This is a genomic window from Pseudarthrobacter sp. CC12, assembly GCF_039907755.1.
GTDB classification, from domain to species: domain Bacteria; phylum Actinomycetota; class Actinomycetes; order Actinomycetales; family Micrococcaceae; genus Arthrobacter; species Arthrobacter niigatensis.
The window spans coordinates 1-56,800 of record NZ_JARDJH010000011.1; the positions used below are offsets into that span (position 1 = coordinate 1).

Annotated in this window: 54 protein-coding genes (1 of these 54 cut by a window edge); 32 read left to right on the top strand and 22 right to left on the bottom strand. The window is 65.3% G+C overall.

Annotated elements, in window-relative coordinates:
- Positions 1–124 precede the first annotated feature (124 nt).
- From PV772_RS10060 to PV772_RS10080, 5 genes are all read left to right on the top strand, one after another.
- The gene (locus PV772_RS10060; protein WP_347886049.1) at positions 125–1,567 is read left to right on the top strand and encodes a DUF4389 domain-containing protein; all 1,443 of its coding nucleotides are present in this window, start codon (positions 125–127) and stop codon (positions 1,565–1,567) included.
- A gap of 74 nt (positions 1,568–1,641) precedes the next feature.
- Positions 1,642–2,109, top strand: coding sequence for a universal stress protein (locus tag PV772_RS10065; RefSeq protein WP_141181685.1), 468 nt, complete (start codon positions 1,642–1,644; stop codon positions 2,107–2,109).
- A gap of 43 nt (positions 2,110–2,152) precedes the next feature.
- Positions 2,153–3,151, top strand: a complete 999-nt coding sequence (locus PV772_RS10070; protein WP_347886050.1) for a polysaccharide deacetylase family protein — start codon at positions 2,153–2,155, stop codon at positions 3,149–3,151.
- Between the two features lie 21 nt (positions 3,152–3,172).
- Positions 3,173–3,520 carry an SHOCT domain-containing protein gene (locus tag PV772_RS10075; protein WP_246839674.1) on the top strand — a complete coding sequence of 116 codons (348 nt, stop codon included), beginning with the start codon at positions 3,173–3,175 and terminating at the stop codon, positions 3,518–3,520.
- A 41-nt stretch (positions 3,521–3,561) separates the two neighbouring features.
- A complete protein-coding gene (locus tag PV772_RS10080; protein ID WP_347886051.1) occupies positions 3,562–3,879 on the top strand; it encodes a DUF3040 domain-containing protein in 318 nt (105 codons plus the stop codon).
- 3 nt (positions 3,880–3,882) lie between these two features.
- On the opposite strand, the gene PV772_RS10085 is transcribed toward PV772_RS10080, so the two are convergent.
- Positions 3,883–4,383 carry a universal stress protein gene (locus PV772_RS10085; RefSeq protein WP_347886052.1) on the bottom strand — a complete coding sequence of 167 codons (501 nt, stop codon included), beginning with the start codon at positions 4,381–4,383 and terminating at the stop codon, positions 3,883–3,885.
- A gap of 245 nt (positions 4,384–4,628) precedes the next feature.
- Between PV772_RS10085 and PV772_RS10090 the strand changes: the two genes are divergently transcribed.
- Positions 4,629–5,303, top strand: coding sequence for a response regulator transcription factor (locus PV772_RS10090; RefSeq protein WP_168223144.1), 675 nt, complete (start codon positions 4,629–4,631; stop codon positions 5,301–5,303).
- Between the two features lie 15 nt (positions 5,304–5,318).
- Here PV772_RS10090 and PV772_RS10095 read toward each other — a convergent pair whose 3' ends face one another.
- Positions 5,319–7,001, bottom strand: a complete 1,683-nt coding sequence (locus PV772_RS10095; RefSeq protein ID WP_347886053.1) for a GAF domain-containing sensor histidine kinase — start codon at positions 6,999–7,001, stop codon at positions 5,319–5,321.
- Positions 7,002–7,243: 242 nt separating this feature from the next.
- Here PV772_RS10095 and PV772_RS10100 point away from each other — a divergent pair, with 242 nt between their 5' ends.
- The 4 genes from PV772_RS10100 (at position 7,244) to PV772_RS10115 (ending at position 11,600) form a co-directional block, all read left to right on the top strand.
- Complete coding sequence (locus PV772_RS10100; RefSeq protein ID WP_307356338.1) at positions 7,244–7,702, top strand: pyridoxamine 5'-phosphate oxidase family protein; 459 nt, start codon at positions 7,244–7,246, stop codon at positions 7,700–7,702.
- A 54-nt stretch (positions 7,703–7,756) separates the two neighbouring features.
- Positions 7,757–8,620, top strand: a complete 864-nt coding sequence (locus PV772_RS10105; RefSeq protein ID WP_347886054.1) for a universal stress protein — start codon at positions 7,757–7,759, stop codon at positions 8,618–8,620.
- Positions 8,621–8,689: 69 nt separating this feature from the next.
- Positions 8,690–11,164, top strand: a complete 2,475-nt coding sequence (locus tag PV772_RS10110) for an HAD-IC family P-type ATPase (RefSeq protein ID WP_347886055.1) — start codon at positions 8,690–8,692, stop codon at positions 11,162–11,164.
- A 13-nt stretch (positions 11,165–11,177) separates the two neighbouring features.
- Entirely contained in the window at positions 11,178–11,600 is a 423-nt protein-coding gene (locus PV772_RS10115) for an Hsp20/alpha crystallin family protein (protein ID WP_347886056.1), read from the top strand.
- Positions 11,601–11,650: 50 nt separating this feature from the next.
- Here PV772_RS10115 and ppsA read toward each other — a convergent pair whose 3' ends face one another.
- The 4 genes from ppsA to PV772_RS10135 are packed head-to-tail and all read right to left on the bottom strand — an operon-like array spanning position 11,651 to position 19,123.
- Entirely contained in the window at positions 11,651–14,068 is a 2,418-nt protein-coding gene (gene ppsA, locus PV772_RS10120) for a phosphoenolpyruvate synthase (protein WP_347886057.1), read from the bottom strand.
- Positions 14,069–14,101: 33 nt separating this feature from the next.
- The gene (locus PV772_RS10125) at positions 14,102–16,672 is read right to left on the bottom strand and encodes a cation-transporting P-type ATPase (RefSeq protein WP_347886058.1); all 2,571 of its coding nucleotides are present in this window, start codon (positions 16,670–16,672) and stop codon (positions 14,102–14,104) included.
- On the bottom strand, positions 16,669–17,130 hold the full coding sequence (locus tag PV772_RS10130; RefSeq protein ID WP_141160280.1) for a universal stress protein: 462 nt from the start codon (positions 17,128–17,130) through the stop codon (positions 16,669–16,671). The genes PV772_RS10125 and PV772_RS10130 overlap by 4 nt, the downstream gene beginning before the upstream one ends.
- Before the next feature lie 46 nt (positions 17,131–17,176).
- Positions 17,177–19,123, bottom strand: coding sequence for a heavy metal translocating P-type ATPase (locus PV772_RS10135; RefSeq protein ID WP_347886059.1), 1,947 nt, complete (start codon positions 19,121–19,123; stop codon positions 17,177–17,179).
- Between the two features lie 182 nt (positions 19,124–19,305).
- Here PV772_RS10135 and PV772_RS10140 point away from each other — a divergent pair, with 182 nt between their 5' ends.
- The 4 genes from PV772_RS10140 (at position 19,306) to PV772_RS10155 (ending at position 21,635) form a co-directional block, all read left to right on the top strand.
- The gene (locus PV772_RS10140; protein WP_307356330.1) at positions 19,306–19,755 is read left to right on the top strand and encodes a flavodoxin family protein; all 450 of its coding nucleotides are present in this window, start codon (positions 19,306–19,308) and stop codon (positions 19,753–19,755) included.
- Between the two features lie 123 nt (positions 19,756–19,878).
- Positions 19,879–20,349, top strand: coding sequence for a GyrI-like domain-containing protein (locus PV772_RS10145; protein ID WP_347886060.1), 471 nt, complete (start codon positions 19,879–19,881; stop codon positions 20,347–20,349).
- Between the two features lie 32 nt (positions 20,350–20,381).
- On the top strand, positions 20,382–21,140 hold the full coding sequence (locus tag PV772_RS10150; protein ID WP_347886061.1) for a DUF4386 family protein: 759 nt from the start codon (positions 20,382–20,384) through the stop codon (positions 21,138–21,140).
- A 177-nt stretch (positions 21,141–21,317) separates the two neighbouring features.
- Positions 21,318–21,635: a DUF1508 domain-containing protein gene (locus tag PV772_RS10155; protein ID WP_347886062.1), complete on the top strand. Its 318-nt coding sequence runs from the start codon at positions 21,318–21,320 to the stop codon at positions 21,633–21,635.
- Between the two features lie 61 nt (positions 21,636–21,696).
- Here the strand turns inward: PV772_RS10155 and PV772_RS10160 are convergent, their stop codons facing one another.
- Positions 21,697–23,154, bottom strand: coding sequence for a DUF5129 domain-containing protein (locus PV772_RS10160; protein WP_141160274.1), 1,458 nt, complete (start codon positions 23,152–23,154; stop codon positions 21,697–21,699).
- A gap of 98 nt (positions 23,155–23,252) precedes the next feature.
- Between PV772_RS10160 and PV772_RS10165 the strand changes: the two genes are divergently transcribed.
- The 8 genes from PV772_RS10165 to PV772_RS10200 all read left to right on the top strand — a co-directional run bounded on the left by PV772_RS10165 (position 23,253) and on the right by PV772_RS10200 (position 28,730).
- On the top strand, positions 23,253–24,104 hold the full coding sequence (locus PV772_RS10165) for a universal stress protein (protein WP_246839672.1): 852 nt from the start codon (positions 23,253–23,255) through the stop codon (positions 24,102–24,104).
- A gap of 59 nt (positions 24,105–24,163) precedes the next feature.
- Positions 24,164–24,694 carry a hypothetical protein gene (locus tag PV772_RS10170; protein WP_141160272.1) on the top strand — a complete coding sequence of 177 codons (531 nt, stop codon included), beginning with the start codon at positions 24,164–24,166 and terminating at the stop codon, positions 24,692–24,694.
- Positions 24,691–24,885: a hypothetical protein gene (locus tag PV772_RS10175; protein WP_141160271.1), complete on the top strand. Its 195-nt coding sequence runs from the start codon at positions 24,691–24,693 to the stop codon at positions 24,883–24,885. Before PV772_RS10170 ends, PV772_RS10175 begins: the two co-directional genes overlap by 4 nt.
- A gap of 98 nt (positions 24,886–24,983) precedes the next feature.
- On the top strand, positions 24,984–25,853 hold the full coding sequence (locus PV772_RS10180) for an HNH endonuclease (protein WP_141160270.1): 870 nt from the start codon (positions 24,984–24,986) through the stop codon (positions 25,851–25,853).
- 23 nt (positions 25,854–25,876) lie between these two features.
- Positions 25,877–26,824, top strand: coding sequence for an alpha/beta hydrolase (locus PV772_RS10185; protein ID WP_347886063.1), 948 nt, complete (start codon positions 25,877–25,879; stop codon positions 26,822–26,824).
- A 247-nt stretch (positions 26,825–27,071) separates the two neighbouring features.
- Complete coding sequence (locus PV772_RS10190) at positions 27,072–27,590, top strand: DUF2087 domain-containing protein (protein ID WP_347886064.1); 519 nt, start codon at positions 27,072–27,074, stop codon at positions 27,588–27,590.
- 42 nt (positions 27,591–27,632) lie between these two features.
- Complete coding sequence (locus PV772_RS10195) at positions 27,633–28,118, top strand: hypothetical protein (RefSeq protein ID WP_347886065.1); 486 nt, start codon at positions 27,633–27,635, stop codon at positions 28,116–28,118.
- 57 nt (positions 28,119–28,175) lie between these two features.
- Positions 28,176–28,730, top strand: coding sequence for a DUF3090 domain-containing protein (locus PV772_RS10200; RefSeq protein WP_141160267.1), 555 nt, complete (start codon positions 28,176–28,178; stop codon positions 28,728–28,730).
- A 24-nt stretch (positions 28,731–28,754) separates the two neighbouring features.
- Here the strand turns inward: PV772_RS10200 and PV772_RS10205 are convergent, their stop codons facing one another.
- Positions 28,755–29,300: a hypothetical protein gene (locus PV772_RS10205; RefSeq protein ID WP_347886066.1), complete on the bottom strand. Its 546-nt coding sequence runs from the start codon at positions 29,298–29,300 to the stop codon at positions 28,755–28,757.
- A 358-nt stretch (positions 29,301–29,658) separates the two neighbouring features.
- Here PV772_RS10205 and PV772_RS10210 point away from each other — a divergent pair, with 358 nt between their 5' ends.
- Positions 29,659–31,188 carry a DUF222 domain-containing protein gene (locus PV772_RS10210; RefSeq protein WP_347886067.1) on the top strand — a complete coding sequence of 510 codons (1,530 nt, stop codon included), beginning with the start codon at positions 29,659–29,661 and terminating at the stop codon, positions 31,186–31,188.
- 171 nt (positions 31,189–31,359) lie between these two features.
- Here the strand turns inward: PV772_RS10210 and PV772_RS10215 are convergent, their stop codons facing one another.
- The 5 genes from PV772_RS10215 to PV772_RS10235 all read right to left on the bottom strand — a co-directional run bounded on the left by PV772_RS10215 (position 31,360) and on the right by PV772_RS10235 (position 34,666).
- A complete protein-coding gene (locus tag PV772_RS10215) occupies positions 31,360–31,485 on the bottom strand; it encodes a hypothetical protein (protein WP_347886068.1) in 126 nt (41 codons plus the stop codon).
- Between the two features lie 20 nt (positions 31,486–31,505).
- Positions 31,506–31,820: a hypothetical protein gene (locus PV772_RS10220; protein ID WP_141160264.1), complete on the bottom strand. Its 315-nt coding sequence runs from the start codon at positions 31,818–31,820 to the stop codon at positions 31,506–31,508.
- Positions 31,817–33,091: a hypothetical protein gene (locus PV772_RS10225; protein WP_347886069.1), complete on the bottom strand. Its 1,275-nt coding sequence runs from the start codon at positions 33,089–33,091 to the stop codon at positions 31,817–31,819. Before PV772_RS10225 ends, PV772_RS10220 begins: the two co-directional genes overlap by 4 nt.
- A gap of 196 nt (positions 33,092–33,287) precedes the next feature.
- On the bottom strand, positions 33,288–33,950 hold the full coding sequence (locus PV772_RS10230; RefSeq protein ID WP_141160262.1) for a DUF4352 domain-containing protein: 663 nt from the start codon (positions 33,948–33,950) through the stop codon (positions 33,288–33,290).
- 41 nt (positions 33,951–33,991) lie between these two features.
- On the bottom strand, positions 33,992–34,666 hold the full coding sequence (locus tag PV772_RS10235; protein WP_347886070.1) for a hypothetical protein: 675 nt from the start codon (positions 34,664–34,666) through the stop codon (positions 33,992–33,994).
- Positions 34,667–34,906: 240 nt separating this feature from the next.
- On the opposite strand from PV772_RS10235, the gene PV772_RS10240 reads away from it, so the two are divergent.
- The 6 genes from PV772_RS10240 (at position 34,907) to PV772_RS10265 (ending at position 44,221) form a co-directional block, all read left to right on the top strand.
- A complete protein-coding gene (locus PV772_RS10240; protein ID WP_347886071.1) occupies positions 34,907–36,970 on the top strand; it encodes a hypothetical protein in 2,064 nt (687 codons plus the stop codon).
- Entirely contained in the window at positions 36,970–38,598 is a 1,629-nt protein-coding gene (locus PV772_RS10245) for a class I SAM-dependent DNA methyltransferase (RefSeq protein WP_347886072.1), read from the top strand. The genes PV772_RS10240 and PV772_RS10245 overlap by 1 nt, the downstream gene beginning before the upstream one ends.
- A 5-nt stretch (positions 38,599–38,603) precedes the next feature.
- Positions 38,604–39,797 carry a restriction endonuclease subunit S gene (locus tag PV772_RS10250; RefSeq protein ID WP_347886073.1) on the top strand — a complete coding sequence of 398 codons (1,194 nt, stop codon included), beginning with the start codon at positions 38,604–38,606 and terminating at the stop codon, positions 39,795–39,797.
- A 76-nt stretch (positions 39,798–39,873) separates the two neighbouring features.
- Entirely contained in the window at positions 39,874–43,062 is a 3,189-nt protein-coding gene (locus tag PV772_RS10255) for a type I restriction endonuclease subunit R (RefSeq protein WP_347886074.1), read from the top strand.
- Positions 43,063–43,118: 56 nt separating this feature from the next.
- Complete coding sequence (locus PV772_RS10260; protein WP_347886075.1) at positions 43,119–43,622, top strand: hypothetical protein; 504 nt, start codon at positions 43,119–43,121, stop codon at positions 43,620–43,622.
- Complete coding sequence (locus PV772_RS10265; RefSeq protein WP_347886076.1) at positions 43,619–44,221, top strand: DUF4230 domain-containing protein; 603 nt, start codon at positions 43,619–43,621, stop codon at positions 44,219–44,221. The genes PV772_RS10260 and PV772_RS10265 overlap by 4 nt, the downstream gene beginning before the upstream one ends.
- 73 nt (positions 44,222–44,294) lie before the next feature.
- Here the strand turns inward: PV772_RS10265 and nrdF are convergent, their stop codons facing one another.
- The 8 genes from nrdF to PV772_RS10305 form a co-directional block, all read right to left on the bottom strand.
- Entirely contained in the window at positions 44,295–45,269 is a 975-nt protein-coding gene (nrdF, locus tag PV772_RS10270) for a class 1b ribonucleoside-diphosphate reductase subunit beta (RefSeq protein ID WP_347886077.1), read from the bottom strand.
- A 581-nt stretch (positions 45,270–45,850) separates the two neighbouring features.
- Positions 45,851–47,971, bottom strand: coding sequence for a class 1b ribonucleoside-diphosphate reductase subunit alpha (gene nrdE, locus PV772_RS10275; protein WP_347886101.1), 2,121 nt, complete (start codon positions 47,969–47,971; stop codon positions 45,851–45,853).
- A 20-nt stretch (positions 47,972–47,991) separates the two neighbouring features.
- Positions 47,992–48,462: a class Ib ribonucleoside-diphosphate reductase assembly flavoprotein NrdI gene (gene nrdI, locus PV772_RS10280; RefSeq protein ID WP_141161562.1), complete on the bottom strand. Its 471-nt coding sequence runs from the start codon at positions 48,460–48,462 to the stop codon at positions 47,992–47,994.
- 103 nt (positions 48,463–48,565) lie between these two features.
- The gene (nrdH, locus tag PV772_RS10285) at positions 48,566–48,811 is read right to left on the bottom strand and encodes a glutaredoxin-like protein NrdH (protein ID WP_013601222.1); all 246 of its coding nucleotides are present in this window, start codon (positions 48,809–48,811) and stop codon (positions 48,566–48,568) included.
- Positions 48,812–49,170: 359 nt separating this feature from the next.
- Positions 49,171–49,689 (bottom strand): TspO/MBR family protein, encoded by a 519-nt coding sequence (locus PV772_RS10290; protein ID WP_347886078.1) that lies wholly within the window; start codon positions 49,687–49,689, stop codon positions 49,171–49,173.
- 35 nt (positions 49,690–49,724) lie between these two features.
- Positions 49,725–51,101: a class I SAM-dependent methyltransferase gene (locus PV772_RS10295; RefSeq protein WP_347886079.1), complete on the bottom strand. Its 1,377-nt coding sequence runs from the start codon at positions 51,099–51,101 to the stop codon at positions 49,725–49,727.
- Positions 51,098–51,829 (bottom strand): DUF1365 domain-containing protein, encoded by a 732-nt coding sequence (locus PV772_RS10300; protein ID WP_347886080.1) that lies wholly within the window; start codon positions 51,827–51,829, stop codon positions 51,098–51,100. The genes PV772_RS10295 and PV772_RS10300 overlap by 4 nt, the downstream gene beginning before the upstream one ends.
- Positions 51,826–53,223 carry an FAD-dependent oxidoreductase gene (locus tag PV772_RS10305; RefSeq protein ID WP_347886081.1) on the bottom strand — a complete coding sequence of 466 codons (1,398 nt, stop codon included), beginning with the start codon at positions 53,221–53,223 and terminating at the stop codon, positions 51,826–51,828. The genes PV772_RS10300 and PV772_RS10305 overlap by 4 nt, the downstream gene beginning before the upstream one ends.
- Positions 53,224–53,318: 95 nt before the next feature.
- On the opposite strand from PV772_RS10305, the gene PV772_RS10310 reads away from it, so the two are divergent.
- From PV772_RS10310 to PV772_RS10320, 3 genes are all read left to right on the top strand, one after another.
- Complete coding sequence (locus PV772_RS10310; RefSeq protein WP_141160251.1) at positions 53,319–54,236, top strand: LysR family transcriptional regulator; 918 nt, start codon at positions 53,319–53,321, stop codon at positions 54,234–54,236.
- A gap of 45 nt (positions 54,237–54,281) precedes the next feature.
- On the top strand, positions 54,282–54,788 hold the full coding sequence (locus tag PV772_RS10315) for a DUF2004 domain-containing protein (protein WP_141160250.1): 507 nt from the start codon (positions 54,282–54,284) through the stop codon (positions 54,786–54,788).
- A gap of 64 nt (positions 54,789–54,852) precedes the next feature.
- A complete protein-coding gene (locus PV772_RS10320; protein ID WP_168225745.1) occupies positions 54,853–55,566 on the top strand; it encodes a DUF4386 family protein in 714 nt (237 codons plus the stop codon).
- A gap of 22 nt (positions 55,567–55,588) precedes the next feature.
- Here PV772_RS10320 and metE read toward each other — a convergent pair whose 3' ends face one another.
- A protein-coding gene (gene metE, locus PV772_RS10325) for a 5-methyltetrahydropteroyltriglutamate--homocysteine S-methyltransferase (RefSeq protein WP_347886082.1) crosses the window boundary here: on the bottom strand, positions 55,589–56,800 show its 3' portion. It continues 1,119 nt past the right edge of the window; only the last 1,212 of its 2,331 coding nucleotides appear in the window; its start codon lies beyond the right edge, outside the window; it ends in the stop codon at positions 55,589–55,591.

A 56,800-nucleotide genomic window follows, 5' to 3' on the forward strand; every position in this document is an offset into this window, starting at 1 on the left:
AACAACCACCGGCCCCACGGCAGCCTCGGAGGCAAAGCACCCATCAGCAGGTGCAACCAACCTACTGACTGAGTACATCTAGGCCGCAGCGCCGGCCGCCCCGCAACGCGGAAGGTCCAATGCCATGAAGAAGACCGCGGCCATCATCATGCTCATCCTCGGGATCCTGCTGACCCTCCCGGGCCTGGGCGCGCTGGCAGGCGGGGCCGTGGCGTCAGCCGTGGGAACCATCCAGGGAGATGGCTACCTCACGTCCGGCACGTCCCGTTTCTCCGTCAGTTCCTACGCCCTGACCTCCCCGCGCGCCGACTCCATCGGAGACGATGTTCCGGGCAGGCTGCCCTTCGACGTCGGCACCCTGCGGCTGCGCGTTGAACCGGTGGCCGCGGACAAACCGGTCTTCATCGGCATTGCCCCGCAGGCCGACGCCGAACAGTACCTCTCCGGGGTTCACCACTCGGAACTGCTCAACATCCGCCAGCGGCCGTTCCGCGCCGAATACCGCGACGTACCGGGCGGCAACCCGGCTTCACCGCCCGCGGACCAGCGCATCTGGACCGCCTCCGCGTCAGGAACGGGAGCGCAGGAGCTCACCTGGAACATCACGCCCGGCACCTGGGAAGTGGTGGTAATGAACGCGGACGCCTCCGCCGGGATCGATGTGCAGGCGCAGGCCGGCTTCCGTTCCGACCTGATCCGGCCGGCCGCCATGGGACTGCTGGTGGGCGGCATCATCGCCCTGCTGATCGGTGTTCCCCTCCTTATTATTGGGGCCGCCGGGCTGGGCCGGCATACAGTTCCCCCAGCGCCATCCCCCGCGGGAACAGCAGCGGCCGAAGGGCTCCCCGGCTACCCGGCCCGGCTCTACGGCGAGATTGATCCGGCCCTTACCCGGTGGATGTGGCTGGTCAAGTGGTTCCTGGCGATACCGCACTTCATCCTGCTCTTCTTCCTCTGGTTCGCATTCGCCATCACCACCATCGTGGCCGGGTTCGCCATCCTGTTCACCGGCCGCTACCCGCGGGCACTCTTCGACTTCAACGTAGGCGTCCTGCGGTGGAACTGGCGTGTGGCCTTCTACGCCTACGCCGCCGTGGGGACTGACCTTTACCCGCCGTTCACGCTAAAACGGGCCAACTACCCCGCCGACTTCGAGGTGGACTACCCACAACGGCTCTCGCGCGGACTGGTCCTGGTCAAGTGGTGGCTCCTGGCCGTCCCCCACCTGCTCCTGGTGGGCGCCTTCGCGGGGACCACGGGAGCTGTCTGGCGGTGGCAGGCCGACGACAACGTCTTCGGCAGCACCTACGAACGGGGTTCCGGCCTGTCCCTGCTCGGCCTGCTGGTGCTGGTCGCGGCAGTGATCCTGCTGTTCACCGGCCGGTACCAGCGCCCGCTCTTCGATTTCATCCTCGGCATCGACCGCTGGATCTACCGTGTCCTGGTGTACACCGCGCTGATGCGGGACGAATATCCGCCCTTCCGGCTGGACCAGGGCGCCGCCGAACCCGGCTGGCCCGCCCCGCCCCTTCCCCCGGCCGTGCCGCCGCCGCCCGTTGCGCCATGACCTTCGGCCCTAGCCCCAGCACGCATCCGCAGGCATGATGGGCGGGACAACGCGGGTCCGATGAGGGAGCAGACATGAGCATTGCCGGGGCACCAATAGCCAGGATCGTAGTGGGCGTCGACGGGTCGGAAGCGTCCGTGGAGGCACTTCGGCAGGCCCAGAGGATGGCCATGCCCCTCGGCGCCAAGGTCCAGGCCCTTGCCTGCTGGGAATACCCGCAAATGTACAGCGGCTACGTGATGATGGGCGTCGAGGGCTTCGAGGAGGGTGCCAGGAAAGTCCTCGACGACGCAGTGGAACAAGCCTTCGGAGGCGAGACACCGGCCAACGTCACGTCGACCCTGGTCCGCAGCCATCCCCGCGAAGCGCTGATCGACGCCAGCCGCGAGGCCGACATGGTCGTGGTGGGCCGGCGGGGGCACGGCGGGTTCGGCGGCCTGCTCCTGGGCTCGGTCAGCTCCGCCATCGTGGCGCACGCGCATTGCCCGGTGCTGGTAGTCCACACTCCGGAGACCGGACCCGGCGGCCCCAAAGGTTCCTGAACGGAACATCGGCGGCAAGGACGGCTGACATCCAAGGCAGGTGATGGTGGTGCCGGCCGGTGAGGTACGACGACGGGCGGCCGCGATGGCGCTCGCCGCCGCCCTGGCGGTCCTCGCCATCATCCTGGCCCTGTTGCTTCCGGCACCCACGGCCGGACCGCCGTCGGCCGCTCCGTCCCCATCAGTGGCGCTTCCGCCGGCGCCGCCGGGATCACCCAGTCCGCCGGCTCCGGGCCGTTCCGCGCCGGCGCAGGAGCTGCAGGAAACCGACACCCCCGAGGCAGGCCAGGCTCCGGTCCAGCCACCCGTGACCGAGCCGCCGGTTCCAGCGCCACCGGTTCCCGAACCAGGGCCACCCGAAGCGCCGGACCAGCCTCCGGAACCGCCCCGGCCGGTGCAGCTTCCGGAGTCCCTCCGCGGCCAGGACCTGACGGTAATCCCCGGCGCCGGCCGCGTAGTGGCCCTCACCTTCGACGCGGGAGCCAACGCGGCAGGGCTGCCAAAAATCCTGTCCGCCCTTGCCGCCCGCGGCGTGCCCGGGACCTTCTTCCTGACCGGGAACTGGGCGGCGAACAACCCGCAGGCCGTGGCGCAGATCGCGGCCGCCGGGCACCGGGTGGCCAACCATTCAATGACCCATCCGGTGTTCACCGGGCTGGGCGATGACCAGATCGTCCAGCAGGTGCGCGGTGCAGAGCAGGCCATCCTGGCGGCCGGTGCCGACCCCAGGCCGCTGTTCCGCTTCCCCTACGGCGAACGCGACGCGCGCACCATCGCGGCGGTCAACACACTGGGCTATGCGGCCGTGAGGTGGACCGTGGACACCCTGGGCTGGAAGGGGACCAGCGGCGGCGTGGACGTCCAAACGGTGGCAGACCGCGTCCAGGCGGGACTGCGGCCCGGCGAAATCGTCCTGATGCACATCGGGTCCAACCCCGACGACGGGACCACGCTCGATGCCGACGCCCTCCCCGGGGTCATCGACCGCGTCACGGCGGCGGGGTATGGTTTCGCCACGCTCGACGCCCTGCTGGGCCACTGACCCCGGGCCGGAACAGGACCAATGGCTCTCCCCCGCACCCCTGTGGGGCCAGATACTGGAACGGAAAGCGGGCGGCTGGCGTCCGCCTTCATGGGACCGGAGGTCGCGGAAGTGTACGGCTGGAACGATGGCATGGGCCTGTGGGGCTATGTCCTGATGAGCATCAGCATGGTGGTGGTCTGGGGTGCGATCATTACCGGCATCGTGCTGCTGGCCCGTTCCCTGCGGGCACCCTCCCCCTACGGCGCCCATCCACAGCCCCCTCGGACGGCCGAGGACGTACTGGCCGAGCGCTTCGCCCGCGGGGAGATCGACGCCGCGGAATACCAAAACAGGTTGGCCGTCCTGCGCGGCCACCCGGGTCCCTGAGACCGTCCTTCCCGCAGGCAAAAGGACAGTGGGCTGCAGCCATGCCACTCTCTGAATTCGAGAAACGCGAACTCGACCTGATCAGCAATGCCCTGGAGTCGGAAGACCCAAGGCTGGCAGCCCTGCTCAACAAGGATGCCTTTGCCGTTTCGCTGCGTACCCGCTTCCGGCGCGGACTGGCCCTGGTTGCCGCGGGCGCGGCCGTCCTGATCCTGGGGCTGGTGGTCCGGGTCCCGCTGCTGGGTATCGCGGGGTTCGCGGTCATGAACGGGGCAGCCTACTGGGCCATCAAGGACCTCCGCTGGTCCCTGCGCACCACCAACCGCCATGTCACCCAACTGGAAGGCAACAGCGAATAAGCGTCAGGGCGCGGCAGTGGAATGGGCCGCGCCGGCGTCAGCCTTGGCTCCGGCTTCCGGGGCGTGCACCACCAGCACCGGGCAGTAGGCATGGCTCACGCAGGCTGAACTGACCGATCCGGGCACGAAGTTTCCGTGCCCCCGCCTCCCGACAATCAGCAGTGAGGCGTTTCGGCTCGCATCGATCAGTGCGGGGCCGGGCCTGCCGCGCACCAGGCGGGGGTGCACGAAGGACGGCACCTCACCGAAAGCGTCCGCCAGCGTCTGTTGGAGTACCTGGTCGGCGGCATACTTGAAGCCCTCGATCCCCACGGCGAGGTACACCCCGTAGCCCGCTGGAACGTCCCAGCACGCCCAGGCTTCCACCGGTGCTGAGAGGGGCTCCGCCATGGCCCGGGCCACCCGCAGCGCTGCGACGGATGCCTCGGATCCGTCCACTCCCACAATGATCCTGGGACGCTGGCCGGAGCCGTGCACCGCCGCCCCGTTCCCATGTTCTGCCACGTTGCCTCCTGTTTCCTCCCACCCCAGCGTGGACCGGAAGGGGTGCGGAGAACAGGGCCAAAGGTCATCACGGCGGAACGCTGCTGTAGTACCGGCCGCAGCCGCGGCGGCGACCTGCGGGGCCGGCCGGACTTTGGTCCCTTCCCGCGCACCGCTGCGCAGGGAACAATGGGACCAGGCCCTTCCCGGGGGCCGCCCCGCGCAGGCGGGTTGAATCGTGGAGATTGTGGGAGCGTTCGGTGCAGATGCATGAGACTGGGGCTGATGAAGCGGCGGGATCTCCCGGGCAGGTCCGTGTGTTCATCCTTGATGACCACGAACTCGTCCGGCAGGGGCTGAAGGACCTGTTGGAGGGCGAAGGGTTCCTCGTGGTGGGCGAGAGCGGGTCCGCGGCAGAAGCCACGCGGCGCATCCCCGCGCTGCACCCGGACATCGCCATCCTCGACGGCCGGCTTCCGGACGGCACGGGGATCGAGGTCTGCCGGGATGTGCGCTCGCTTGATCCCCGCCTGCGCTGCCTGATCCTCACCAGCTACGACGACGAACAGGCCCTCCGGGGAGCGGTCCTGGCCGGCGCATCCGGGTACATCCTGAAGCAGATCAGGAGTGATGACCTCCTGGCCGGAATCCGGAGGGCTGCTGCCGGTGAGTCACTCTTTGATCCGGGAGTTGAGCAGCAGATCATTGCGGGCCTGTCCACAGCGCCTACCGACCCCCGGCTGGACGGCTTGAGCGCGCAGGAGAAGAAGGTCCTGGCCCTGATCGGCCAGGGGCTGACCAACCGCCAAATCGGCGATGACCTGTTCCTGGCCGAAAAAACCGTCAAGAACTACGTTTCGTCGATCCTGGCCAAACTGGGCTTCGAGCGCCGGACGCAGGCAGCAGTCTTCGTCACCAGGAGTTCCACGGACCCTGCCTGACGCCGCCGCCTGGGGCTACGCCAGCGGGACCGACCATTTCAGGCAGGTGCCCATGCCGGGCGCACTGTCAATGGTGCAACTGCCCTTCAGCTGGACTGCGCGTTGGCGCATGTTCGCCAGGCCGCTTTCGTGGCCCGGTTCGGCGAAGCCCCGGCCGTTGTCGCTGATGAGGAGCTGCACCTGGTCCCGGCCCACGGACACCGACACCTGGATGTCTTCCGCCCCCGAGTGCCGCAGGGCATTGCTGAGCCCCTCCGACGCCACGGACAGCAGGTGGACGGCCACGTCTTCCCCCACCGAATCCACCGGCCCGTCCAGGGACACCTTGGGCGTCACCGCATAGCTGCGGGAGCTTTCCCTGACCACGCGCAGGATCCGGCCGGTCAACGGTTCGCGTTCCTCGTCAGCGGTCCTGAGCGAGTAGATGGTGTCCCGCAGCTTGCGGATGGTGTCATCGAGTTCGGTGGTCACGGCGGCAATCCGTTCGTGCGCTACCGGGTCAAGGGTGTAGCGGCGCAGGCTCTGGATGCTGAGTCCGGCTGCGAACAGTCGCTGGATCACCAGGTCATGCAGGTCCCGGGCAATCCGTTCCCGGTCGGTGAAAAGGAGGTTCTGTTCACGCAGTGCGTTCACGCGGGCCAGGTCCAGCGCCAGGCCGATGCGGCTTCCAAAAACGGCACTGGACTCCGCTTCCGCCTGCGTGAACACGGGGGCCCCGTGGGCGCGGGCCAGGAGGAGCACCCCGTTGTTGGCGGAACTGTGCCCCAGCGGGCACACCAGGACGGAGCCGAGCTTCTCCGCCACCTCGCCGTCGAAAACCTGACGCGGGTCCCGCGCCACGAATGAGCCGCCGTCCTGGATGACGTTGGACACGGCACTGGAGGCCATCAGTTCCTGGCCCGACTGGAGGCCCTGGACACCAAGGCATGACCGGCACCTCAGGGCTCCGTCACCGGCAGGAACGGCGATCACCGCAAGCACCGAGTCGGAGACCTTCAATGCGGTGCCGGCAACGAGGTCGAGGTTATCCGGGTCCCCCGGTTGGGAGGCCATGATTAAGCGGCTGCTCAGTTCCATGCCTGCTTCCAGCCATCGCTGCCGCCGGCTACTGTCTTCAAAGTGGCGGGCATTCTGGATTGCCACTCCGGCCGCGGCCGCCAAGGCAACGGCGAGATCCTCATCCTCCGCGGTGAAATCCTGGCCCCCCTGCTTCTCGGTCAGGTAGAGGTTTCCGAACACTTCGTCGCGTACGCGGACAGGGACGCCAAGGAAGGTCTTCATGGGCGGATGGTTCGGCGGAAACCCGGAGGTGATGGGGTGCCGGCCCAGGTCGTGGAGGCGCAGGGGCTTCGGTTCGCGGATGAGCAGGCCCAGGACGCCATGGCCGGTGGGCAGCTCGCCAATGGCACGGATACCTTGCTCATCGATGCCCACGGTTATGAAGTGGCTCAGCCTGCGGTCCTCGCCGATGACACCCAGCGCGCCGTACCCCGCCCCAACCAAGGCACAGGCAGAACGGACAAGGCGGTCCAAAACGGCCTCCAGGCTAAGGTCCTGGGCGAGCGCAACCACGGCCGCCAACAGTCCGTTGATCCGTTCCTGGTTGTCCGGCGGTTCGTCTCCCCGGACAGCGAAGTCCCGGAGCAGGTCCTCCACCGTGTCCCGCGTCGGGGACCGCCACGGTTGCTCAGTGCCCACGTCCCACCTCCTGCGGAAGGAACCTGCGGCGCTGCGGATCCCTGGCGCGGTCTAAGTGTCCGAAACGGAAGTGCCGGCCTCCGCCCCCAATTCCGCCTTCACATGAGCATGAAGACGCTTCTCCTCCAATGGTAGGAGAGCAGGGCGAAAAATACCCTCAGTAGTCTTGGTATCGGCCCCCGGCCCGTTGGGCGGGACCTTCTTCCCTAGCCGCGGCGGGCCCACCGCCCTAGGCTACGGCCATGAACAGCGCAGCGACAGAACCGGAAATCAAGGAACTCGGCGTCCACGACTGCTGGCGGTACCTCCGATCCACGTCCCTTTGCAGGATCGCCTTCACCGACGGGGGCGGGGTGGAAAACTACCCCGTGAACTTTGTCCCCACCAACGGCACGCTGCTCATCCGTACCGGCGAAGGAACAAAGCTGGCCTCCCTTCCGGACCGGAAGGCGGTGGCCGTCGAAGCGGACGGAATGAACCAGTACGGCACCATCGCCTGGAGCGTCATCCTGAAGGGCCATGCCATGGTGGTGTCCGACGACGAGGAAATCAGGGATGCCATGGAGGCGGGCCTGTCCCCGTGGCAGCCGGGCCGGAAAAACGTCCTGGTCCGGATCACGCCGGAGGACATCAACGGCCGCCGGTTCGTCATCTCTGCCCCAACCCATTGGTGGCCGCCCCGGGAGCCCACCGCAGACTAGGCCATGCAGCCCCACCCCTCACCACTCACGAAGAACCAGCAAAGGATGGTCCCCATGGCACCTGCCAAGCCAATCGCCGTCGGCATCTCTGAAACTTCCGCGGCCAATGCTGCCCTGATGTGGGCAGCTGCCCGGGCCAACCGGCTCCACTGCCCGCTCGCCGTCGTGAACGTTGTTGACGACCGTTGGATGGCAGCAGAAGTCCTGCCCTACCTGGAAGTCCTGCGTGAATCCGGCCTTGGGCTGCTGAAGGAGGCCGGCGAAAAGGCCACCGCCGCCCAACCGGGCCTGGAGGTCTCGCTGCAGCTCCTCGAAGGCGGCGTGGGGGCTGCACTGGGTGATTATTCCAAGAATGCCTCCATGCTTGTCATCGGGACCAGCGGGCACAACCGCGGCGCCCTGAAGGACCGGGCGCTCCAGGCGGCTGCAACGGCCGAGTGCCCCGTGGCCGTCATCGGCGACGGCCAGTCGGAGGGCCGCGGCATCCTGGTCGGCGTGGACGGGTCACGGGAGGCAACCCAGGCAGTAGCGTTCGCGGCCGCCGAAGCGGACGCGCTGGGCGAGGAGCTGACCATTCTCTACGCTTTCACCGGCCCCAACCGGTGGATCGCTGCAGGACTCCCGCAGAGCAGCTTCGCCACCCATGTGGTCGAGGAGGAACGGATCGTGCTGTCCGAAACAGAGGCCGGCCTCCGGCAGGACTATCCGGACCTCGCGGTACACGCCGTCATGGAAACCGTGCTGGAACCGGCGGACGCCCTGCTGCGCGCTGCCGCCGGCGCCCGGCTGCTGGTCCTGGGAAGCCGCGGAAAAGGTGGCTTCGGGAGGTTCGTCCTGGGGTCCACGGCGCATGCCGTGCTCACCCAACCACCGTGCCCCACCGTGATCACCCGGATGCACAAGCAACACGACGGCTGACCGGGCCTGCCGCCTGGCCGCACGATGCCGATACCTGCGGACCCCAGTGCACCGCGCCCGGGAGTGGACATGCGCCGTTCCCGGGACGGGCTCTCCACCACCGAAGTACGTGAGCGGACCGCTGCCGGGCGGGTCAACAGTGTGCCGACGGCAACCAGCAGGAGTGCCGGCGAGATCATCCAGGCGAATGTGTTCACCCTCTTCAACGCGGTGGTGGGAGGGTGTTTCATCCTGCTGCTGGTTTTGGGCCAGTGGCGGGATGCGCTCTTCGGCCTGTCAGCAGTCAGCAACTCACTGATCGGCATTATCCAGGAGTACCGGGCCAAGCGGTCCCTCGACCAGCTGGCCATATTGCAGGCAGCCAGGAACATGGTGGTCCGGAACGGTGCCCGGGAAGTCATCTCCTCGGAAGATCTGGTTCCTGATGACCTCGTTGTGCTCAATGCCGGAGACCAGGTCACGGCAGACCTGTTGCTTATCGGCAACAGCCCGCTCGAAGTTGACGAGTCCCTGCTGACCGGCGAATCCGAGCCCGTCCCCAAACAGGACGGGGCCGTCCTGCTGTCCGGTTCACTGATCCTCGCGGGAAACGGGCAAGCCACCGTGCTCCGGGTTGGACCTGAAACGTCCGCTTACCGGCTGGCCGCCGAGGCACGGCGGTTCTCCCTGGTCACGTCGGAGATCCGCAGGAGCCTGGAGAAAGTCTTCACCGTCATCACCTGGCTGCTCCTGCCCGTTGCCTTGCTGCTCACTAATGCGCAGATGCAGGACCAGGGCGGTTGGGGCGGAGCGATGGGATCGGGACGGTGGGTACCGGCGGTCGTGGGAGCCGTCGCCGGCATCATGGCCATGATTCCCTTGGGGCTCCTCCTGATGACCAGCGTGGCGTTTGCCGTCGGCGGGCTCCGGCTTGCCCGCCAGAAAGTCCTGATCCAGGAACTCGCCGCCGTGGAAGTACTGGCACGGGTGGACGTCCTTTGCCTGGATAAAACGGGCACGCTGTCCTCCGGCTCCATGGTCTTCGATGCCGTCCACCATGCCGGGGACGTCCGCCCAGGCGGGTGGCGGCGGGCGGTGGAATGGTTTGGCGCCAGCCCGGACGCGAGCAGTACCGCTGCGGCGATCGGGGCAGCCTTTCCTGCCGACATTCCGCTCACGGAGCAGGATTCAGTCCCGTTCTCCTCCGCCCGGAAGTGGAGTTCGGTGACGTTCGCGCCGGAATCCGCCGCTCCCGGAACGTGGGTCCTCGGAGCCCCCGACTCGGTGCTCGGCTCCCCGGGCTGCGGCAAGGTGCACGGCATGGCGGTTGCCCTCGCATCCACCGGGCTGAGAACGCTGGCACTGGCACATCTTCCGGGACCGCTGCCGCCGGATGCCGCAGGGACTGACCTGCCGCCGGAGCTGGTGCCGGTCCTGCTGCTCACCTTCCGTGAGAGCATTCGTGCCGACGCCGCGGAAACTCTGGAATACTTCCGCCGGCAGGGGGTTGCCGTCAAGATCATCTCCGGTGACGATCCCCGGACGGTGGCAGCGCTGGCCCGCGGGGTGGGCTTTGGAACCGGGACTGCCTACGACGCACGGACGCTTCCCGCCAATCCGCTCCTGCTGGAGGAAGTCGTCGAGTCCCAAGACCTCTTCGGAAGTGTGACGCCATCCCAGAAGCGGGACCTGGTCCAGGCCATGAAGCGACGGGGACATACCGTGGCAATGACCGGGGACGGAGTGAACGACGTCCTGGCCCTCAAGGAGGCGGACCTGGGAATCGCCATGGACTCGGCGTCGCCTGCGACCAAGGCCGTGGCACGTATGGTCCTCCTCGACGGGCGTTTCGAAAGGCTGCCCGCTGTAGTGGACGAGGGACGCCGCGCCATCAGCAACATCGAACGCGTCTCCCTGGTCTTCCTGAGCAAGACCGTCTACGCAACGGTCATCTCCGTGGTCACCGGCATCCTGTTACTGGCCTTTCCGTTCCTGCCGCGCCAGCTTTCCGCCCTGGACGGCCTGACCATCGGCCTGCCGGCGTTCTTCCTGGCCCTGCAGCCAGGCGGCCAGCGCTACGCCGCCGGGTTCCTGCGGCGTTCCCTGACCTTCGCGGTCCCGGCAGGAATCTGCACGGCCCTGTGCGTCCTGGCGGTCAGCGCGTATGGGCAGTTATGGGGCGGACACAGCCTTGCGTCCGCGCAGTCTGCGGCCACCATAACCCTGGGACTGGTGGCGGCGTGGATCCTGGTGATGGCATCGCGCCCCCTCAACTGGACCAAGGTGCTGATCCTCGCCGGGATGTACGCGGGACTGGTCCTGTTGTTCAGCCTCCCATTGACGCAGGACTTCTTCCGGGTGGAGTGGCCGCCCTCCGGACTCCTTGCCGTGTCCGTTGCGGTTGCGGTTGCCGGGTGCCTGGCCATCGAAATTGTTGGCCGTTTCACCCGCCGGCCGTCCACGCCTGCCCGCGGAACAGGGCTGGGACCTTTGACTCTGGAACCGGATTCCCGGGAAGGGGATGGTGGAACTGCCGGGCAACGCGATGGACCGGCATCCACCTGAGCAGGAGACAACAATGAATGACCTGATGAAATGGTTCGACAACCGCCGCTCCCCCATGGACGTCATCGAACGGCTTTTTGAAGGCGATGTGGGGACGTCCGCCATCCGGGTTGAAGAGATGGTGGACGGCAATACGCTGGTGGTGCGGGCCGAACTGCCTGGCGTCGACCCGGAGAAGGACGTGGACGTGACGGTCACCGACGGCGTCCTGACGATCAAAGGCGAACGGCAGGAAAAGAAGGAACACAAGGACAAGGACAGCTACCGTTCCGAGTTCCGCTACGGTTCGTTTGTCAGGCGGATTCCCCTCCCAAGTGGAGTTCAGCAGGGCGACGTAACGGCATCGTACAAGGATGGAGTCCTAGAAGTCCGGGCGCCAATGCCGGACCAGGGGCAGGCAGCCGCGGCGTCGAAGATCCCCATCAGCCGGGGTTAGGGACAGCCAGGTTACGACGCCGGTGCCTGGCCCTGTGAGGGCCAGGCAGTTTATTGCCCCTTGGCCAGGGCTGCCTCCGCCGCCGCAATGACGGGCAGCGTCCTGACATAGGTATCAGGATTCAGGGACACCGAGTCGATCCCCTCCCTGACCAGGAACTCCGCCAGGTCCGGATGGTTGCTGGGCCCCTGTCCGCAGATTCCGATTTTGATGCCGGCGGCGTGGGCCTTGCTGATCGCCTGGGCAATCATGGACATCACTGCCGGGTCCCGCTCATCGAACAATCCTGCAAGCTCCTCGGAGTCGCGGTCCACACCCAGCACCAGCTGGGTGAGATCGTTGGACCCGATGGAGAAGCCGTCAAAACGCTTGGCGAATTCCCCGGCCAGGACCACGTTGGACGGGATTTCGCACATCATGTAGAGCTGGAGCCCTTCCTGGCCGCGGACCAGCCCTTGCTCCTCCATCGCCTCGATGACCTGGTCCGCCTCGCGCACGGTGCGGCAGAACGGAACCATGACAATGACGTTGCCGAATCCAGCCCGTTCCCGCACGCGTTTGAGGGCCCTGCACTCCAATGCGAACCCTTCACGGTAGTGGCTGCTGTAGTAGCGTGAAGCGCCGCGGAACCCCAGCATGGGATTTTCCTCTGCACGCTCGAAAGCACTGCCGCCAATGAGGTGGCTGTATTCGTTGCTCTTGAAGTCGCTGAGCCGGACGATCACCGGCTTGGGGTGGAATGGCGCCGCGATCTTGGCTATTCCGGTTGCCAGCACGTCGATAAAGTATTCCTGCGGATCCGGGTAGCCGCTGGTGAGCTGCCGTATCAGGGCCGCCTCTTCCGGATCCGCAACTTTTTCGGGATGGACCAGTGCCATCGGGTGGATGCGGACCAGGTTGTTGATGATGAACTCCATGCGGGCCAGGCCCACGCCGGCGGCGGGTAAACGCCACCACTTGAAGGCTGCCGCCGGGCTCGCAATGTTGATCATCACGGCCGTGCGGGTGGCTGGCAGTGCATGCATGTCCACGTCTTCCACGGAGAACTCCAACAGCCCCTCGTAGACGCGGCCCTCCTCGCCTTCCGCGCAGGACAAGGTGACCTCGACGCCGTCGGAAAGCACCTCGGTGGCGTTGCGGGACCCCACGACGGCGGGCACCCCCAATTCGCGGCTGACGATCGCTGCGTGGCTGGTTGGACCGCCGTGGTCGGTGATGATGCCCGCGGCCCGCTTCATGATGGGCACCCAGTCCGGGTCAGTCATCCGGGTGACCAGCACGGAGCCATCAACAAAGGACTCGATGTCCTTTGCATCCTGGACCACGCATGCCCGGCCTTTGGCGATGGAGTCGCCGATTGCTGCTCCGGTGACGAGGACCCGGCCGGGCTTTGCCAGGTGGTACGTGCGGAAGCTGGACGTGCTCCGGCGCGCCTGCACCGTTTCCGGCCGGGCCTGCACCATGAAGAGTTCGCCGGTCACGCCGTCCTTGGCCCACTCCATATCCATCGCACGGCCGTAGTGGTCTTCTACGGCCACTGCCCACCGGGCCAGCAGGACCACTTCCGTGTCATTCAGCACCAGCGAGCGCTGCTCCTGCTCCGTAGTATCGACCATCCGGGTCCGGGCATCCCCGCCCTGGCTGTAGACCATCTTGCGTTCTTTGGCCCCGATCTCCCTCTCGATGACCGGACTGAAGCGCTGGTCTGCGAGGAGCCCCTTAAAGACCTGGTACTTGTCCGGGTTGATGGTCCCCTGCACCACTGTCTCCCCCAGTCCCCAGGCCCCACTGATAACCACCACGCCGGGGAATCCGGATTCGGTATCGAGCGAGAACATCACGCCGGATGCGCCAACGTCCGAACGGACCATACGCTGCACGCCGACGGACAGGGCAACGTCCATGTGGCCGTACCCCTTCATTTCGCGGTAGCTGATGGCCCGGTCCGTAAACAACGAGGCGTAGCAGCGCCGGCACGCGTCGAGGACCCCGCGCTCGCCGGCCACGTTAAGGAAGGTTTCCTGCTGCCCGGCAAAGCTGGCATCCGGCAGGTCTTCCGCTGTGGCGCTGCTGCGGACCGCAACGGAAACCGAGGGCTGCCCGGCCCGTTGGCAGAGGTTCCGGTAGTGCTCCTGGATGTCCGCGGCGATGTTTTCCGGAAAAGTTGCCTGCAGGAAGAGCTCACGGATCGCGGCCCCCGCCTGGCGCAGCGTGAGGGTCCCGGCGCGCTGTTCCTCCATGTGCATCTTGATCCGGGGCTCCAGGTTATTGGCAGCAAGGAATGCCCGGTAGGCGGCCGCAGTGGTGGCGAAGCCTTCGGGAACCCTGACTCCTGCGGATTGGAGGGCCCGGCTGAGCTCCCCGAGGGAGGCGTTCTTTCCTCCCACGGAGGGGATGTCCGCGATTCCGGTGTCCTCGATCCATACGACGTTCGCGACTGTAACGGAGGATTCTGCGGCGGCACTCATGGCTCGATTCTTGCCGGGGGCAGCAGGGGGCAGTCAGAGGCTTTGGTCCTTGGTGCGGCGCAGGCGCCCCCGGACGGATTTGTGGATCCAGTCCGCCAGCAGGACAGCGGGGGCTGCCAGGAGGGCGAGGAGGAGCCCTTCGGGGGGCGGCGGGGACTGGCCCAGCAGCGCAGCGAGCGACGGCAGGTACAGGCACGCCCCCAGGATGGCAGCTTCTGCGAGCACGGCCCAGACCAGGAGCCGGTTCGTTCCCCAGCCCAGTTTCCATGGGGGCACCGTTGCGCTCCGGCAGGCAAAGGCGTTTGCGAGTTGTCCCAGGACGACGGCGGTGAAGGCGGCCCCGGAAGCGGCCATCTGCAAGGGCACCTGTGGGTCCCGTCCCCGGGTCCAGCCGCCGCCTGCCAGGACAGCGGAGAACACGGCCATTTCGACTGCTGCTTCCACCGGGCCCAGGATGCAGAACACGCGGATGATCAGGCGCCGGTCCATGAGGTGCCGGCGTTCGGGCGGCTGGGTCAGCACGCGCCTCCCCGGCGGCTCGGCACCCAGGGCGAGCGCCGGCAGCAGGTCGGTGCCGATGTCCAGGGCGAGGATCTGGAGGACACCCAGGGCCAGCGGAAAGTGGCCGCCGGAGAGCGCCCAGATGACGAAGGGGGTCAGTTCGGCCACGTTGTCGGTGAGGTGGTAGGTGAGGAAACGGTGGATGTTGGCGTACGTTGCCCGGCCTTGTTCGATGGCGGCCACAATGGTGCCGAAGTGGTCATCGAGGAGGACCAGGTCCGCGGCTTCGCGCGCCACGTCGGTTCCGCTCAGGCCCATGGCCACCCCGATGTCGGCTTCACGCAGGGCCGGGCCGTCGTTGACGCCGTCGCCGGTCATGGCTACCACGTGCCCGCGGGACTGCAGGGCCCTGGCGACCCGAAGTTTTTGCTCGGGTGAGACCCTGCTGACCACCACTCCGTCACGGTCCAGGAGTGCTCCGAGCACCTGGTCGTCTTCCGGCAGTGCTGCGCCTTCCAGTACGTATTCCGGCGTTCCCGTCAAACCAATCTGCCGGGCGATCGCGGCGGCGGTGGCCGGATGGTCGCCGGTAATCATGGCCACCCTTAGACCTGCCTGCCGGGCTGTGCGGATCACGTCCCCGACATCCGGCCGCGGCGGGTCCTGCAGCCCGATCAGGCCCAGCAGTTCCATGCCCGTTTCGAGCTCCGCTGCGGCGGCGGACTGCCATGTTCCAGGGGCGCCTCCAAGCCGCCGGCGGGCCACCGCAATGACACGCAGGCCCATGTTCGCCATCACGTCCACCTGGTCCCTGACCGGGCCAGGAACGGACTCGCATACGGGAAGGACGGTTTCCGGGGCACCTTTACAGAAAAGGTCCTGCCCCACGATCGCTGACTCCCTGCGCCGGGCAGGATCGAACGGGAACCGCCGCGACGGCACGGGCCCGGACACTGTGCCCGTAAGCCTGCGTGCCAGGACGTCCATGGCCGCTTCCATCGGATCACCCTGGGCACGCCATTGTCCGTCGTGGAGCTCGGCACGGCCCTGGGAAGCGGTGCGGGCAGCGAGCGCGGCCTGGGCAGCTTTCTCGACGCCACGGCCTTCGATGTGCGCCTCAGGGGCGTAACCGTCCCCTGCCACGTGGATGGCGCCGTCGGCCGTGAAGACTTCGACGGCGTTCATCCGGTTCTGCGTCAGGGTCCCGGTTTTGTCCGTGCAAATAAAAGTGGTTGAGCCCAGGGTTTCCACTGCTTCGAGGTTGCGGACCAGTCCGTTGCGCGATGCCATGCGCTGGGCGCCCATGGCCAGGGACAGCGTGACGGTGGGCAGGAGTCCTTCCGGCACCAGCGCTACGGCAACGCCAATGGAGAACAGGAACGAATCGCGCCACTGGAATCCCACCAGCAGCGATGCCAGGAAGAAGACCGCCGCGATGCCCAATGCCATGCCCGCCGTAACCCGGACAATCCGCCGCAATTCCAGGGACAGGGGTGTTGGTGGCGGAACGGCAGCGCTGGTGAGGGCGGCGATCCCCGCGAGCCTGGTCTTGGCGCCTGTTGCGGCGACGGCGGCCTCCCCGTAACCGTTGACCAGGAAGGTGCCGCCCCAGGCCTGGTCCCCTGCGGTTTTGGGTACCGGGTCGCTTTCGCCCGTCAGCATCGATTCGTCCACCGCGCAGGCCTGGGCAGTCAAGAGGACCACATCTGCCGGTACGCGGTCGCCGGCAGACAGCAGCACCACATCTCCCACCACCAGTTCACTGGCGTGGACCTTTCGCACCTTTCCGTCCCGCCGGGCCAGTACGTCCGCCGGCAGCAGTCCCCGCAGTTTCGCGGCGGCGTGCTGGGCGCGTTCCTGCTGGATGTGGGCGAACACCCCGTTGACTATGACGACGACGATGATCGCCACTGCCAGTTGCGGCATGTCCGCGATGAAGGCCAGCGCGGCGGCGCACCACAGCATGAGGGCGAAGAAGTGCGTCATCTCGCCCCAGAGCTTCCGCCACTGGGATACGGGTTTCTCAGTGGGGAGCTGGTTGGGGCCTGCCTGTTTCAGGAGTTGCGCGGCCTCCGCTGAGCTCAGGCCCTCAGCGGTCCTCACACGGCGTCCGCCTCCTGCCCTACCAGGAGTACCGGGCAGTTGGAGTGGGCGGCGCAGGCCTTGCTGACCGAGCCCATGGCTGCCTTCAGCAGGCCGCCCTCGCCGTGCCGTCCCACCACCAGCATCTGCGCCCGCCGGCTCTCCTCCACCAGCACCTTTGCCGGTGGTCCAAACTTGATGGTGACGTCGATGTTTTCGGGCCGGTCGCCGGAGAAGGCCCGGCCCAGGGCGTCCTCAACCAGCCGACCCGCCGCATCCTCAAGCCTGGCGGTGAATTGCCGGTCCGCCCCTTCCAGGCGTGACATCACCAGGTAGTCAGGCATCCCGACGCAGGAGATGACTTCGAGGCGGGTGCCTAGACGGGCTGCAAGCGTGCCCGCGTAGCGAAGCGCGGCGGAGGAGTATTCAGAACCGTCCACACCCACGATGACGGGCTTGGCCCCTGTTTCTGCGTTCATGGGAACCACGATCCCGGCCGGGCAATGCCGAGGGAAGGGCCAAAGGTCATGCCGGCGGCGCAGCCGGCTTCCGGTCAGCACCGTGAAGCGCGCGCAGCCCGTTCAGGATGGTGGCCAGGTCCACGAACTCCTGCAGGAGGGCACCGGCGACGGCGGGAATGTACCCCGTCATGGCTATTGCCATCAGGACCAGGCTGAGCCCTATCCCGGTCCAGATGCTCACCAAAGCCACCGAGACGGTCCGTTTGCCAATGGCCACGGCCTGCGCAACTTTCGAGACGTCGTCGAGCATGATCACAACGTCCGCCGATTCACTGGCCGCGGTGGCACCCTTGGCACCCATCGCGATCCCCACGTCCGCCGCTGCGAGGACAGGTGCATCATTGACGCCGTCCCCCACCATCAGCACCGGCCGTTCCATGATGGCGGCCACCGTGTTGACCTTGTCCTCGGGGAGGCAATCCGCCTGGACGCGGCCGATCCCCGCTTCCTCGGCAATATGGGCTGCCGTGGCCTGCGCGTCACCTGTCAGCAGCATGGTGTTCCGCACGCCCAGGCTGCGCAGGCGGGCCAGGGTGTCCACGGCATTGCGGCGCAGCGGATCCTTCATGACCAGGGCACCGGCGTATCCGCCGTCCACGGCCACATGGACCGCCAGCTGTCCGCTGTGGACGGTGGCCTCCTGGAATCCGGTTGAGGAATTCCGCACCAGGCCGGCTTTGCCTACCACCACCCGCTGGCCGTCGCAGTCGGCTTCCACGCCGTGGGTTGCGTTTTCCGTGGCCTGCTGCACGGGAAGGAGTGTCAGGCCGGCGGCCGCGGCGGCTTCGATGACGGAGCCTGCCAGTACGTGCGAGGAGTACTGTTCGGCGGAGGCGGCCAGTTGCAGGATTCTCTGGCTGCCCAATGCCTCGCCTTGGCCCGGAGCCACCTGGATGCGGTCCAGGACCGGGCGCCCCGACGTGAGGGTTCCGGTCTTGTCGAAAACCGCTGTCTGGGCCTTCGCCAGCTGCTCGAGGGTGCGGGTGTTCTTGATGATGATGCCCTTGTGGGCGGCCTGGCTGGTACCGGCAAGGAAGGCCACCGGCGCCGCGATGAGGAGTGGGCAGGGTGTGGCCACCACCAGCACCTGGGCGAAGCGGAGGGGCTCGCCGGACAGGAGCCACGCGGTGCCGGCCATGGCCAGGGCCAGGATGGTGAAGGGAACGGCGTAGCGGTCAGCAAGCCGGACCACCGGCGCGCGGCTGTTGGACGCCTCTTCGACCAGCGCGATGATCCGGCTGTACTGGGAGTCCGCGGCGGTGGCTGAGGCGCGCATGCGGATGGCGGCCACCCCGTTGACTGAGCCGCTGAGCAGGGTTTCCCCCATGGTGTGCTCCACCGGCAGGCTTTCCCCGGTCAGTGAGGATTCATCGAGGCTGGCTGAGTCGGACAGGAGTTCGCCGTCCACGGGTACCAGTTCGGAGGGGCGGACCACCAGCACGTCCCCCTGGGCCACGTCGCCGATTGGGGTGTCCTCAAGGACCGCACCAGCTCCCTCGCGGTGGGCAAAACGTGGCGCCCGGTCCAGGAGGGACCGCAGTTCACGCGCGGCTCGTCCCTGGGCAAAGTCCTCCAGCGCCTCGCCGCCGGTAAGCATCAGGATGACCACCAGCGCAGCGAGGTATTCGCCCACCACCACCGTACTGACGATCGCCATCAGTGCCAGCAGGTCGATCCCCCAGCGTCCCTCCCGCAAGGACCGGACCATGCCGGCAGAACGTGCCACCACGATGACGGCAGCGTAGGCCGACGCGAGGACGCGGACCTGCAGTTCCAGGCCGAATTGGAGCAGCACCAGCACCGCTGCGAGCACCACACAAGTCAGCGCGACGACGGGATACCGCCTCATGAAGCCCCAGGCCCTTTCGACGGGCGACCCAGCGGATCCCCCTGCGTCCAAGTTGCCCGGGCTCCCGCCGGTGGCCGCAGGCGGGGCGGCGGGCTTCCTCATCCAGGACACTTCGGCAGGTGCTTCTTACGGTCCTCACACATGAAGCCGAACCTACCCTGCCGTCGACAGCCGGGCTAGGGCATTTGGCCCCGGCAAGCTGGCATGACCTTTGGCCCTGCCCCAACATCCGGTTCGGGGCGAATGTTAAGGGGCCACCATCACCCCCCACTCCGGAGCCCACCATGAACGCCGTCGTCCTTTACGACACCGCCTATGGGAACACCCGCACAGTCGCCGAATCCATAGCGTCCGCGCTGGGACTGGGTGCCTCCGCCGTTCCGGTTGACGGTTTCGATCCAGCCACCCTCTGCCCGGGCGACCTGCTCGTCGTCGGGAGCCCCATCAATGGCTGGAAACCTACTGCCCGCATTGCTGAATCCTTGGCCAACCTCGCCCGCCGCGGACTGAACGGTGTCCACGCCGCCGCATTCGATACGCGGGTGAGACTGTTCATCCACGGCGACGCCGCCAAGAAAATGACCAAATCCCTGGCGGAGGCCGGTGCCACCATCGTCTCCGGGCCCATGGCCTTCTATGTCAAGGGCAGCGAAGGTCCGCTCCTGGAACGTGAGGTGGAGCGGGCCGCAGCATGGGCGGCAGACCTGGCGGCCTCGTTGCAGGGCCATGCGTAGCCGGGGCCGAAGGCGTGAACCCGCTAACGGTGGAGCGGTTCTTCGACGGCGCACTGGACCACCCACGGCCTTTAGAGTCCTAAGGCCCTGTCGTGCCGGGGCATGGACCGCGAGGCTGGTGCCATGACTGAACCAGGCCCGCAGCCGCAAAAGATCCACATCACCGAACAGCCCGTGGCAGTGGTCCGCGAGCGGGTTCCCATGGACGCGCTCACCAGTTTCTTCAGCCGGGCCTTCGGTGCGGTGATGTCCGCGGTCCAGGTGCAGGGCGCCAGTCCGGCGGGTCCGCCGTTTGCGCGCTACCACGGAATGCCGGGCGAAACGGTGGACGTCGAAGCCGGGTTTCCTGTCGCCGGGAACTTCCACGGCACCGGCGAGGTGGCCAGCGCGGTACTCCCGGACGCAGATGCCTTCGAAGCCATCCACACCGGTCCCTACGACACGCTGGCTGCCACGTATGACGCCATCCGGCAGAGCATGGAAGCGGACGGAGCCACCCCGGCGGACTCCATGTGGGAGTACTACCTGACCGATCCTGAACAGCAGCCTGATCCAGCCACCTGGCAGACCAGGGTGGTCTGGCCACTCGCCTGAAGCTTCGGCAGGCCCGTCCCGAGGAGGGCACCATGGCCAGTCACCGCCCGGGCCCCCAGCCTGGGACTGCCGTTGCCGGCGCCGGGGACCAGCACGGCTGGGCGCTCCTCTACCTCGTGGCAGGGGCGTCGTCGATCCTTTTCGTGTTCCTGTTGATCGCCGCCCTGGTGCTCGACTTCATGGCGCCTCCCCCTGTGCACGGCGGGGCCGCGACACTTGGGTTCATCGCCTCGAACAAGGCCGGCTATGTTGCGGAGCAGATCCTGTGGATCCTGCCAAATGTCTTGCCGGTGCTGGTGTTCACGGCCCTTTTCGTGGCGTTGTCGACGGTGCGGAGAAGCCTGCCCCTGATAGCGCTGATCTTTGGTGCACTGCCCTGGGCGCTGCTGCTGGCGGTACCGGTCAGCAGCCGGGGCTCCCTGAACCTGGTCTACCTCAGCGACCGCTTCATGGCTGCCGGGTCGGAGGACGAACGGCGGATTTACGCTACCGCAGCTGAAGCCATCATCGCGGAGAACAACACCCCGGCAATCGTTGGCGTGCTCTCCGCCCTCGGGATCCTGCTGATGGGCCTGGCGATGCTCAGGGCCGGACAGGCAATTTTCCCCCGCTCCCTGGCCTGGGTCGGCATCGCCACCGGGGCCCTGGGGGTGGTCAGTGAGGTCCTGCGCCACGCGGCCCCCAGCTTCTACTGGGGTTACGGAATTTTGCTGTGGATATGGTTCGTCGCCACGGGCATTGCGCTGATCCGCATGTCGCGCTCTGCTTCCCTGCGGCTCGGGCGCGCCTGACCTCCGGCGCCCCTGATCAAGGACCTTGGTCCCTAAAGCCGGTACGGGCCCTTTGAGATGGTGGTTGGGTCGGGAAGGTGCGCAACGCTGGAGTCGCGCCCTTTTGGTGGCCGTGCCGGAAGCGGGCACGGCGTGCAGTCCCATCCACGGGGCATGATTTTGAGGAGGACACGGCTTATGGCAGGTACGTTCGAACTGTTTGTCGATGATGATTCACAGATTCGGTTCCGGCTTGTGATGCCCGATGGACACGTGCTGGCGGTTTCCGGACAATTCGCCGACAAGCAGGCGGCCGCCGCTGCCATCGAGGAGGTCCGCGAGTGCGCGGGCACGGGCCTGATCCAGGACGTGGTACGCCGCGTCCCGGTGTTGTCCGCGCCTCCCCGCAGCACCCCCGCTATGCCGTGCACCGTGCGCCGCGGAGGCTCAATAACCTCGGGGCCGCCTGAGTCCGGCCGGCACGGAACCCGCATTTCGGGCAACGCATTCAGGTAGTGGGGCACGTCCAACGACGGGCCCCACTGCTTTGTCCGCGACGGCGTGCCTGCCCGCTGCGCTAGAAGCTTGAGGAACTGCCGGATCCGGAGAAGCTGCCGCCGCTGCTGCCGTATCCCGTGGTGCCACCACCACCCCTGGCTGAATTGACGCTGCTGACCCCCGTATTGAAGCCGGAGTTGAAGGTGGCCACGGAGAAGAACGTGTAGGACGGGTACACCGTGCCGAGGATGCTCGGTTCGTACGTCCGCTGCCTGCGGTGGTCCGTGCCGCCGTGGGCCGTTTCCATCTGTTCCCGCATCAGCCGTGCTTCGCGGTCTGTCCGGGCGAAGCCCTGGATCACGGTTTCGGCATGGTTCTCCAGCAGCTCCGAGAGCCGGGAACGGGCGCTGTACAGCCGGTCCAGGGCCTCCTCCGGCGTGATCCGCCGCTCGGCCAGTCCGGCCGTCCAGCGCTCAATGTCCCGCAGGCTTTCGTCACGGAAGGACCGGAGCGCCGTGGCAGTGGCCGAGTCCCCCTGCCCGTGGCGTTTGGCCAGGAGCTGCTCCAGCCCGGCGAGGTCTTTGCGGAAGGGAGCAAGCTGCCGGTCCCAGGCCGTAGGCCAGGTATCGGCACGGTTCAGCAGGGCATTGCTGTCCGAGATGACGTCGTCCAGGGCGTCCAGCTCTGCGGCACTGTCGGCGAACCGGCGGGCCAGCTTGAGGTTCTTCCTGCTGCTCAACGCCCGCTTACCCAGTGCGTGCACCTGGTTGGACAGCTCCGTCGCTGCGGCATATTTGCTGAGGAACGTCCTGTGTTTCTCAAGGACCTGGCTTCCGTAGCGGGATGATTCCGGGATGGTGCCGGCATTCAGTTCCGTAACCTCCAGGTCCATGCTGACGTTGGAGTAGCTGCGGTCCCCGCGTTCAATCTGTTTTCGGCATCCGCTCCTGGTCACGGCACGCACAATCAGCCAAGCGGCTGCACCCAGGGCCGCGGTTCCGGCGAGAACCCAGGTCGTGACCAGGAACGCCGTCGAGCGGTACCAGGGCTGGTTGATGAGCTCTGCCCCGCGGCGGATTCCGGCAACTGTGCCGTCGGTCCACTGGGCGTCGCGGGACAGTTCCTTGGACGCATCCTGGATGTCGCTGCGCTGCTCGAGGGACACTTTCCGGTCCTCGCCCATGTACGTCCCCACGTGCCGGCCCACGGGGTCAAGGGCGAAAATGAACAGTCCGTCGGCCCATTTTTGGCCGTCCGGGCTGATCCACTCCGGGTGCGTGGACCGCGCGAATTTCAGGACTTGTTCGTTGAGGTTGTCCGCCGGGGTGCCGTTGTAGGTGAAGACAGCAACACGGGTGGGCTCATAGAACTGGATGCGTTCGACGGCGGGCACCAGCGTGTTCTGGTCAAGCACCCCTGCGGTGTCCGCCACGATGACGGCCACAGGCGCCACCGCGGTGCCGGGGGCCGCGGCGCCGACCAGCAGGGCGGCGAGGGCAAGCACCACCACGGCTATCCGGCGCATGATGCTGCCCATGTTCCTCCCCACTGTTTAGAATCAGGATGAAACCAGGGAGCAGGGCCGCCAAAGGGCTAAGGTCCTGTGAAGATCGTGTTGGTCAGGAGCGCAGTGCCGTGGCGCAGGATGCAGGGTCCATTGTGGCCGGTTTTGACGGTTCGGAGGAGGCTGCGGCCGCCGTCCGCTGGGCGGCGCGCCACGCGCACGCCATCGGTTGCGCCCTGCATGTTGTGCACTGTTCGCTGTGGCCACTCCTGACCCGGCACCTCGGTCCGGTTCCCGGTGTGTCAGGCAGTGGCCTGGAACAGTCCGCCCGGTCCATCCTCGAAGACGGCGTGGCGGTTGCCACCGCGGAAGTACCCGGGCTTCAGGTCAGGAGCACGCTGCTTCACGGATTGCCGGCGCAGCTGCTGGCCGAAATATCCGCGGGCGAACGCATGCTGGTGGTGGGCAGCCGCGGCTTGGGCGGCTTCCTTGGCCTCCTGGTCGGCTCGGCGAGCCTTGAACTGGCAGCCACTGCCGCCTGCCCTGTCGCCGTGATCCGGGAGGAACACCACCCGGCCGGACCCGTCGTCGCCGCCGTCGATGACTCGGGTTCCCCTGCCGCGCTGGATGACGCGTGTGCGCTGGCAGCTGTGTGGCACGCGCCCCTCAAAGTGGTCCATGTCCGGCACCAGCCTGCGGGCTACCGGCTGCTGGAAGGACAGGACGCGGCGGCCGGCGCCCAGGCCGTCCTGGCGTCGGCCTTGAACCGTGCAGCGGCTGTGGTGCCCGCGGTCCGGGTGGAGACCGAATTGATGACGGACAGCTCGGTCCCGCACGCGCTCCTCAGAGCCGCTGAATCGGCCCGGATGATTGTTGTCGGCACGCAGGGCCGCGGAGTGCTCAGGGCAACCATCGGTTCAACGGCCCACGCAGTATTGCATCACGCCCGCGGACCCGTCCTTGTCTCACGGCGGGCCGGATGACGCAGGGTACTCCGGGTGTCGGGCCGGTTGCCTGCCGGGGCTCCGCCTAAGCTGGTCACGTGACCCCTGTTCCCTCCCCCGGGCCGCTGGACGTTGTGGTTCATTCCGGACCGGCGGACTGGTGGGTCATCCTTGCCGGTTTGGGGCCTCTCGCGGTTCTCACAGCTGCCCTGCTGGCCTTTTACATCAACTGGCGCACGCTCAAGCAGCGCACCGCTGCGGACAAGACAGCGCTCGACCAGAAACGCGAGGCTGACGCCAACGCGCTGCAGCAAAAGACCGAGGCAGACAGCCGGGCGGAGTGGTGGCGCCGGACCCAGTGGGCGCTGGACCGGGCCCTGGATCCGGATGAAGGCACCAAGGCGCTGGGGCTGGCGACGCTGGAAGTCCTGGCCAGAAGCGAATTGGCGCGCACGGAGGAACTCGAGCTGTTCGACATCGCCTGGAAGAGCGTGTCCGGCGACGAGAACGGGGACGATGCCTCGCCCGAGCCCGGTTCCGGGCAGGAGGCGGCCTTCGTGGACGACCGCCACAACTTAGGCGAGAATGGAACAACGGATGAAGACAGCAGCAAGGAGGTTGGACCATGAGTGCAACGTCGCCTGAGCACCGGTACGTCCACGCTCCGCGGAACAGCGCTGCCAAACCCGCCCAAAAGAAGACCACCCCGGCCGAGCACCGCGTCCAGGTTGCCGCCGCGCGGCTGCGCGTCACGCTGGATGAACGGCTGGGACGCGAGACGCCGGCAAAGACCAAAGCGCTGGCCAAGGAACCGATCTAGCGCGCCTTGCTGACAGTTGGGGGTCGACGACGCGTGGCGGGTTTTGGTGGTCAGCTGTCCGATGGACAGCCGCGAAGCGAGTACGGACCTGGTGACCAGTGGCCGCGGTAATCCTGAGATGTGACGCAGAGGTCCTGCGCCGCTGGAACTACCGTGCCGTCGTCGAACAAGTGGCCGGATCCGGGATATTCCTTGACCGCTGGCGCACTGACAGTCATCCCGGCGTTGATCCCGGCAGCGAGGCGTGGCTCCTCGTAGAGGGCAGCACTGAGGCTTCCAGTGGCTTGATCGGCCACGGGTTCGTGACGTCCCAGCCGTACCGAATTGCGGCCCCCACTGATCCCGGACCCGCTCACTGGTTCTTCTGGGTGGCCTGGGATTCCCTTCTTCCGCTTGGCGAGCAGGTACGGCCCGGACTCCTGGGCGAGGCACTCACCGACGACCTTGCGTCGAGGGCGGACGGACCGTCCCTGGTGACCCTGCCGCCGTCGTCCGTCCCTGTACTGCGCCGGCTTTGGCGCGCCCACGCGCCGTCCACGGCGGATCCCCTCGAGGTGGCGGGCGGAACCTTTCCTCCGGAGACCCTCCGCACCGTCCGCGTGAACCGGTACGAGCGCGACCCCGACGGGCGCCGGGCGTGCATTGCGTTCCACGGCACGCAGTGCGCCGCGTGCGGCTTCTCGTTCGAGTCCGCCTACGGCGTGGCAGGGGTGGGAGCAATCGACGTCCACCATGTAGTGCCCCCGGAGATCCTCGACGGCGCTTATCAGCTTGACCCCATTGCGGACCTTGTCCCGCTCTGCCACAACTGCCATGCCATGGCACACACCGCGACCCCGCCGCTGACCGCGGGTGAACTCCGAAGCATTATGTCCGCGGCCGGCCACCTAAAAGGTGAGGTGGTCACGGAGGTGGCCCTCCAGGCGCAGGAAGATGCGCGGCGGATCCTCGATGGCGGCCGGATGTAGGGCTGCTGGACTATCTTGGGACCATGGCGGAGCCGGGCCGGAAGGAATACGGGGTAGACCCCGAGGAATTCCGTTCTGCCCAGGTTGATGCGGCCGCCCTGCTGGATGCCGGATTGGGCGACGTCGATTGGTCTGTTCCACCACCAGGCGCCGTCCGGTTCACCATCGATGTTCCCAGTGGGAAGCTGGCCGCCATGGCCTTGGGCAAGCCGGATGATCCCAGCGTGGTGCTGGTGCCCGGCGCCACCGGGTCGAAAGAGGATTTCTCGCTGATGATGCCTGACCTCGCCGAGGCCGGCTACTACGCCCTGACGTACGATCTGGCGGGCCAGTACCAGTCGGGCGGCGCCGGCCCCGAGAACCTGGTGCCACCCCGACAGCACTACGACTACCAGCTATTTGTGGACGATTTCCTGGCAGTCCTGGAAACCACAGCTACCCCGGCCCACGTGGTGGCCTATTCCTTCGCGGGCATTATCGCCCAGCTCGCCTACGTGCAGCGGCCCGAACTGTTCCGGTCCATCACGTTCCTGGGCTGCCCGCCGGAACCCGGCCAGACCTTCCGGGGCGTGAGCCGTATTGGCCGGTTCAGCACATGGGTGAACGGGCGGGCTGGTGCAGCCCTCCTGATTTGGGGCATCCGGAGCGGCCGGGTGGCACATGTGCCGCCGGGACGGCAGCGGTTCGTCAACTACCGGTTCCGTTTCACCCGCCGCGCCTCCGTCCGCGATATCTACACCCTGATGCAGAACGTCCCGGACCTTCGGGCGGAACTGGCAGAGGCGCCGCTGCCCAAATTCGTGGCCGTGGGCGAACATGACCTGTGGCCGCTCCAGTTGCACCGGCTGTTCGCCCAGGCAATCCGGGCCCGCATCGGGGTGTACCGGGGCGGGCACAGTCCGTGCGAAACATCCCCGCACGAGTTCAGCCGCGACCTCCTGGCCCTGTACGCCAGGGACGGGGACGCTTAGCACCCAGGCAGCCCGCCGCCGTCGTGCCTGGTCAACAAGGCGCCGCAGGGCGTCGAAGTTCCGTTGCAGCCCCGACTGGTCACCCCCGGCCAGCACCCTCCCCCTGCGTGCCGTTGAACTTACGACGCCGGCAGGCACCGTAGGAGATCCACCGCACCCACTTCCAGACACCGGGCCTCCAGGGCTACGATCTTCCGGCACGCTCCAACGCCAGGGTGGGGGCCAGCGGCAGAGGGAGGACACCGACGTGGCCGGACGAGCAGGAATGAACGGTCCGCATTGGCGGCGGGTGCTGGCAACGCTTGGCAACACGGACGCGAGGATTGCGTACGCGCAGATCGTACTGGGAGCCGCTCACGCCGACCTGCTGCCCGATGTGAAGCCGCAGCGGAGGCAGCGGGCCCTGGCGGCCCTGCTTGAGTCCGGGCTCGTGGGACGTCAGGCGTCGGGTGGGTTGGTGGCGCAGGACTCCATATTCCGGGACCTGCTCGCCCAGCAGCCGCGCCGGCAGCCGCAGACTGGGCTGGACAGATTCATGCGTCTGGGGCGGATCGAGCGATACCCCGCCAATGTGGCCGAGCGGCGGGCCCTGCTGGCAAGGATCGCCAATGAGATCATCGAACCCGGCGAGAAGCTCACGGAGAGGCAAATCAATGATCGGCTGCTCAGCTATACCGACGACGTCGTCCTGCTTCGCCGCTACATGATCGACTTCGGCCTGCTGCAGCGCACGGCCACGGGCTCTTCGTATTCTTTGCCGGAATAACCAACTGCCCGCCGTGTGATGGCGTGCAGTAGCTTGGACAGCATGGGCGAGACGCCGGGCTTGAGGCCTGCAGGCAGTCGGAAGGGGGCCATCGCTTTCGGCGCGGTGGCACTCATATGTGTTGTGGCAGGCGGGTTGGTCGCGGCAGTTACCGGGCCGCTGCACCTTGAGCACGGATCGTGGGCCGCTGCCTATCTGGTGCTCGTCGGAGGAGTAGCCCAGGGAACGTTGGGCATCGCCCAGTACTTCCTGGCGGCGCAACGCTTTGTGGGGTGGAGAGTCATTGCGGAATTGGTGGCGTGGAACGGCGCGTCCGCGGCAGTCATTGGCGGGACGCTGGTTGGTAACCCGTGGGTTGTGGATGCCGGCGGAGCGCTGCTGGTTGTTTCGCTGGCATTGATGTTCCGGACTGTTCACGGGTGCAGCGCGATGTCTGGTTGGGTTCCCTGGGGATACCGGGCCCTGTTGCTGGTGATCGCCGTCAGCATACCCATCGGGCTGGTGCTGGCTCACTTTCGCGCTCCGTGAACTCTCCTGCGGCATGACAGGCCGCGCCGCCGATGGGATCTCGCCTAGAATTCTGACATGCCTACACTTGTTCACGAGTTCACCTGGCCGGATCGGGTCGTCATCGGCACCGTCGGAGCTCCTGGTGCGCGCACGTTCTACCTGCAGGTACGCGCCGGGGCGCAGCTGGTGAGCATCGCCATGGAGAAGCAGCAATCGGCCCTGCTTGCGGAGAAGATCGATGAAATACTCGATCAGCTCATCACCCTGGACGGCAACCCGTTCAGCGTTCCCACCGGCACGCCCGTCGAACTGGTTGACAACGATCCGCTGGAAGCCGTCGAGGAGCAATTCCGGACTGGCGCCATGGGCCTGGGTTGGGACCCGGCGACGGCTCAGGTGGTGATTGAGGCTTATCCCCTCACTGAAGCAGATGCTGATCCGGACGATGAAGCATTGGACCAGGACGGCGTCGAGGCCCCCGAAATGCTGTTGGTGCGGATGCCGGTGGGCACCGCCCGCGCGTTCACCAAGCGCACGCGTGAGGTTGTGGGCGCGGGCCGTCCGCTCTGTCCGCTATGTGGATACCCGATGGACCCCGAGGGGCACGTCTGCACCCCGCCAGAACTTTAATCCAGGCGGCCTGCCGGCCAAAGACTACGAGGATTCGGACTCGATGGCATGCTCGAGTTTCTGGAGGGTAGCCGGTCCGCCTGCGATTTCAATGACGCCGCCGTCTGAGCCCAGGGTGATGATCCGGAAGTCCAGCGGCACGTCCTGTTGATTGTCGTGGCGGTTCGCTTTCCGCACCGGAACGTCCACAACCCCAACTCCAGTGAGAGTCCTCCCGCGGCCACTGGGGGTCAACGTGTCGTCGACGATGGGCTGGAATTCGATCCTCTCTGCGCCGGGGACAGCGATTCCCATCCGCCAGACGCTGTTCAAGGAGCCCGGCGATGATTGCGGGAACCGCAGGAAGACAACCAAGTCGCCGTGTTCATCGAGTCTCTCCGCGGCCGTCTGGAACCGCTTCGTCATGAAGAAGACGACGCCCCCGATCATCATCGCGTAAAAGATGGCGTTGGCCGCGGCGTCGTCGAGGCTTTGCCCGGCGATAAGGCTGGCCGCCAGGATGACAGCGCAGGCTATTGCGCCAACCAGGACGGCCCGGAGCGCGGGATGCATCTCGCCCCACTTCCTCATGGCGCCATACTAGGGGCAGGATTTTCCCGCAGCTACGGCCGCATCGTTTGGAACGTCTAAGTGATGACGCGCCCACTCTTGAGCGAACCTTGCGCCCATCGTGGGTTGCCGTTCAGCAACGGGTCCTATCGTTGGGGCCAGGATCCGGCCGCTGGGGCAGGGTCTGGAGTTGGACAGGGCCGGCGGCTGGAGCATCCCGAGACCGGATGCAGCCCCCCAAACCGCCGCCGGCCCACACCGCCTTGGCTGCAGCCGCCGCAGTTCGTCCCAACACAGGCGTGACAAGGATTTGCGGCAAAAAGTCGTGCCCCGTCCACCACCCGCCCGAAATGTCAGACCCTCCCTTCATGATGAGTACATGGGAAGCGGCACGGCAGCACGGGCGTTTGAGGCGATCGAGGCTGCCTTGTCCGTGCTCCGTGGCGAGGTAGCCAGAGCCGCAAACGGACCGCTCGCACAGAGCGATCCCTTGGCCGCCGTCGCCGATGAATGCCTGGACATCCTCGCCGGAGTGGCCCGCACCGAAGCCCGTGTAGCGGCGCTGAAAGCCGCGGCTGCGGCTGCGTTCGCGGAGTCAGCGCGGTGTATGGCTCCCCCAGACATGCCGGTGCAGGCGCAGGAAATGGCCGTCGCCGCGGAGGTGGGCTGCATTCTCGCCATCGGTGACCGCGCCGCCGGTGCACTTCTGGCACAGTCTTACGCTCTCACCACCTCTCTGCCCCGGACCTTGGAAGCGCTCACGGAGGGAACCATGTCGTGGCAGCACGCCCGCGTCATGGTGGACGAAACCGCCACCCTCAGCTCGAAGGCCGCGACCGCATTGGAAGCCCACTTCCTCGACCCGGATGCGCCGAACGCCGCCCGCGGGTGCCCCGCCGGGGAGATGCCGGCGTACCGATTCCGGCACAAGGCCCGCGTCTGGCGCGAACGTCACCACCCGGAGAGCATCGAAAAACGGCATGCAAAGGGCATCGAAGACAGGTGCCTAGAGTTCTCTCCGGAGCAGGACGGCATGGCGCGATTGTCCGCGAGCCTGCCGGCCGACCAGGCCATGGCCATCTGGAACCGCTACACTGCCATCGCCCGAGGGCTCCAGGGACCCAACGAGGAACGCACACTCACCCAACTCCGGGCGGATCTATTCGCTGCCACTGCGCTTCGCGGGGGCACCGGCTGCACCGGTTGCTGCGGCCGGAACGGGGCCGGAGTGAACGAGGCCGGGGCCCCACCGAAGGGACTCGCCGATGTGCCGGTTCCCCGCGCGGAAGTGCTGGTCACCGTCCCCGTGTTTTCCCTCCTCGGAGCCACCGACGAACCCGCCATGCTTGACGGCTATGGCCCTATCCCGGCTTCCACGGCACGGGACCTCGTAGCTAATGGAGCCGCTTCGTTCTACCGGGTGCTCGTGGACCCCCGCGACGGCGCGCCGCTGGAAATCGGACGCACCAGCTACCGCCCCGGGAAGGCCATGCGAAGGTGGCTGCGCTTGCGGGACGGCAAGTGCCCCTTCCCTGGGTGCAACAACAATTCCCTGGACAACGAAGCCGATCACCTGCTCGCCTGGCACCAAGGCGGGACCACCGGCATCAGCAACCTTGGCCAACCATGTCCAAAGCACCACCGGTTGCGGCACGTCAGCAGGTGGCGTCCAACGGCTGCATCGAAGAATGAGCCGCCCGGCTGGGTTTCTCCCTCAGGACGCAAATACAGGAGCGAGCACCAGGACTGGGAACCGCCAGAGTTGCCTCCGCCACTGCAGGTGCGCGCTGGCATCCTGACTCAACCAGGCCGCGACGCAATGATGCCGGACAAAGGCACAGTGGACTACTTCCGCCTGCCAAGGTCCCACGCAGAAGAATGCCTGGCCGAGTACCTCGCGGCGCGGTGAGCGGTGGTGTTCTGTAGATTCGTCCCGGGAAGCACAATGGACCCCGCACAGAACGTGCGGGGTCCATTGAAGCCGGCTGTTACAAAACAGGCCGTGCCGCCGGCGTCCGGAGAGAGCAGCAGTGTGAGTTGCAGGTCCAGTTGGAAGAACTTTCAACACGGCACGGCCCCATCAGGCCGAGGCGATGGCTTCCACGAGGGCGATCACGTGCAGTTCAATGAAGGTTTGCGGCGCACGCAGCCGCCGGTTGAGCCGCAAGGCAGTCGCCTGTATGCCAAACGCATCTTCAGAGCGCATACTTCTTGAGGCCCTGGGGCTCAGTAGAGGTCCTCGTGCGGACCGACGTCACCGCGCCTCTGGGCGACTTTCATGGCCACGCGAACGGCTTTAACCCGAATGTAGTTGAACGTCCTCACGACGTCTCCCGGCGAAGCGTTGCTCTTCTCCAAGGACCATGCAACGAGCCCGTCATACTCCCGGCGCCCCTCTACGTCCTCAGGTGCAGAGCTCTGGGCCAGGGAAGCCATGTAGGCGTCGGCAAGGCTGTGGCAGTGCTCACCCGTGTTGGGGTTCTTTATAAAGCCAGCCTCCATAGCCGCCGCCAGTTCTCCTCTGTAGGGCTCTGAGTTCATTCCTCAGGCGCCTTCTCCGGCGCATCAGCCGTGTCCCGCTTCCGGGACTTGAACAAACCGGCGACTTTTCCGCCCGCAGCACCGGTGGCTCCAGCCAGGGCACCCCCAAGGCCTTTCACCGCGGTAAGCGCCTGCGGCTCATCCGGGATGCCGTCGCCGTCGACGTCCACGGCACGGAAGGGGCGGGACACCGCAGACGCTGCACTCGCGACCCCGGATCCTACGACAGAGGCACCGGTTGCCACCCCTTCTCCAACTGTGCTGGCCGTCCCAGTGATCCAGCTTCCCGTGGACTTCGCGGCATCTTCCAAAGCTGCAAGCGCCCGGTTGGGTTCGGACTCCTGGTCCTCGGCGTCGGACAACTCAATCTGCAAGGCAAGATGAGCCGGGAACTCTGCCGGAGCCTCGGGGAATGCTTTTCGTGCGGACTCCACGACGTCCCTGCCAAACACGAAACGGCTCACGCCGCCTGTCAGCGCACCCACGCCATATTCGATCGCCGTCTGATGTTTCCCGTTCAAGGTTTCCCGCACGGTGTCCAGTTGGCCCGTTTGGATGGTCCGGACGAGGCTTTGGGCGGCCCCGCTGGGCAACGTATCCGCCAGGGTCGTTGCCCAGTGGGACCAGTCGCCGCTGGCGGCCGCGAATTTTTGGCCAACGCCCACCACGCCGTCGGGAGAAGTCTCCGCCACGTCCTTGGCCATGGTGGCTATTTGTTCCTGGCTCACCCGGTCGTTGGTTAGCCCGTAGACCAAAGCATGGGCCTGGTCCTGGTCCAGGGCCTTCCCGTGGATGTCGGCCAGGGCAAGCCCAAAAATTGCCGTTAGCTCGAACTGGAGCTGCTGATCCCCTGCCGGGAGCAGTGCCGCGATCCGGTTGGCGCCGCTTTTCGCCGCGCCCATGGCCATGTTCTTCGCGGCCACCTTAGCCGCTTCCTTGGCGGTTACCTGCACCGTCTTCTTAGCGGCCTGTTTCCCAGCCGTCTTCAGACCGGTTGCCGCGACGCTGCCACCCGGGATAAACGAGATTCCCACTTCAGCCGCGATCGACCCCGCAGTGATAGCAGCCCCTGCGGCTGTGATCGACGTGCTGTAGTGACGTTCGAGCAACCTGATCACTTCCGCGGGTGTCGCGTCTGGACGCCGGCGACGAATTCGCATGACGTACTTGCGTGCGATTGAGTGACGCGCACTGACCGCCTTCGCGATGTCTGCGTTGGCGTCTTCATCATCCAACTGGGTCTCCAGCGTGACAGCTTCGCTTTCGGTCATTTACGTTTACGTTGTCCCCCTCTAAACCACAGGCTCAACCCTGAGCCTTTCTATAAACGCTGCAATTCGGTTCGCGGGCAGAGGAGCCCAGGGCTCCCCCGCCGCGCCGTCATCAGTGTCCCGCATGACGCGGCAGGATCTTGCTCGCCACGCTGCGCGGACCTCCGCCGGTCAGATCGCACGGGCGGAAGTGAGCTTATCCCGGAATTTGGATCCGTGCGGCCTCCTGCAGCAACGGATCGGAAATCATGACGGTGGCGGTTCCCGGCGCAATATCGAAGGCAACGTTGCCCCGCGCCTTGTCGCCAGGCAGAACCTCGCCTGAGCCCAGCTGGTTATCGGCGAACATGCTCATGTCTGCCTTACGCCCGTTGGCATCCTTTGCCGAGAAGTAGAGCGGGTTGGAGCTCGTCTTGCCGGATTCCGTTTCCCAGAGCACATCCAGGAGCAGGTAGGTGCCGTTCTTGGGCGGTGTAGCGAACGCACCGGTGGTGACAGAGTCGGTGCGTACGGCGGACACGACAGTGATCCTGGCGACGTTGCCGTTGCGCATCTTCACGGAAAACGGGACGCCGACAGTAGGTGCCGCGGGAGCAGCCGGAGCGGACGACGGCGGGGCTGCCGCCGCCGGGGCGGCAGGCGCAGCGGCAACCGGCACGGATGCTTCGGCAGACGCTGAAGTGGAGGCGATCGGGCTGGACTCCGCCGCCGGATTGCTGCCGCCAGAGCAGGAACCCAGGAGAATGCCCACCAAAAGCACACCTGCAGGGACAACGAAGCGCTTCTTGTTGTAGAACGGGCGCTTGGCGGGTGCCGGAACTGCCGGCTGGGTCGGAAATGCAAAGTTCTGGTCAGTCATGGTGATGCCTTTCGAGAGCGTGCGCGGTGATGCTGCGGTTGTTACTGCTTTTCCCATTTGCCACAGCGGGTTGAGTTGAAATCCTGGCCCGGGGACAGGGTGACGACTGGCCGTCCGCCGCCGGGGATGTCGTTTTCGATGATCTTGCTGCCGTTGGTGCCGGACTGGTAGATGCCCCAGTAGCAGGTGGATCCGACGGCGGCCGCGGCGCGGTACGTTCCGGGTTCGATGTCGGAGCCCACGGTCCAGGTGCCGTCGCCAACGGTGTTGGCGGCCTTGGTCTTCTCGGCGCCGGTTACGGCGTCCTCGCGTTTCTTGACGGCGGCCTCGGCAGCCTTCACGGCAGCATCGGCTTTGGACACTTCGGCTTCACGGGCCGCGACGGTGGACTCACGTCCGGTGATGCCGCTCTGCAGGGTGTCGTACTTACCCTTAAGGGAGGCGTAGCTGGAAAGCGCTGCGTCGCGCTCAGTTTCAACGGTGGACTTTTCGCCCGCGAGGGACTTGTATGCCGGGCTCGCAGTCGGGTCCGGCAGCACCGTTCCGACAGCAACGCCGCAGGCAACAAGTACGACGGCGGCGCCCGCCACAAGGACGCGCTTCTTCCGTCGGGGCTTCGCTGCCGGAGCAGCCTGGCGGCTTGCGGGATCCGTAAAGACTTCCTCAATGGACGTCTCTGGCGACCCGGAAACCGGGCCGGGGTGATCGGTGCTCATGTCTCTTCCTTCGTTCGTGGATGACCGCTAAACGGCGGCGGGATCCTGCTCCCCCAATGTGCGGTTTCCCGCCGCCGCCGCAGCTCCGGAAGATTCCTTCGTGGCTGCAGATCGAACGTATGTCCCTCCCACAAAACCTCTTAGAGAAGATGCTGATAACCCCCCTTATCAGTCGAGAAGGAGTGTTGTCTGGGGACGCCGTTAGGCTGATGGAACAATCACGACTGATGGGGGCTCTAAATGGAAGCAACCGGCACGGCATTGCGCATGACGCTGTCCGACGTCGCCGCCCTGGCACGAGTGCAGCGCCCGGTTGTCTCCATGTGGCGCAAGCGAAGCAGCGGGGGCGCACTGCCGTTTCCCGGGGCCGCGGAACAAGTCAACGGCGCCGAACTGTTCGACGCCGGCGAAATCACCGCGTGGCTCCACGCCACCGGGCGCGGAAACAACCCCGAGGCGAGGAACGACGTCGCCGTTTTTGCCCGCCTGGCCGACCCCGTATCGGCAGCGGCCCGGGACGGGCGGCAGACGTTTGATGGCCTCACCTCGCTGCTCACGCTCAAGGTCATCAGCGGACAGAGCCTTGGCCACATGAGTGCAGCCCAGATTCTGGACGCCGCCGACGAATCGGACCCCGACGACGTCTTCCTCTATTCCGAGCTCAAGGCGCTTGGCTCAGCCCTTCCGGGTCTGGCCAGTTTCGCGGACAGACTGGCGGACAGCGCGTTCAGTGCCCCCGCAGCTTTCGAAAAACTGCTGGCACACCGGTTCAAGGAAGGCCTCCGCGACCAGTCGGACACCGCACTCACGGACGCCGCCCTCAAGCTCGTCGGCGCAGCAGCCACGGAACTCGCAGCCACGCTGGACGGCAGACCCGTCTACGTGGACTCGACCCCGGGCGGGAGCGACGTCATGCTTAGCATTGCGCAGCAGAGCGGGGAAACAACGCCGGTCACCTTCCTGGCAGCTGACCACGACGGCGGGGCGTCGCGGCTTGCCCGCAGGCGCCTGGCAGTGCATGGCACAGACAACGCGCCGGTGAAGCTCGACTCCAACGGCGCGTTCGCGGTCAGCGGTCCCGCGGTGCACGTGGCGCAGTATCCTGTACCGGGAAGTCCTGCGGTGGATACGGCAGGCGTCCTGCTCGGCATTGAGAACATCGTGCTGCAGATGGACGACTCCCAACGGGCCGTCATCATTGCTCCCGCCCGGGTACTCTGTGACGCACTGACCGGGGAGGCAGGGAAACTCCGCTCCGGTCTGCTGCGCTCGGGCCGCGTTCGGGCCATCGTCCGGCTGCAGCCGGGACTGTTGCGAGCCAAGCCCAGGGAACCGCAGGCGCTGTGGGTCCTGGGGCCGTCGTTTGCCAACGTTCCCATCGCGGACCGCTGGACCATGGTCGCCGATCTGACCACCACCGCGCTGACCCTCGATGTGAGCCAAGACCTGATCAGCGACATTGTCGCCTCCATGGGTGACAGGGCCACCATCCGCGCCCACTCCTTCCGGTTTGCGCGGCTAGTGCAGACCCGCGTCCTGCTGGCCAGGCGCGGGGCACTGGTGAGTGTCCCACCGGCCAGGAGTTCGACGGCGGCGCGCGGCATCGAGACGGCGCTTCGGATCGAGGAACTCGTCAGGGTCCTCTCCGCCGGAGCGGCCGAGCCGCCTGCACTGCCGACGGTCCAGCCCGCGGCGGTCGACGGTCCGCTCCTGCCCGCAACGGTCCAAGAGCTTATCAATACCGGCAACCTCAGCTACGTGAAGGGTGTCCGCCTTGAGGAGGCCGACCTCAACGGCCGGGCCGGGAGCAGGATCGTTGGCCGCGAGGAACTGATGGATCCGCACAACTCAAAGCCGCGGTACATCACCCTGCTGGACTTCGCCGCCAAGTACCCCACCGGGCGCCTGACCGAACCGGGAGATGTTGTCTTCTGTACCAGCCCGCGTCCCGCCGCGATGGTCGACGCGGAGGGAGGCGCCGTCGTCGTCTTCCCTGCCCGGGTCCTGCGGATAGACCGCGGTGACCCCGGCGGCCTGGTGCCGGACGTCGTGGCTGGGGACATCAACTCACGGCCGCCAGCCGACAAGACCTGGCGGAACTGGCAGCTGCGCCGGACCCAGGACCGCCAGCGACAGCCGCTCGCGACAGCGCTGGAAACGCTGCAACACGAGCAGGCCCGGGCCCGGGAACGACTCAAACAGCTTGAAGAACTCGCTACCCTGATTACGGACGGCGTAGCGGGCGGAAGCCTCACCCTGACAGACCCTACTACCCACGCCGTGCCAGAAGAAGGAACTGCATAATGCCCCCGAAAGTGAAGACGGACCTTGCCCCGTCCACCATGAAGGAACTCAAGGACACGCTCTGGAAGGCGGCGGACAAGCTCCGCGGCTCGATGGATGCCTCACAGTACAAGGACGTGATCCTGGGGCTGGTGTTCCTGAAGTACGTGTCGGACGCGTTCGAGGAACGTCGCGAACAAATCCAGGCCGAGCTGGAAGCCGAAGGGCTCAACGAGGAGCAGATCGCCCAGCTGATCGACGACGTGGACGAGTACACCGGCCGCGGCGTGTTCTGGGTGGCACCCCGGGCGCGGTGGACCTACCTGGCGGAGAACGCAAAGGGCCTGGACTCAGTGGACGGCGCCGCGCCGAAGTCCATCGGGCTCCTGATCGATGAGGCAATGGAGCTCATCATGGCCGACAACAAGAGCCTCGCCGCCACCCTTCCCAAGATCTACAACCGGGACAACGTGGACCAGCGCCGCCTGGGCGAGCTGCTGGACCTATTCAACTCGGCGCGGTTCACCGGCCAGGGCGCCAGCAAGGCCCGCGACCTGCTGGGCGAGGTGTACGAGTACTTCCTGGAAAAGTTCGCCAAAGCCGAGGGCAAGCGCGGCGGCGAGTTCTACACGCCTGCCGGCGTGGTCCGGGTTTTGGTGGAGGTGCTCGAGCCGCACCGCGGGCGCGTTTACGACCCCTGCTGCGGTTCCGGCGGCATGTTCGTCCAGGCGGAGAAGTTCCTGGCCGCACACCACCTGGAGGGCTCGGACATCTCGGTCTACGGCCAGGAACTCAACGAGCGCACCTGGCGGATGGCCAAGATGAACCTGGCCATCCACGGCCTGAACGCCAACCTCGCCTCGCGCTGGGGCGACACGTTCGCCCGCGATCAGCACCCGGAGCTGACCGGGACCAACGGCGCAGACTTCATCATGGCCAACCCGCCGTTCAACATCAAGGACTGGGCCCGCTCCGAGTCGGACCCGCGCTGGAAGTACGGCGTCCCGCCGGCCAGCAACGCCAACTACGCCTGGATCCAGCACATCATCTCCAAGCTGGCCCCCGGCGGCAGCGCCGGTGTGGTCATGGCCAACGGCTCCATGTCCTCCAACTCCGGCGGCGAGGGTGAGATCCGCGCCCAGCTGGTGGAGGCCGACCTCGTCTCCTGCATGGTGGCCCTGCCTACCCAGCTGTTCCGCAGCACCGGCATCCCGGTGTGCACCTGGTTCTTCGCCAAGGACAAGGCCGCCGGCCCGCGGGGCTCGGTCGACCGGACCGGGCAGGTACTTTTCATCGATGCACGGAACCTGGGCTACATGGTGGACCGCGCCGAGCGTGCACTGTCCGACGAGGACATCGCCAAGATCGCCAACACCTACCACGCCTGGCGCGGCACCGCCTCTGCGGTTGAGGCCGGGCTGACGTACGACGACGAGGCCGGCTTCTGCTATTCCGCTACCCTCGCGGAGGTCAAGACAGCGGACTACGCGCTGACGCCGGGCCGTTATGTAGGGGCAGCTGATGTGGAGGACGACGGCGAGCCCATCGAGGAGAAGATCACCAGGTTGTCGAAGGAACTGTTTGAGCAGTTCGACGAGTCCGAACGGCTGGCTGCTGCTGTGCGCGAGCAACTGGGGCGAGTCCTGTGAGTGGCATGATCGAGCGTTCGTTCACTGACCTGCTTGAAGCGATCGTCGACAACCGCGGGCGAACATGCCCGACTGCTGACAGTGGGCTGCCATTGATTGCAACGAACTGCATCAAGGGTGACCATCTGTACCCAGTCTTCGAAAACGTACGCTTCGTAGATGAGGAAACAGTCAAGACATGGTTTCGAGGACATCCGCGGCCGGATGACATCATCTTTGTCTGTAAAGGATCACCCGGGAGGGTCGCAATAGTTCCCGACCCCGTCCCTTTTTGCATTGCCCAGGACATGGTCGCGCTACGGGCGGACCAACGACTGGTGCAAGCGCGATATTTGTACTATGCCCTCAAGTCACCGGCGGTGCAGGCAAAGATCAACAACATGCATGTGGGCTCCATGATCCCCCATTTCAAGAAGGGCGACTTCGGCAAACTCAGATTTACTATCCATGAAAACGTGGATGAGCAACGAGCGATTGCGGAGGTGCTTGGCGCCCTCGACGACAAGATCGCCGCCAACACGAAGCTAGCGTCTGCATCTATAGAGCTGGCCGAGAACCTCTTCCTTCGAGAAGCTCTTCAGACGGAACGCTACATGCAGGCCTTGGGCGAGGTAGCTACCACAGTCCTCGGCGGAACTCCCAGCCGAGATAACGAGAGTTTTTGGACGGGGGGCACGGTGCCTTGGTTGAACTCGGGTAAGGCAAATGAAGACCGGATTACCCAACCTTCCGCCTACATCACCGAAGAGGCCCTGCGGCGGAGTGCAGCAAAAATGATGCCGGAAGGAACTACTGTTATTGCGATCACGGGCGCCACACTAGGGCAGGTCTCCCGACTGGAAATCGCGGCCTCCGGGAATCAGTCCCTCGTCGGTATCTGGTCGGAGGACAGGGCACTGAATGATTGGCTCTACTTCGCCATTCGGAAGCAGATTCCTGAGCTACTCAAGAAAGCTACTGGTGCGGCGCAACAGCATGTGAACAAACGAGATGTTGACTCGCTGATGGTACCCGTTGCCGGGTCCAAGGAGTTGGCCGGCTTTTCGACAGCGGTCACCCCCTTACTGGAAGTGGCCGCTTCCGCTGACATCCAGAATATTGGCCTCTCCGCTACCCGGGAGGCCCTCCTGCCGCAACTTATGTCGGGCAAGCTCCGAGTCAAGGACGCAGCGAAGGTCCTGGAGAACGCCAGCGTGTAGTTGAGGCGGGCACCTGGGGGTGGTTCCCCCAAAGCCTCAGTAAGCTGAACAACAAATCGATTGTGGGGGAATTACCGTGACAGCACCAGCAGTAACCTTTTCTGAAGCCGACTGGGAGGGCGTCGCGAAGGAACGGCTCGGCGAGCTGGACTGGAAGCCGCTGGAAGGCCAGGCCATCGCTCCGGGCAGCGGGGAACGCGAGTCCTGGTCCGAGCTCTTGATCCGGCCCCGGCTCCTCGCCGCCCTCCAACGCCTAAACCCGGCCGTCCCCGCGCAGTACTTGCAGCAGGCTTTGGCGGAAATAGCCTCGCCCAAGTCGAACGATGCGATGGCCGAGAACCACCGCATTCACAACGGCCTGGTCGACGGCTACCGCCTCACGTACATCGACTCCGATGGCAACGAAGCTAACCCGACCATCCGGTTGCTCAGCCAGTCACCCGACCAGAACGACTGGCTCGCCGTCAACCAAGTCACCCTGGTGCAGGGCGACTACAAACGGCGCTTCGACATTGTCCTGTACTGCAACGGCATGCCCGTCAGCATCATCGAACTCAAGAAAGCCGGCAACGCCCACGCCGACCTCCCCGGCGCCCACGCCCAGCTCCAGACCTACCTTCGCGAATTCCCCACGGCGTTCCGCTTCTGCGTCTTAACGCTGGCCACCGACGGAATCCAGGCCAAATACGGGACGCCATTCACCCCCTTCAACCACTTCTCACCTTGGAACGTAGACGACGACGGCGTCCCCGTCCCCCAGGGCTACATGCTCGACGGCGATGCGGTCACCGCCCTGGACACGGCACTGGATGGCCTCTACAACCAGGAACGTTTCCTCCAGCTCGTCCGCAACTTCACCGCCTTCGACCAGGGCTCCGGCGGCTTGGCCAAGCGCATCGCCAAGCCGCACCAGTACTACGCGGTGACCAAAGCGGTGGCCAGCACCATCCAGGCAGTCGAAAGCAACGGCAAGGCCGGTGTTGTCTGGCACACCCAGGGTTCGGGGAAGTCCATGGAGATGGAACTGTACGCAAATATGGTGGCCCGCCAGCCGAAGCTGAAGAACCCCACCGTCGTGGTCATCACCGACAGGAACGAACTGGACGGCCAGCTGTTCGAAAGCTTCGACCGCAGCCTGCTCCTCGCGGAGTCGCCCAAGCAGATCAAGAAGCGGTCCGAGCTGCGCGATGAGCTCAGCAACCGGACAACGGGCGGGATCTACTTCACCACCCTGCAGAAGTTCGGCCGCAGCAAGTCCGAAAAGGAAGCCGGCGCCGACCACCCGCTGCTGTCCAACCGTCGCAACATCATCGTCGTAGTCGATGAGGCGCACCGCTCTCACTACGACGATCTGGACGGGTATGCCAGGCACCTGCGCGACGCACTCCCCCACGCCACGCTCATCGCCTTCACGGGAACGCCGATCTCCTTTGACGACCGAAACACCCAGGAAGTCTTCGGCGATTACATCGACATCTACGACCTCTCGCGGGCCGTGGAGGACGGCGCAACCGTACCCGTGTACTTCGAGCCGCGTCTGATCAAGGTGGGACTCTCCGAAGGCGTCACGGAAGAGGATCTCGACAAGTCAGCGGATGAACTGACGCTGGGGCTCGACGATACGGAACGTGCGCGCATCGAGGCGAGTGTCGCCGTCGTCAATGCTGTGTACGGTGCACCGCAACGTATCGCTGCCCTAGCTGAGGACGTGGTGGCGCACTGGGAAAACCGACGGGAACGGATGCTCAAATTCATTGAGGCGCCAGGCAAGGCGATGATCGTCGGCGGCACGCGGGAGATCTGCGCGAACCTCTACTCGGCTATCGTGGCGCTGAGACCGGAGTGGCATTCGGACGACCTGTCCAAGGGCATGATCAAGGTGGTCTACTCGGGCGACGCGACGGACGTGCCGCCGGTATCCAAGCATGTGCGCCGCGATTCGTTGAACGCCCAGGTGAAGGAGCGACTCAAGGACGTCAACGACGAGCTGGAGCTCGTGATCGTCAAGGACATGATGCTCACAGGCTATGACTCTCCCCCGCTGCACACCCTGTACTTGGATCGGCCGCTCAAAGGCGCTCTGCTGATGCAGACGCTGGCCCGTGTCAACCGCACGTTCCGTGGCAAGGAAGACGGCTTGCTGGTGGCGTACGCGCCCCTGGCTGAGAACCTGTCCAAGGCGCTGAGTGAGTACACGCAGTCTGACCAGGCGAACAAGCCGGTGGGCAAGAGCATCGACGAGGCTGTGGGCCTGACAGTTTCCCTGGTGGAGGCTCTGCGCTCCTTGTTGGCGGGCCATGACTGGAAGTCGGTGCTGATGAAGGGTGGGCCTAAGGCCTTCCTGAACGCAATAACCGGAGCTGTTAGTTATCTTCGGAATCCTGCTACGCCTGGAAATCAGCCCTCCGATGGTGAAGAGTCACTCGCCGCGAAGTACCGCAAGTTCTCCGGCCAGCTGTCCCGTGCATGGGCGCTGTGCTCCGGCTCGGACACTCTGGCCGAGCTGCGTCCCGAGATCCAGGTGTACGAGGAAATCCGAGTCTGGATGGCGAAGTACGACGCCGCCGACCGGCAGGCCAGCGGCGAACCAGTGCCAGAGGAGATCCAGCGGCTCCTGGGGAACCTGATTGCTTCCGCCACCTCCTCGGGTGAAGTGCTGGACATATACGACGCCGCCGGCATGCCCAAGCCGTCGCTGGATGACCTGACGCCGGAGTTCATTGCGAAGACGCAAAAAGCTCGGAACCCTCAGCTGGCCATCGAGGCGCTGCGGAAACTGATTGCCGACGAATCTGCCTCTTCCACGCGGAACAACGTGATCCGGCAGCGGGCTTTCTCGGAACGAATCACCGAACTGATGAAGAAGTACACGAACCAGCAACTGACATCGGCCGAGGTTATTGCCGAGCTGGTGGAGCTGGCGCGCGAAGTGGCTGCCGAAGGTAAGCGCGGTGAGCAGTTCACGCCCCCATTGAACTCGGACGAACTGGCGTTCTATGACGCAGTGGCGCAGAACGAATCGGCGGTGGAGGTCCAGGGCGAAGGCGTTCTGGCTGACATTGCCCGGGAGCTCGTATCGGTGATGCGGCGCGACGTGCGGACGGACTGGACAGTGCGCGACGACGTCCGTGCGAAGCTTCGCTCCTCCATCAAGCGGCTCCTTGTGCGATTTGGATACCCGCCGGATAAGCAGCCCGAGGCTATCAAGCTGGTTATGGAGCAGATGGAGTCGATGGCTCCGCGCTTCGCTGACGCTCGCCTCTAGCATCAAGAACTTCTGCCAACGGGCAGCAAGCAACAAATTACGAAAATGGGGAAACTATGTCGTCTTACGATCCGCCTACGAGCTACAACAACCCCGCCGTTCCTCCGGCCCCGGAGAGCGCTCCCCAAGTGAACGTCGGCAAAGGTAAAGGCCGGATTAGGAAATTTGTAGCGTCCGCAGGGCCGGTCCAGCTGACCCGTGTCATCTTGGGCGCCGTCCTCGGATTGTTGTTCATCCTGACCTGGATCGGCACCGGGCCCGCTGCTGTCGACGCTGGCAGCCCTTCCACATGGAAGTCCGACCTCGCTGCTGCAAGCGTCAAAAACGACGTCAATAACGGGGAAACAAAGGGAGCCCCGCAGCAGTCGGTGGTCAACGGGTGGTACGCCAACGACATTGCTGCCATCACAGCCACGCAGAACACCTATATCGCCGCCAGCTCCGCCCGGAACGGCACCCTCCTGACGCTGCTCGGCCTCGGCATTGCCGGCGAGCTGATCCTCCGAGGACTGGACCGTGCACGACTTTCGGCGAACAACGCCGGGACGCACGTCCAGTGATCAAGCGTTCGGCGATGTTGCTAATTAGCGTCATTGTTCTGGGGCTCGCTGGCTTCGGAGTGGCCAGTTTTGCTGGTTACATGCCCTTCCAAACACGGCACGTCGACCGCAGCCAGCCTGCACTACTTAAATCGATCAAGGACATTAGTCAGTACCATGCCGCAGTGGGCAACTTTGAGGTAGTACTCGACGTTGAAGATGGCGTCTCGGGGATTCCGGCCATACTCGCAGGGCGGCGAACGCTATTCGTCGCCGCTGGAACCGTCAACACTTATGTCGATCTGTCCGGTCTCGTAGATAAGGACCTTACGCTGTCCTCCGACGGCAAGTCGGCGACTGTGCGGTTGCCGGAGCCGCAGCTGGACAAGCCTAATCTGGACCATGACAGGTCCTACGTGTTCAGCCAGGACCGCGGAGTGATTGACGCCATTGCGGATGCAATCGAGCCACCCCAACAAGCACAGTACTTCAAACTGGCCGAAACGAAGATGACCAGCGCAGCCGAGGAGTCGGAGCTTCGGAAGCAGGCTGGTGAAAACACACGGGCCATGCTGTCTGGCATGTTTAACTCTTTAGGAATCGAAGTCACTTTCCTGTGACAGGCAAATGACCCCGCTCGCCGAGCGAGCGGGGTCATTTAGCTTCACCAGCCGAATTAGCTTGGAGCGAGAGTTAGAAGTCCCAGTCCTCGTCTTCCGTGTTCACGGCCTTGCCAATCACGTAGGAAGACCCGGACCCGGAGAAGAAGTCGTGGTTCTCGTCAGCGTTCGGGGACAGCGCCGACAGGATGGCCGGGTTCACGTCGGTGACGGAAGCCGGGAACATCGCCTCGTAGCCCAGGTTCATCAGGGCTTTGTTGGCGTTGTAGTGCAGGAATTTCTTGACGTCCTCGGCCAGGCCCACGCCGTCGTAAAGATCGTGAGTGTACTGGACTTCGTTTTCGTACAGCTCGAAAAGCAGTTCGAACGTGTAGTCCTTAATCTCCTGGCGGCGTTCCTCGGAGACCTTCTCCAGGCCCTTCTGGAACTTGTAGCCGATGTAGTAACCGTGCACGGCTTCGTCACGGATGATAAGGCGGATCAGGTCAGCCGTGTTCGTCAGCTTGGCGCGTGAAGACCAGTACATGGGGAGGTAGAAGCCCGAGTAGAACAGGAAGCTCTCCAGCAGGGTGGAAGCCACCTTGCGCTTCAGGGGGTCGTCACCCTGGTAGTAGTCCATGACGATCTGGGCCTTCTTCTGAAGGTTCTCGTTCTCGGTGGACCAGCGGAACGCCTCGTCGATCTCCTTGGTGGAGGCCAGCGTGGAGAAGATGGAGGAGTAGCTCTTAGCGTGCACGGACTCCATGAACGCGATGTTCGTGTATACGGCTTCCTCGTGCGGGGTCAGCGCGTCCGGGATCAGGGAGACAGCACCAACAGTGCCCTGAATGGTGTCCAGCAGGGTCAGGCCCGTAAATACCCGCATGGTGAGCTGCTGCTCCGCCGGCGTCAGCGTGTTCCACGACTGGACATCGTTGGACAGCGGCACCTTCTCCGGAAGCCAGAAGTTGTTGACCAGGCGGTTCCAGACGTCGACGTCCTTATCGTCTTGAATCCGGTTCCAGTTGATCGCCTCAACATGGCTCAGAAGTTTGAGCTTATCGGTCAATTTGCGTCCTCCACCTTGGCTGTTTCACGGGAGCAAGCCTCCGTGCATGTTCAATTCTAGATGGTTGTGCGGGTGCCCTCGGGTCCGGCACCCGCACAACCAGGCCGCGACTAGACCCGCTGCTTTATCGTGCCGCCCGGATTTCGCTTTGCCGCAGTGTCAGTAATGAACTGACCAGTTCCTGCGGAACGGTTAACAACTCGGGTGTTCGAAGTTCCAGCCCCAACAAACTCGGTGGTCGTCGAGGCTGGACGCCGCCGCGCAGTTGCCGGGGACACAAACTCTCCAGTTCGGGCATCTCTTGAGATTTTCTGAGGCACTTCGGCCCCTTTCTGCCGAATGTTCGGCTGTTGATTCCTAGCTGGCATTTTTTGCCAGCTATCGAATCCCGCTCCGGGTTGGACGAGGGTCCAGCATCCCTGATACATTCGACATTCCAGATCGCATTTGGAATGTCTCGTGAGCGAGATTCTTGAGGAGTCATGTTGAAGCATGACTCCTCAGTCTTTTAACTCTCCTATTGAGATACGACGGCGGGCGGGCACCCGCCGTCGTACTTGGCTAGTTAGTTGAAGCTGCAACTACAGCATGCAGCTGACGCAGCCCTCAACCTCGGTCCCTTCCAGCGCGAGCTGGCGGAGACGGATGTAGTAGATGGTCTTGATGCCCTTCTTCCAGGCGTAGATCTGGGCCTTGTTGATGTCGCGCGTGGTGGCGGTGTCCTTGAAGAACAGCGTCAGCGACAAGCCCTGGTCCACGTGCTGCGTAGCCGCGGCGTAGGTGTCGATGACCTTCTCGTAGCCGATCTCGTACGCATCCTGGTAGTACTCCAGGTTGTCGTTGGTCAGGTACGGCGCCGGGTAGTACACGCGGCCCAGCTTGCCTTCCTTGCGGATCTCGATCTTGGACGCCACCGGGTGGATCGAGGAGGTGGAGTTGTTGATGTAGGAGATCGAGCCGGTGGGCGGAACGGCCTGCAGGTTCTGGTTGTAGATGCCGTGCTCCATAACGGAGGCCTTCAGCTCGCGCCAGTCAGCCTGCGTGGGGATGTGCACGTTCTTGAAGAGCTCGCGGACCTTCTCGGTCTGCGGAACCCATTCCTGCTCCGTGTACTTGTCGAAGAACTCGCCCGACGCGTACTTGGACTTCTCGAAGCCGCCGAACGTTTGGCCGGTTTCGACGGCCAGCAGGTTGGAGGCGCGCACCGCGTGGTACACCACCGAGTAGAAGTAGATGTTGGTGAAGTCCAGGCCCTCTTCGGAGCCGTAGTGGACCCGCTCCCGCGCCAGGTAGCCGTGCAGGTTCATCTGGCCCAGGCCGATGGCGTGGCTCTGGTCGTTGCCCTTGGCGATGGATGGCACAGAGGTGATGTTGGACATGTCCGAGACGGCGGACAGCGAGCGGATGGCCGTCTCGATGGTCAGGCCGAAGTCCGGCGAGTCCATGGTCTTGGCGATGTTCAGCGAGCCCAGGTTGCAGGAGATGTCCTTGCCGGTGTCGGCGTAGGACAGGTCATCGTTGTACGTGGTGGGCTGGGAAACCTGGAGGATCTCCGAGCACAGGTTGGACATGATGATCTTGCCGTCGATCGGGTTGGCCCGGTTGACGGTGTCCTCGAACATGATGTACGGGTAGCCGGATTCGAACTGGATCTCGGCGAGGGTCTGGAAGAACTCGCGCGCCTTGATCTTGGTCTTCTTGATCCGGGAATCGTCCACCATCTCGTAGTACTTCTCGGTGACCGAGACGTCGGAGAAGGGCATGCCGTAGACGCGTTCCACGTCGTAGGGCGAGAACAGATACATGTCCTCGTCCTTCTTGGCCAGCTCAAACGTGATGTCCGGGATGACGACGCCCAGGGACAGGGTCTTGATGCGGATCTTCTCGTCCGCGTTCTCGCGCTTGGTGTCCAGGAACCGGTAGATGTCCGGGTGGTGCGCGTGCAGGTACACGGCACCGGCACCCTGGCGCGCACCAAGCTGGTTGGCGTAGGAGAAGCTGTCTTCGAGGAGCTTCATCACGGGGATGACGCCGGAGGACTGGTTCTCGATCTGCTTGATGGGCGCACCCACCTCGCGGATGTTGGTCAGTGCGAACGCCACACCGCCGCCGCGCTTGGACAGCTGCAGTGCGGAGTTGATGGAGCGGCCGATCGACTCCATGTTGTCTTCGATGCGGAGCAGGAAGCAGGAGACCAGCTCGCCGCGCTGCTTCTTGCCGGCGTTCAGGAAGGTGGGGGTGGCCGGCTGGAAACGGCCGTCGATGATCTCGTCCACCATCTGCATGGCCAGCTGTTCGTTGCCGCGCGCCAAGTGCAGGGCCACCATGCAGACGCGGTCCTCGTAGCGTTCAAGGAAGCGCTTGCCGTCGAACGTCTTCAGCGTGTACGAAGTGTAGAACTTGAAGGCGCCCAGGAAGGTCTCGAAGCGGAACTTCTTCTTGTAGGCACGGTTGAACAGGTCACGGATGAAGTTCATCGTGTACTGGTCCAGCGTCTCGCGCTCGTAGTACTGGTTCTTCACCAGGTAATCGAGCTTCTCTTCCAGGTCGTGGAAGAACACGGTGTTGTTGTTAACGTGCTGCAGGAAGTACTGGTGGGCGGCCTCGCGGTCAGCCTCGAACTGGATTTCGCCATTGGGACCATAAAGGTTCAGCATGGCGTTCAGCTCGTGATAACCCAAGCCCTTGTAGGCAGCCGGCATCTCAGGCTTCTGGGCCCTGGTTACTTCTGTGTCTGCGACAGTCGTGTCCAAAACGTGTCCAATCCTTGGTTGACCCGGGTGACGTCTTCCGGCGTTCCCATGAGTTCGAATCGATAGAGGTGGGGTACCTGGCATTTGGCGGCGATGATGTCCGCGGCCATGCAGTAGTTTTCCCCGAAGTTTGTATTGCCGGCGCCGATGACGCCGCGGAGCAGTTGCCTGTTCTGCGGGTTGTTCAGGAACCGGATGACCTGCTTGGGAACGGACCCCTCTCCCCCGGTGCCGCCGTAGGTCGGCACCACCAGCACGAACGGCCGGGTGGCGAGGAGGGGTGCGTCCTTTGGATACAACGGGATCCGGGCCATCTCACGGCCAAGCTTCGCGACGAAGCGGCTGGTGTTCTCGGATGCCGAGGAAAAGTAGATGAGCTGGCTGTCCGTGACAACCTGCTCCGGCTGGTGGTGCGAAGTGGCCGGCGGGGACACCTCCACGCGCTGAGCCGCGTGGTGTTGCGAAGCGCTTCGCTGTGCTGTTGGTGCTGCCATGGGAGTCACCTCAGCTGGTTGATGGTTGCCGGCAGGAAAAGCGGAACTCCTAGGCCACGGAGGAAACGGCCGACAGCGCGAGTTCCTCGATCTTGTCGGGGCGGAAGCCGGACCAGTGGTCCTGGTCGGTGACCACAACGGGAGCCTGCATGTAGCCCAGTGCCTTCAGGCGCTCGAGTGCCTCGGCGTCCTGGGAGATGTCAACGCTCTGGTAGGTGATGCCCTTCTTGTCGAGCGCGCGGTAAGTGGCGTTGCACTGAACACAAGCAGGCTTCGTGTATACCGTTACGGTCATTGTCCCTGTCCCCTTAGTTGAACTCTTTTGCTGGGCCGGTGTCCCCGTCCAGCTGTATGTAGATACTACATGTAGTGCAGACGCCTCTTTGGAACCCCAAGATGATGTATTACAAGTATGTCATTTAATGCACCGTTAATCCACAGGCGGGGACCGGAAAATTGCCCGGGATCCCGGGTTTTTTGCGGGCTGGGTCCACAACCTGTGGACGGGGTTGCACACTTTTGCACAGTGCGCGTGTCGTGATTTCCCGGCGTGTCGCGCTGCGTGCCCCGACGCCGAAGAAGGGTCCCTCATCACTACATGTAGTGATGAGGGACCCTTCGATCAAGCACCTCAGCCGACGATTTCCTTCGCTTCTACCTGCTGGCGGGATTGAGCCGAGCGATGGCGGTGGACAACACAGTGGCGAAACTGCACCATGCCGCGTACGGAGCCAGCGATGCTCCGGCAACCCGGTTCAACCGGTACGTCCGCCGCACCAGGTCCGCGCTGCTGGCCGCCAGTACCGCCGCCTCGGCAGCGGCCAGCCACGGCCGGCGGGAGCGCCAGAAGAACCAGCTCCATGAAGCGTTGAGCACCAGGTTGGCGGCCAGCGCACCACGGTAGGCGCGCAGTTCCCGGCTGTGGTCGTTCCTGACCGGCCCCGGACTGTCGGCACGGTCCAGTTCAGCAGCCCGGTCCAACGCCACGGCCGACGTCACGGCCAGGTCCGCGTAGAGTGCTGTCCACACCACGGGAAAGGCAATCGCGGGCGGCTGCCAGTCCGGCTTGCGCAGCTTCAGGTACCAGCCACTCCGGGGGTCCGTCGCAACACCGCCCGCCGCGGCGGTGGCCACCGTCGCCGCGGTGGTCCATGCGAGTGTCTTGAGTTTCATGTGTCCTCCTGTCCCCGCTGGATACACGGTGAAACCTACAGCTGCGCCTCCCGGCGGTCCAGCACAATCTGCTGGACGTCCAGGTAGCCGGACTGGAACCCTGCGCGCGAGTAGCAGAGGTAGAACAGCCACATCCGCTGGAACACGGCGTCGAAGCCCAGGTCCCCTACCTCGCGGGAGCGGGCGAGGAACCGTTCCTCCCACAGCCGCAGGGTGGCTGCGTAGTGGTCGCCCATGCCCATCCGCTCCCGCACGCGCAGGGTGGTGTGCTGCTGGGTCACGCCCTCGATGGCCCGGACGGACGGCAGGAAGCCGCCGGGGAAGATGTATTTGTGCACCCACGTATAGGCGTTGCGGGTGGCGAGCATGCGCCCGTGCGGCATGGTGATCGCCTGGATGGCCACCTTTCCCCCCGGGGCCAGGACCCGGTCGATCGTCTGGAAGTAGATGGGCCAGTACTCGTACCCCACGGCCTCGATCATCTCGACCGACACGACGGCGTCGTACTCCCCTTCCACGGCGCGGTAGTCCTGCAGGGCCACCGTCACGCGGTCCGCGAACCCGGCCGCCGCAATGCGTTCCTGCGCCAGCGCCTGCTGCTCGCTGGACAGCGTGACGCTGTAGACGGTGGCACCACGGGCAGCGGCACGCAGGGCAAGCTCGCCCCAGCCGGTACCGATTTCCAGCAGCCGGGTACCGTCACCCACCCCGGCTTTGTCCAGCAACCGGTCGATCTTGGCCTGCTGGGCCTCCGCCAGGGAATCCCACGCCACCTCGGACAGCGGCCCGGCCCCGCCGGGAAACAGCGCCGACGAGTAGCTCATGGTGGAGTCCAGGAAGTTGGAAAACAAATCGTTGGACAGGTCGTAGTGCCGCGAAATGTTGCTGCGGGTGTTCTGCTCGGCGTTGCGCTCCTGTCGGGGCGTCCGCGGCAGGTACAGCGAGCGCAGCTTCTGCAGCGGCACGGGGATGAGCGTGTCCACGGAGGCGGCGAAGACTTCCAGCACCGCGGCCAGGTCGGAGGCTTCCCAGTCTCCGGCCATGAAGGACTCGCCCAGTCCGATCAGCCCGTTGTCGCCGATCCGGGCTTCGAATGCCGCGGGCCGCACCATGGTCATTACGGGAGCGTCCGGGCCGCCCATCCCCAGGACCGAACCGTCAGGGTATTCGACGCGCAGCGGCAGCCGCCTGACCGCGCCCTTGAACATCAGGCCTGCAGCCTTCCCTGCCACGTCGGCCTTAAGGCCCGACGGCGGCTGGGCAACACCGGGCCACAGGTCAGGATCGATGGTGGCCGGCGCAGCGGGGACACCACCGGCGGTCCAGGCTGCGGGCGAGTGGGTGGCGGCCGGCCCGTGGGTCTTGTTGTCGACGGAAGCTGAAGCAGTTCCGTTGTCGTCAGTCATTGTCATTGAACTGCCTCCTGTGAGGGGTGATGTGGTCTGGCAACGACGGGCAGGCGTCTTGCCCAGAGTTTAACGCCCTGGACCCGGATCAGGGCGGATACCAGCAGCGGCGCGGCAGGCACTGTCAGTGCCGCCGCAAGGATGTTGGGGACGGTGGCGGCCCGGCGCCTGCCGCCCATGGTGGCCACGAAGGGACGGTGCCCTTCGCGCTCCAGGATGATGGACACCGCGAGCCTGTCCCCGGGCGCTGGGACTTTCATCCTGTACTGCCCGTCGACGTCATTGAACGGCGACACATAGAACGCCTTCGGCACCGAGGCGCGGCCGCCGGGATCGGTCCGCAGCAAATAGCAATGCCGCTCCCCGTAAGTGTTGTGGACCTCGGCCACCACGCACTGGAGTTCCCCGCTGGAGCGGTAGCACCAGAACAGGGTGAGCGGATTAAAGACGTACCCAAAAACCCTGGCGCTGGTCAGCATGTGGATGGCGCCGCCGTCGGGCTCCATGCCCTGGGTCCGCAGGAACCGCTCCACGTTGGAGCGGATGTCCGCGTCCGGATCCCCCAGGTGGTCACCGGCCCGGAACACCGCCAGGGGCCGGAGCAGGAAGGGAAGCCGCGGAAGGTGGTCCACGTCCACGAACCAGCTGTAGCTCCGGTAAGTGAAGGCATTCTTCAACGGGGTGCGCCGCACATGGGAAATGGAGGTGCGGTAGATCGAGGCGTCCATGGTCACACAGGTTCTGCGGACAGCAGTTCCCGCTCCCCCTCGCCGGTGGAGTCTGCCGAATCGGCGGCGCGGGCCACCGGCCAAGTGCGGCCCAGCTTCTCAGCAGCCCGCACCCCGGAGAGGGCGCCGTCCTCGTGGAAGCCCCAGCCAAGGAACGCCCCGGCGTACGCGATCCTGCCGTCGCTCAGCGCGGCGATGGCCTGCTGGGCCTTCAGGGATTCAGGGGTGTACTGCGGGTGTTCGTACACCATCCGTTCCAGCACGGCGCTGTCGGAGATGAGTTCGGACTCGCCCAGGCTCACCAGGTAGGGCCTCCCGTCCACGGGCTCGAGCCGCTGCAGCCGGGTGAGGTCGTAGCTCACCAGGACCTTGTCCGGGCGGGCGTCGCACGCCGGAAGCCGGTAGTTCCAGGACGCCTTGGCGTTGTCCGCAGCCGGCAGGACAGCGGGGTCCTGGTGGAACACGGTGTGGTTCACCGAGTAGGGCATCCCACCCAGCGCCTCCTTCTCCTCCGGGGTGGCATCGGCCAGGAAGCCGAGTGCCTGGGCGGGATGGGTGGCGATCACGACTGCGTCGAAGTCTTCCAGCCCGCCTGCCGTTGCGAGCTCCACGCCCTCGGGCAGGCGCCGGATGGCGGTCACGGGAGTGTTGAGGCGCACGTCGGGGAGCGTGGCGGCAAGTCTTTCGACGTATCGTGCCGAGCCGCCCGTCACGGTGCGCCACTGCGGTGAGCCCTTGATGCCGAGCATCCCGTGGTGGCCGAGGAACGTGAAGAGGTAGCGCGCCGGATAGGCGAGTGCGGTGGTGGGATCGCAGGACCAGACAGCGCTGACCACCGGGGTCATGAAGTGCGATATGAAGTAGCTGCTGAATTTTTCCCGCGCCAGGAACTCTCCCAGCGTCAGTTCGGGGACGTCAACTTCGCCGCTGACGGCCGACGGCGGCGCGGTCCTGAGCAGTTCCCTCGCCTTCCGGTAGAAACGGGTGACTTCAAGCAGCATCAGCAGGTAGCGGCCGCGCAGCAGGCTGGAGGGCCTGGCAATGATGCCGCGGGCGCCGTCGCGGGCGCCGGCGTATTCCAGGCCGCAGCCGTCGCAGCGGATGGACATGCTCATCTCCGAATCCTGGGTCTCGACGCCAAGTTCCGCGAAGAGCCGCAGCAGGGTGGGATACGTCCGTTCGTTGTGCACGATAAACCCGGTATCCACGCCGATGACGCTACCGTCGGCCTGGGGCATTTCATGGGTGTGGGCATGGCCGCCCAGGCGTGAATCGGCCTCGAACAGGGTGACATCGTCCTGCCTGTTCAGTACGTAGGCGGCGGTCAATCCGGCCACCCCGCTGCCGATCACGGCGAAGCGCCGCCGGCCGCCTGCACTTACTGCTGGGTCAAGTGACACTTCAGGCTCCTCTGCTGAACATTGCCGCTGTTCTGGTTATACAGAGGGCTATTCGGCGCGGTCGCGGCGGCGGATGGGTGCAGTACTGTGAACTGGTGGTAAATCCCGTGCACCTGAAGACCCTCCTGGAGGTCACGCGGCTGGGCTCGTTCGCTGCGGCAGCCGCAACGCTTGGCTACACGGCCTCTGCCGTCTCGCAGCAGATGTCCGCGCTGGAGCGGGAAACGGGCGTCACCCTCTTCCAGCGGTCGGCGCGCGCCGTGATCCCTACGGAAGCCGCCGTCGTCATGACCAGGCACGCCGCCAAGGTGCTCACGGACATCGAAGCGCTGATGGCCGCTGCCTCACGGACGCAGGACACCGGGAGCCAGGAACTGCGGCTGGGCATCTTCCCCAGCCTGGCCACGTATGTCCTGCCGCGGATCCTGAAGAATCCGGCGTGGAAGAGGCTGGGGATCGACCTGCGGGTCTCCGTCGCGGAACCGGGCCAGACCATCCAGGGGCTGCGCACCGGAGGCGACCTGGACCTGGCGGTGGTGTTCCAGGTGGGCCAGACCGGCTTCGCGTGGCCCAACACGATCAACCGGCAATGGATCGGCGACGATGATTTCCGGGTGGTCCTGCCCGCCGGGTGGGGCTTCCGGGCCGATGCGAAGGTCGCGGCCGACCACCTGTCGGAGATGCCCTGGATCATGCATCATCCGGGCACCAGCGACGCCATGGTGATCGAGCGGCTGTTTGCCGGCTGCAACCTGCACCCCCGGGTGGTGGCGCACAGCGATGACTTCCACGCCAGCCTGGAGATGGCAGCCGCCGGCTTGGGCGCCGCCCTGGTTCCCGAACTGGCGCTCCGGAACAAACCCGCGGGCGTGGTGGTGCTGGACGTGCCGGAAATCCGGCTGGCCCGGAACGTCTTTGCGCTGCTGATCAATGACCGGAAAACCGCCAGGGTGCAGCTTTTCGTAGACCTGCTGGCCGAGACTCTCGCCGGGATGCGCACCGCGGTGAATTAGGCGCGAACGCTGGAATGGTCTGCCCTTCGGGTCTATGTTGAGACTATGAACAAGGTAGCGAGCCAGCACTTTGGGGAGATTGAGCTCAACCACGGCATGGATCATCTCTTCGCCGCCAAACATGAGCTGCGCGGCCATCCGCTGGAACTCGACCTGAAAATCAACGCCCACGACCACTTCGATGAAGCCGCACTGCGCAAGGTCGAATACCGGCTCCGCTTTCTGCCCGAACTGGTCGACGAGGTCCGGGGAATGATCGCCGAGGAGCTGGAGCAGGACGGCACCAGTCCGCAGGAATACCTGCACTTCCACTGCAACGCGCTCAAGGACGAACAACTGCATAAGGTCTTCGGCGTCCAGGACCGGAGCCAGCTCACCAACGAGGTGTTCCTCAAAGCCCTGAAGCTGGGGCATGTAGCCATCTACCCCGGGCAGCCGGAACGCTACTTCGTCCTGGACTTCACCCTCGGGGAGCACTTCACCGATGAGATCCTGGTGGCATCCGCTGACCAGGACGGCGTGGTGGACGACGAAATCGTCTGGGAGTCCTGAAGGGGATAATCTCCGGGGCGTTTGACCCTGGTGCTGCCGCGCTGCCGGTCCCAGCATAGGAGTTATGCAAGAGATCAGAACCGGTACGTGGCGGCTCGCTGCGTCGCTGATACTCGCCGGCGTGCTGGCATCAATATTCGCCGGCGTGTTCCACGCTGAGTCCCACGACGCCAACGACCACGTGGCCTCCTTCACTGCATACGCCAACAGCGGCATCTGGACCGCCGTGCATCTGGGCCAGTTCCTGGGGATGGCGTTGGTGTGCGCTGGACTCGTTTCCCTATGGGCAGCAAGTGGCGCGCAGCGCCATGCCATGACCTGGGTTGCCCGGTTTGGCGCCCTTGCCGCCGCTGCCGCCCTGGCACTCTATGCCGCCCTGCAGGCAGTAGACGGCGTGGCCCTGAAGCAGGCGGTGGATGCATGGGCCGCAGCTCCGGAACCCGAAAAGGCAGCCCGATTCGCCACGGCCGAAGGCATCCGCTGGCTGGAGTGGGGAATGCGCAGCTACCACAGCTTCCTGCTGGGAGCCGCGCTGGTACTGCTGGGCGTTGTTGTGGTGGCCATGCACCGTGTTCCCCGGATCATCGGATTACTGATGGCGCTGTCCGGAATGGGCTATCTGGCGCAGGGGTGGATCATCGGCGAAACAGGGTTCTCGGGTGCCAACTCGGTGCCAACTTTGGTTGCTATCGTGGCGATCGTCGCCGCGAGTGTATGGCTGTTCATCACCGCCGTGCGGATGAAGGATACGACGACGGCGGCGGCCCACCCAAGGTGACCCGCCGCCGTCGAGCGTTGCCTTACTTCGCCGTTTCCAGCAGGCCGGCGCGCACCGTCTGCGTGGCCTTGACCAGGTTCCGCAAGGACTCTTCAGTCTCGGCGTAGCCGCGGGTCTTCAGCCCGCAGTCAGGGTTGACCCAGAGCTGGCGGGACGGGACATGCCGGACGGCGGTGCTGAGCAGCTCCGTGACTTCCTGCTCGCCGGGAACGCGCGGGGAGTGGATGTCGTAGACGCCCGGGCCGACCCCGCGGCCAAAGCCGTGGGCCTCGAGGTCGTGGACCACCTCCATGCGGGAACGGGCGGCCTCGATGGAGGTCACGTCGGCGTCCAGGCCGTCGATCGCGTCGATGATCACGCCGAACTCGGAGTAGCAGAGGTGGGTGTGGATCTGGGTGGAATCGGCGGCACCGGCCGTGGCCAGGCGGAATGAGCCGACGGACCACTTCAGGTAGTCGGCCTGGTCGGCCTTGCGCAGCGGCAGCAGTTCGCGCAGGGCCGGCTCGTCCACCTGGATGACCTTGATGCCGGCGGCTTCGAGGTCGGCAATCTCGTCCCGCAGCGCCAGTCCCACCTGGTTGGCGGTTTCGCCCAGCGGCTGGTCGTCGCGGACGAAGGACCAGGCCAGGATGGTGACCGGACCGGTGAGCATGCCCTTCATCGGCTTGCTGGTCAGGGACTGCGCGTACTCCGCCCACTTGACGGTTATGGGGGCACTGCGGGTGACATCGCCCCAGAGGATGGAGGGCCGGGTGCAGCGTGAACCGTAGGACTGGACCCAGCCGTGGACGGTGACGTCGAAGCCTTCCAGGTTTTCGGCGAAGTACTGCACCATGTCGTTGCGCTCGGGCTCACCGTGCACCAGGACGTCGTAGCCCAGCTCTTCCTGCAGGTCCACCACGCGCTTGATCTCGTCCTTCATGAGCTGCTCGTACTGTTCATCACTCAGCTCGCCCTTGGTGTTGCGCGCGCGGGCTGAGCGGATCTCTGACGTCTGCGGGAAGGAGCCGATGGTGGTGGTGGGCAGCGGCGGCAGGTGCAGCGCCTCCTCCTGGGCCGCTTCGCGCACCGCGTAGTCGGACCGGGTGAAGTCCCCAGCGGTCAGGGCTTCGGTGCGGGCCCGGACGTCCGCGCGGTGGACGCCTTCTGCGGTGGCACGCGAGGCGATCACGGCGGTTGCCTGGTCGATGGCGGCTTTGGCGGAGGCGGGGTCTGCCAGGTAGGAGGCCAGGGT

What these genes read in the sequence shown, in the direction of transcription:
- PV772_RS10060 (WP_347886049.1), top strand. Translation starts at nt 125, where the DNA reads ATGAAGAAGACCGCGGCCATCATCATGCTCATCCTCGGGATCCTGCTG.
- PV772_RS10065 (WP_141181685.1), top strand. Translation starts at nt 1,642, where the DNA reads ATGAGCATTGCCGGGGCACCAATAGCCAGGATCGTAGTGGGCGTCGAC.
- PV772_RS10070 (WP_347886050.1), top strand. Translation starts at nt 2,153, where the DNA reads ATGGTGGTGCCGGCCGGTGAGGTACGACGACGGGCGGCCGCGATGGCG.
- PV772_RS10075 (WP_246839674.1), top strand. Translation starts at nt 3,173, where the DNA reads ATGGCTCTCCCCCGCACCCCTGTGGGGCCAGATACTGGAACGGAAAGC.
- PV772_RS10080 (WP_347886051.1), top strand. Translation starts at nt 3,562, where the DNA reads ATGCCACTCTCTGAATTCGAGAAACGCGAACTCGACCTGATCAGCAAT.
- PV772_RS10090 (WP_168223144.1), top strand. Translation starts at nt 4,629, where the DNA reads ATGCATGAGACTGGGGCTGATGAAGCGGCGGGATCTCCCGGGCAGGTC.
- PV772_RS10100 (WP_307356338.1), top strand. Translation starts at nt 7,244, where the DNA reads ATGAACAGCGCAGCGACAGAACCGGAAATCAAGGAACTCGGCGTCCAC.
- PV772_RS10105 (WP_347886054.1), top strand. Translation starts at nt 7,757, where the DNA reads ATGGCACCTGCCAAGCCAATCGCCGTCGGCATCTCTGAAACTTCCGCG.
- PV772_RS10110 (WP_347886055.1), top strand. Translation starts at nt 8,690, where the DNA reads ATGCGCCGTTCCCGGGACGGGCTCTCCACCACCGAAGTACGTGAGCGG.
- PV772_RS10115 (WP_347886056.1), top strand. Translation starts at nt 11,178, where the DNA reads ATGAATGACCTGATGAAATGGTTCGACAACCGCCGCTCCCCCATGGAC.
- ppsA (WP_347886057.1), bottom strand. Translation starts at nt 14,068, where the DNA reads ATGAGTGCCGCCGCAGAATCCTCCGTTACAGTCGCGAACGTCGTATGG.
- PV772_RS10130 (WP_141160280.1), bottom strand. Translation starts at nt 17,130, where the DNA reads ATGAACGCAGAAACAGGGGCCAAGCCCGTCATCGTGGGTGTGGACGGT.
- PV772_RS10135 (WP_347886059.1), bottom strand. Translation starts at nt 19,123, where the DNA reads ATGAGGAAGCCCGCCGCCCCGCCTGCGGCCACCGGCGGGAGCCCGGGC.
- PV772_RS10140 (WP_307356330.1), top strand. Translation starts at nt 19,306, where the DNA reads ATGAACGCCGTCGTCCTTTACGACACCGCCTATGGGAACACCCGCACA.
- PV772_RS10145 (WP_347886060.1), top strand. Translation starts at nt 19,879, where the DNA reads ATGACTGAACCAGGCCCGCAGCCGCAAAAGATCCACATCACCGAACAG.
- PV772_RS10150 (WP_347886061.1), top strand. Translation starts at nt 20,382, where the DNA reads ATGGCCAGTCACCGCCCGGGCCCCCAGCCTGGGACTGCCGTTGCCGGC.
- PV772_RS10155 (WP_347886062.1), top strand. Translation starts at nt 21,318, where the DNA reads ATGGCAGGTACGTTCGAACTGTTTGTCGATGATGATTCACAGATTCGG.
- PV772_RS10160 (WP_141160274.1), bottom strand. Translation starts at nt 23,154, where the DNA reads ATGGGCAGCATCATGCGCCGGATAGCCGTGGTGGTGCTTGCCCTCGCC.
- PV772_RS10175 (WP_141160271.1), top strand. Translation starts at nt 24,691, where the DNA reads ATGAGTGCAACGTCGCCTGAGCACCGGTACGTCCACGCTCCGCGGAAC.
- PV772_RS10185 (WP_347886063.1), top strand. Translation starts at nt 25,877, where the DNA reads ATGGCGGAGCCGGGCCGGAAGGAATACGGGGTAGACCCCGAGGAATTC.
- PV772_RS10195 (WP_347886065.1), top strand. Translation starts at nt 27,633, where the DNA reads ATGGGCGAGACGCCGGGCTTGAGGCCTGCAGGCAGTCGGAAGGGGGCC.
- PV772_RS10200 (WP_141160267.1), top strand. Translation starts at nt 28,176, where the DNA reads ATGCCTACACTTGTTCACGAGTTCACCTGGCCGGATCGGGTCGTCATC.
- PV772_RS10205 (WP_347886066.1), bottom strand. Translation starts at nt 29,300, where the DNA reads ATGAGGAAGTGGGGCGAGATGCATCCCGCGCTCCGGGCCGTCCTGGTT.
- PV772_RS10210 (WP_347886067.1), top strand. Translation starts at nt 29,659, where the DNA reads ATGGGAAGCGGCACGGCAGCACGGGCGTTTGAGGCGATCGAGGCTGCC.
- PV772_RS10215 (WP_347886068.1), bottom strand. Translation starts at nt 31,485, where the DNA reads ATGCGCTCTGAAGATGCGTTTGGCATACAGGCGACTGCCTTGCGGCTC.
- PV772_RS10220 (WP_141160264.1), bottom strand. Translation starts at nt 31,820, where the DNA reads ATGAACTCAGAGCCCTACAGAGGAGAACTGGCGGCGGCTATGGAGGCT.
- PV772_RS10225 (WP_347886069.1), bottom strand. Translation starts at nt 33,091, where the DNA reads ATGACCGAAAGCGAAGCTGTCACGCTGGAGACCCAGTTGGATGATGAA.
- PV772_RS10230 (WP_141160262.1), bottom strand. Translation starts at nt 33,950, where the DNA reads ATGACTGACCAGAACTTTGCATTTCCGACCCAGCCGGCAGTTCCGGCA.
- PV772_RS10235 (WP_347886070.1), bottom strand. Translation starts at nt 34,666, where the DNA reads ATGAGCACCGATCACCCCGGCCCGGTTTCCGGGTCGCCAGAGACGTCC.
- PV772_RS10240 (WP_347886071.1), top strand. Translation starts at nt 34,907, where the DNA reads ATGGAAGCAACCGGCACGGCATTGCGCATGACGCTGTCCGACGTCGCC.
- PV772_RS10245 (WP_347886072.1), top strand. Translation starts at nt 36,970, where the DNA reads ATGCCCCCGAAAGTGAAGACGGACCTTGCCCCGTCCACCATGAAGGAA.
- PV772_RS10250 (WP_347886073.1), top strand. Translation starts at nt 38,604, where the DNA reads ATGATCGAGCGTTCGTTCACTGACCTGCTTGAAGCGATCGTCGACAAC.
- PV772_RS10260 (WP_347886075.1), top strand. Translation starts at nt 43,119, where the DNA reads ATGTCGTCTTACGATCCGCCTACGAGCTACAACAACCCCGCCGTTCCT.
- nrdE (WP_347886101.1), bottom strand. Translation starts at nt 47,971, where the DNA reads ATGCCGGCTGCCTACAAGGGCTTGGGTTATCACGAGCTGAACGCCATG.
- nrdH (WP_013601222.1), bottom strand. Translation starts at nt 48,811, where the DNA reads ATGACCGTAACGGTATACACGAAGCCTGCTTGTGTTCAGTGCAACGCC.
- PV772_RS10290 (WP_347886078.1), bottom strand. Translation starts at nt 49,689, where the DNA reads ATGAAACTCAAGACACTCGCATGGACCACCGCGGCGACGGTGGCCACC.
- PV772_RS10295 (WP_347886079.1), bottom strand. Translation starts at nt 51,101, where the DNA reads ATGACAATGACTGACGACAACGGAACTGCTTCAGCTTCCGTCGACAAC.
- PV772_RS10315 (WP_141160250.1), top strand. Translation starts at nt 54,282, where the DNA reads ATGAACAAGGTAGCGAGCCAGCACTTTGGGGAGATTGAGCTCAACCAC.
- PV772_RS10320 (WP_168225745.1), top strand. Translation starts at nt 54,853, where the DNA reads ATGCAAGAGATCAGAACCGGTACGTGGCGGCTCGCTGCGTCGCTGATA.